General features: G+C 72.3%; 54 protein-coding genes. 39 read left to right on the plus strand and 15 right to left on the minus strand.

Going from position 1 to position 56955, the window contains the following annotated elements; genetic code table 11:
• Window positions 1-249 precede the first annotated feature (249 nt).
• Both E4P40_RS00005 and E4P40_RS00010 read left to right on the plus strand, forming a co-directional pair.
• Window positions 250-1869 (plus strand): SIR2 family protein, encoded by a 1620-nt coding sequence (locus tag E4P40_RS00005; protein WP_135156491.1) that lies wholly within the window; start codon window positions 250-252, stop codon window positions 1867-1869.
• A gap of 41 nt (window positions 1870-1910) precedes the next feature.
• The gene (locus E4P40_RS00010) at window positions 1911-3143 is read left to right on the plus strand and encodes a cytochrome P450 (protein ID WP_135156493.1); all 1233 of its coding nucleotides are present in this window, start codon (window positions 1911-1913) and stop codon (window positions 3141-3143) included.
• Between the two features lie 58 nt (window positions 3144-3201).
• Here the strand turns inward: E4P40_RS00010 and E4P40_RS00015 are convergent, their stop codons facing one another.
• Together E4P40_RS00015 and E4P40_RS00020 are read right to left on the minus strand one after the other, a co-directional pair.
• A complete protein-coding gene (locus E4P40_RS00015) occupies window positions 3202-3864 on the minus strand; it encodes a response regulator transcription factor (RefSeq protein ID WP_245160068.1) in 663 nt (220 codons plus the stop codon).
• On the minus strand, window positions 3861-5894 hold the full coding sequence (locus E4P40_RS00020; protein ID WP_135156494.1) for a sensor histidine kinase: 2034 nt from the start codon (window positions 5892-5894) through the stop codon (window positions 3861-3863). Before E4P40_RS00020 ends, E4P40_RS00015 begins: the two co-directional genes overlap by 4 nt.
• Window positions 5895-6084: 190 nt before the next feature.
• Here E4P40_RS00020 and E4P40_RS00025 point away from each other — a divergent pair, with 190 nt between their 5' ends.
• Window positions 6085-6774 (plus strand): hypothetical protein, encoded by a 690-nt coding sequence (locus E4P40_RS00025; protein WP_135156496.1) that lies wholly within the window; start codon window positions 6085-6087, stop codon window positions 6772-6774.
• A 54-nt stretch (window positions 6775-6828) separates the two neighbouring features.
• Here the strand turns inward: E4P40_RS00025 and E4P40_RS00030 are convergent, their stop codons facing one another.
• Window positions 6829-9138, minus strand: coding sequence for a helicase (locus tag E4P40_RS00030; RefSeq protein WP_245160069.1), 2310 nt, complete (start codon window positions 9136-9138; stop codon window positions 6829-6831).
• Window positions 9139-9180: 42 nt separating this feature from the next.
• Here E4P40_RS00030 and E4P40_RS00035 point away from each other — a divergent pair, with 42 nt between their 5' ends.
• Window positions 9181-9483: a DUF6191 domain-containing protein gene (locus E4P40_RS00035; RefSeq protein ID WP_135156498.1), complete on the plus strand. Its 303-nt coding sequence runs from the start codon at window positions 9181-9183 to the stop codon at window positions 9481-9483.
• Here E4P40_RS00035 and E4P40_RS00040 read toward each other — a convergent pair.
• Window positions 9465-10136: an alpha/beta hydrolase gene (locus E4P40_RS00040; protein WP_135156500.1), complete on the minus strand. Its 672-nt coding sequence runs from the start codon at window positions 10134-10136 to the stop codon at window positions 9465-9467. The genes E4P40_RS00035 and E4P40_RS00040 overlap by 19 nt on opposite strands.
• 247 nt (window positions 10137-10383) lie before the next feature.
• Window positions 10384-11157, minus strand: a complete 774-nt coding sequence (locus E4P40_RS00045) for a hemerythrin domain-containing protein (protein WP_135156502.1) — start codon at window positions 11155-11157, stop codon at window positions 10384-10386.
• Window positions 11158-11405: 248 nt separating this feature from the next.
• Between E4P40_RS00045 and E4P40_RS00050 the strand changes: the two genes are divergently transcribed.
• Genes E4P40_RS00050 through E4P40_RS00060 form a run of 4 tightly spaced genes read left to right on the plus strand, consistent with a single transcriptional unit; the run spans window position 11406 to window position 14977 of the window.
• On the plus strand, window positions 11406-12206 hold the full coding sequence (locus tag E4P40_RS00050; RefSeq protein WP_245160070.1) for an alpha/beta hydrolase: 801 nt from the start codon (window positions 11406-11408) through the stop codon (window positions 12204-12206).
• Window positions 12203-14479, plus strand: a complete 2277-nt coding sequence (locus tag E4P40_RS29270) for a SpoIIE family protein phosphatase (protein ID WP_280790564.1) — start codon at window positions 12203-12205, stop codon at window positions 14477-14479. The genes E4P40_RS00050 and E4P40_RS29270 overlap by 4 nt, the downstream gene beginning before the upstream one ends.
• 22 nt (window positions 14480-14501) lie before the next feature.
• Window positions 14502-14666 carry a hypothetical protein gene (locus E4P40_RS27850; RefSeq protein ID WP_167762055.1) on the plus strand — a complete coding sequence of 55 codons (165 nt, stop codon included), beginning with the start codon at window positions 14502-14504 and terminating at the stop codon, window positions 14664-14666.
• Complete coding sequence (locus tag E4P40_RS00060; RefSeq protein WP_135156504.1) at window positions 14666-14977, plus strand: hypothetical protein; 312 nt, start codon at window positions 14666-14668, stop codon at window positions 14975-14977. The genes E4P40_RS27850 and E4P40_RS00060 overlap by 1 nt, the downstream gene beginning before the upstream one ends.
• Here the strand turns inward: E4P40_RS00060 and E4P40_RS00065 are convergent.
• Window positions 14959-15879, minus strand: a complete 921-nt coding sequence (locus tag E4P40_RS00065; RefSeq protein WP_135156506.1) for an SMP-30/gluconolactonase/LRE family protein — start codon at window positions 15877-15879, stop codon at window positions 14959-14961. The two genes, E4P40_RS00060 and E4P40_RS00065, sit on opposite strands and share 19 nt — an antisense overlap.
• A 118-nt stretch (window positions 15880-15997) precedes the next feature.
• Between E4P40_RS00065 and E4P40_RS00070 the strand changes: the two genes are divergently transcribed.
• Genes E4P40_RS00070 through E4P40_RS00085 form a run of 4 tightly spaced genes read left to right on the plus strand, consistent with a single transcriptional unit; the run spans window position 15998 to window position 20604 of the window.
• The gene (locus E4P40_RS00070; protein ID WP_135156508.1) at window positions 15998-17044 is read left to right on the plus strand and encodes an extracellular solute-binding protein; all 1047 of its coding nucleotides are present in this window, start codon (window positions 15998-16000) and stop codon (window positions 17042-17044) included.
• Between the two features lie 32 nt (window positions 17045-17076).
• Complete coding sequence (locus tag E4P40_RS00075) at window positions 17077-18243, plus strand: ABC transporter ATP-binding protein (RefSeq protein ID WP_209305138.1); 1167 nt, start codon at window positions 17077-17079, stop codon at window positions 18241-18243.
• The gene (locus tag E4P40_RS00080) at window positions 18236-19996 is read left to right on the plus strand and encodes an iron ABC transporter permease (RefSeq protein ID WP_135156513.1); all 1761 of its coding nucleotides are present in this window, start codon (window positions 18236-18238) and stop codon (window positions 19994-19996) included. Before E4P40_RS00075 ends, E4P40_RS00080 begins: the two co-directional genes overlap by 8 nt.
• A gap of 47 nt (window positions 19997-20043) precedes the next feature.
• Window positions 20044-20604 carry a nuclear transport factor 2 family protein gene (locus E4P40_RS00085; RefSeq protein ID WP_135156515.1) on the plus strand — a complete coding sequence of 187 codons (561 nt, stop codon included), beginning with the start codon at window positions 20044-20046 and terminating at the stop codon, window positions 20602-20604.
• Between the two features lie 18 nt (window positions 20605-20622).
• Here E4P40_RS00085 and E4P40_RS00090 read toward each other — a convergent pair whose 3' ends face one another.
• Window positions 20623-21651, minus strand: coding sequence for an LLM class flavin-dependent oxidoreductase (locus E4P40_RS00090; protein ID WP_135156517.1), 1029 nt, complete (start codon window positions 21649-21651; stop codon window positions 20623-20625).
• Between the two features lie 94 nt (window positions 21652-21745).
• On the opposite strand from E4P40_RS00090, the gene E4P40_RS00095 reads away from it, so the two are divergent.
• Both E4P40_RS00095 and E4P40_RS00100 read left to right on the plus strand, forming a co-directional pair.
• Entirely contained in the window at window positions 21746-23203 is a 1458-nt protein-coding gene (locus E4P40_RS00095; protein WP_135156519.1) for an aldehyde dehydrogenase family protein, read from the plus strand.
• 31 nt (window positions 23204-23234) lie between these two features.
• Entirely contained in the window at window positions 23235-24026 is a 792-nt protein-coding gene (locus E4P40_RS00100) for an SDR family NAD(P)-dependent oxidoreductase (protein ID WP_135156521.1), read from the plus strand.
• Between the two features lie 62 nt (window positions 24027-24088).
• Here E4P40_RS00100 and E4P40_RS00105 read toward each other — a convergent pair whose 3' ends face one another.
• Window positions 24089-24670 carry a TetR/AcrR family transcriptional regulator gene (locus tag E4P40_RS00105; RefSeq protein WP_167762056.1) on the minus strand — a complete coding sequence of 194 codons (582 nt, stop codon included), beginning with the start codon at window positions 24668-24670 and terminating at the stop codon, window positions 24089-24091.
• A gap of 157 nt (window positions 24671-24827) precedes the next feature.
• Here E4P40_RS00105 and E4P40_RS00110 point away from each other — a divergent pair, with 157 nt between their 5' ends.
• On the plus strand, window positions 24828-25940 hold the full coding sequence (locus E4P40_RS00110; protein WP_135156525.1) for a hypothetical protein: 1113 nt from the start codon (window positions 24828-24830) through the stop codon (window positions 25938-25940).
• Between the two features lie 26 nt (window positions 25941-25966).
• Window positions 25967-26533, plus strand: a complete 567-nt coding sequence (locus E4P40_RS00115; RefSeq protein ID WP_135156527.1) for a hypothetical protein — start codon at window positions 25967-25969, stop codon at window positions 26531-26533.
• Window positions 26534-26577: 44 nt separating this feature from the next.
• Here E4P40_RS00115 and E4P40_RS00120 read toward each other — a convergent pair whose 3' ends face one another.
• Both E4P40_RS00120 and E4P40_RS00125 read right to left on the minus strand, forming a co-directional pair.
• Window positions 26578-27855, minus strand: coding sequence for an MFS transporter (locus E4P40_RS00120; RefSeq protein ID WP_135156529.1), 1278 nt, complete (start codon window positions 27853-27855; stop codon window positions 26578-26580).
• A gap of 16 nt (window positions 27856-27871) precedes the next feature.
• On the minus strand, window positions 27872-29104 hold the full coding sequence (locus tag E4P40_RS00125; RefSeq protein WP_135156531.1) for an FAD-dependent oxidoreductase: 1233 nt from the start codon (window positions 29102-29104) through the stop codon (window positions 27872-27874).
• Window positions 29105-29178: 74 nt separating this feature from the next.
• On the opposite strand from E4P40_RS00125, the gene npdG reads away from it, so the two are divergent.
• Window positions 29179-29856 (plus strand): NADPH-dependent F420 reductase, encoded by a 678-nt coding sequence (gene npdG, locus E4P40_RS00130; protein ID WP_135156533.1) that lies wholly within the window; start codon window positions 29179-29181, stop codon window positions 29854-29856.
• A 67-nt stretch (window positions 29857-29923) separates the two neighbouring features.
• Here npdG and E4P40_RS00135 read toward each other — a convergent pair whose 3' ends face one another.
• Together E4P40_RS00135 and E4P40_RS00140 are read right to left on the minus strand one after the other, a co-directional pair.
• Window positions 29924-31537, minus strand: coding sequence for an FAD-dependent oxidoreductase (locus tag E4P40_RS00135; RefSeq protein WP_135156535.1), 1614 nt, complete (start codon window positions 31535-31537; stop codon window positions 29924-29926).
• 2 nt (window positions 31538-31539) lie between these two features.
• Window positions 31540-32805, minus strand: a complete 1266-nt coding sequence (locus tag E4P40_RS00140) for a cytochrome P450 (RefSeq protein WP_135156537.1) — start codon at window positions 32803-32805, stop codon at window positions 31540-31542.
• A gap of 127 nt (window positions 32806-32932) precedes the next feature.
• Here E4P40_RS00140 and E4P40_RS00145 point away from each other — a divergent pair, with 127 nt between their 5' ends.
• Genes E4P40_RS00145 through E4P40_RS00170 form a run of 6 tightly spaced genes read left to right on the plus strand, consistent with a single transcriptional unit; the run spans window position 32933 to window position 38930 of the window.
• Window positions 32933-33124 carry a ferredoxin gene (locus E4P40_RS00145; RefSeq protein ID WP_135156539.1) on the plus strand — a complete coding sequence of 64 codons (192 nt, stop codon included), beginning with the start codon at window positions 32933-32935 and terminating at the stop codon, window positions 33122-33124.
• A gap of 2 nt (window positions 33125-33126) precedes the next feature.
• On the plus strand, window positions 33127-34461 hold the full coding sequence (locus tag E4P40_RS00150) for an acyclic terpene utilization AtuA family protein (RefSeq protein ID WP_135156541.1): 1335 nt from the start codon (window positions 33127-33129) through the stop codon (window positions 34459-34461).
• Entirely contained in the window at window positions 34458-34757 is a 300-nt protein-coding gene (locus E4P40_RS00155; RefSeq protein WP_135156543.1) for a hypothetical protein, read from the plus strand. The genes E4P40_RS00150 and E4P40_RS00155 overlap by 4 nt, the downstream gene beginning before the upstream one ends.
• A 15-nt stretch (window positions 34758-34772) precedes the next feature.
• Window positions 34773-36236, plus strand: a complete 1464-nt coding sequence (locus E4P40_RS00160; RefSeq protein WP_135156545.1) for an aldehyde dehydrogenase family protein — start codon at window positions 34773-34775, stop codon at window positions 36234-36236.
• On the plus strand, window positions 36233-37777 hold the full coding sequence (locus E4P40_RS00165; RefSeq protein WP_167762057.1) for an AMP-binding protein: 1545 nt from the start codon (window positions 36233-36235) through the stop codon (window positions 37775-37777). Before E4P40_RS00160 ends, E4P40_RS00165 begins: the two co-directional genes overlap by 4 nt.
• The gene (locus E4P40_RS00170) at window positions 37770-38930 is read left to right on the plus strand and encodes a CaiB/BaiF CoA-transferase family protein (protein ID WP_135156549.1); all 1161 of its coding nucleotides are present in this window, start codon (window positions 37770-37772) and stop codon (window positions 38928-38930) included. The genes E4P40_RS00165 and E4P40_RS00170 overlap by 8 nt, the downstream gene beginning before the upstream one ends.
• Before the next feature lie 58 nt (window positions 38931-38988).
• On the opposite strand, the gene E4P40_RS00175 is transcribed toward E4P40_RS00170, so the two are convergent.
• A complete protein-coding gene (locus E4P40_RS00175) occupies window positions 38989-40032 on the minus strand; it encodes an LLM class flavin-dependent oxidoreductase (protein WP_135156551.1) in 1044 nt (347 codons plus the stop codon).
• Between the two features lie 68 nt (window positions 40033-40100).
• On the opposite strand from E4P40_RS00175, the gene E4P40_RS00180 reads away from it, so the two are divergent.
• From E4P40_RS00180 to E4P40_RS00210, 7 genes are all read left to right on the plus strand, one after another.
• A complete protein-coding gene (locus tag E4P40_RS00180) occupies window positions 40101-41336 on the plus strand; it encodes a cytochrome P450 (protein ID WP_135156553.1) in 1236 nt (411 codons plus the stop codon).
• Window positions 41337-41371: 35 nt separating this feature from the next.
• Window positions 41372-42280, plus strand: a complete 909-nt coding sequence (locus E4P40_RS00185) for an alpha/beta hydrolase (RefSeq protein WP_209305140.1) — start codon at window positions 41372-41374, stop codon at window positions 42278-42280.
• Between the two features lie 141 nt (window positions 42281-42421).
• Entirely contained in the window at window positions 42422-43579 is a 1158-nt protein-coding gene (locus E4P40_RS00190; RefSeq protein ID WP_167762058.1) for an ABC transporter substrate-binding protein, read from the plus strand.
• Window positions 43580-43691: 112 nt separating this feature from the next.
• Window positions 43692-44579 carry a branched-chain amino acid ABC transporter permease gene (locus E4P40_RS00195; RefSeq protein ID WP_209305141.1) on the plus strand — a complete coding sequence of 296 codons (888 nt, stop codon included), beginning with the start codon at window positions 43692-43694 and terminating at the stop codon, window positions 44577-44579.
• Entirely contained in the window at window positions 44576-45571 is a 996-nt protein-coding gene (locus E4P40_RS00200) for a branched-chain amino acid ABC transporter permease (RefSeq protein WP_135156557.1), read from the plus strand. The genes E4P40_RS00195 and E4P40_RS00200 overlap by 4 nt, the downstream gene beginning before the upstream one ends.
• Window positions 45568-46416: an ABC transporter ATP-binding protein gene (locus tag E4P40_RS00205; protein ID WP_135156558.1), complete on the plus strand. Its 849-nt coding sequence runs from the start codon at window positions 45568-45570 to the stop codon at window positions 46414-46416. The genes E4P40_RS00200 and E4P40_RS00205 overlap by 4 nt, the downstream gene beginning before the upstream one ends.
• Window positions 46409-47125: an ABC transporter ATP-binding protein gene (locus E4P40_RS00210; RefSeq protein ID WP_135156559.1), complete on the plus strand. Its 717-nt coding sequence runs from the start codon at window positions 46409-46411 to the stop codon at window positions 47123-47125. The genes E4P40_RS00205 and E4P40_RS00210 overlap by 8 nt, the downstream gene beginning before the upstream one ends.
• A gap of 153 nt (window positions 47126-47278) precedes the next feature.
• Here the strand turns inward: E4P40_RS00210 and E4P40_RS00215 are convergent, their stop codons facing one another.
• Window positions 47279-48010 carry a FadR/GntR family transcriptional regulator gene (locus E4P40_RS00215; protein ID WP_135156561.1) on the minus strand — a complete coding sequence of 244 codons (732 nt, stop codon included), beginning with the start codon at window positions 48008-48010 and terminating at the stop codon, window positions 47279-47281.
• 206 nt (window positions 48011-48216) lie between these two features.
• On the opposite strand from E4P40_RS00215, the gene E4P40_RS00220 reads away from it, so the two are divergent.
• From E4P40_RS00220 to E4P40_RS00245, 6 genes are all read left to right on the plus strand, one after another.
• Window positions 48217-49083 (plus strand): enoyl-CoA hydratase-related protein, encoded by an 867-nt coding sequence (locus E4P40_RS00220; protein WP_135156563.1) that lies wholly within the window; start codon window positions 48217-48219, stop codon window positions 49081-49083.
• Between the two features lie 143 nt (window positions 49084-49226).
• On the plus strand, window positions 49227-49679 hold the full coding sequence (locus tag E4P40_RS00225; RefSeq protein ID WP_135156565.1) for a nuclear transport factor 2 family protein: 453 nt from the start codon (window positions 49227-49229) through the stop codon (window positions 49677-49679).
• Window positions 49680-49713: 34 nt separating this feature from the next.
• A complete protein-coding gene (locus E4P40_RS00230) occupies window positions 49714-50973 on the plus strand; it encodes a cytochrome P450 (RefSeq protein WP_135156567.1) in 1260 nt (419 codons plus the stop codon).
• Window positions 50970-51731, plus strand: coding sequence for an SDR family oxidoreductase (locus E4P40_RS00235; protein WP_135156569.1), 762 nt, complete (start codon window positions 50970-50972; stop codon window positions 51729-51731). Before E4P40_RS00230 ends, E4P40_RS00235 begins: the two co-directional genes overlap by 4 nt.
• Before the next feature lie 123 nt (window positions 51732-51854).
• Window positions 51855-53036, plus strand: a complete 1182-nt coding sequence (locus tag E4P40_RS00240; protein ID WP_209305142.1) for an acyl-CoA dehydrogenase family protein — start codon at window positions 51855-51857, stop codon at window positions 53034-53036.
• Window positions 53037-53162: 126 nt separating this feature from the next.
• The gene (locus tag E4P40_RS00245; protein ID WP_135156571.1) at window positions 53163-53885 is read left to right on the plus strand and encodes a FadR/GntR family transcriptional regulator; all 723 of its coding nucleotides are present in this window, start codon (window positions 53163-53165) and stop codon (window positions 53883-53885) included.
• On the opposite strand, the gene E4P40_RS00250 is transcribed toward E4P40_RS00245, so the two are convergent.
• The gene (locus E4P40_RS00250) at window positions 53846-54709 is read right to left on the minus strand and encodes an amidohydrolase family protein (protein WP_135156573.1); all 864 of its coding nucleotides are present in this window, start codon (window positions 54707-54709) and stop codon (window positions 53846-53848) included. The two genes, E4P40_RS00245 and E4P40_RS00250, sit on opposite strands and share 40 nt — an antisense overlap.
• Before the next feature lie 53 nt (window positions 54710-54762).
• Here E4P40_RS00250 and E4P40_RS00255 point away from each other — a divergent pair, with 53 nt between their 5' ends.
• From E4P40_RS00255 to E4P40_RS00265, 3 genes are read left to right on the plus strand one after another with little or no spacing between them, the layout of a single operon-like run.
• Window positions 54763-55545, plus strand: a complete 783-nt coding sequence (locus E4P40_RS00255; RefSeq protein ID WP_209305143.1) for an enoyl-CoA hydratase-related protein — start codon at window positions 54763-54765, stop codon at window positions 55543-55545.
• A gap of 4 nt (window positions 55546-55549) precedes the next feature.
• Window positions 55550-56443 carry a CoA ester lyase gene (locus E4P40_RS00260; protein ID WP_135156575.1) on the plus strand — a complete coding sequence of 298 codons (894 nt, stop codon included), beginning with the start codon at window positions 55550-55552 and terminating at the stop codon, window positions 56441-56443.
• A gap of 31 nt (window positions 56444-56474) precedes the next feature.
• Window positions 56475-56945 (plus strand): MaoC family dehydratase, encoded by a 471-nt coding sequence (locus E4P40_RS00265; RefSeq protein ID WP_135156577.1) that lies wholly within the window; start codon window positions 56475-56477, stop codon window positions 56943-56945.
• The last annotated feature ends 10 nt before the right edge of the window (window positions 56946-56955 follow it).

Here is a 56955-nt window from a genome sequence, read left to right on the forward strand (position 1 = left end):
TGTGCCGCTCCTGGTCGCCGCCGCCGGGCTCCGGTCCGTCGCGACCCAGCCGACCCCGGCTCCCGCGCCGGCCCGTCCGGCGGCCTGTGCCGGGTGCGCCTGCGGGGCCGGCGGCTGCGGAGCCTGATCCCGGATCGGTTCCGGCCCGCTCCTGGGTACGGGGCGGGATGTGAGCGGACAGGGGCGTGAGCATCGCAGCGAGCGCCAGCGAGCGAGGAGCGGAGCCCCCGCGGTAGCGAAGGGGACAGTGTGAGCGGACACGTCTTCGTGGTCGGCGGGGACCTCACCCGGCTCGCGTGCGACGACGTCCTGGTGCCGACCGACCGCACGCTGCGCGTCGCCCCGGGCTGGTGCCCCCTGCTGCCGGCGGACCTCGTGCGCGAGCAGCACGAGGACGGCGCCTGCGTGGAGCTGGAGTGGTCGGGGACGGGTCGCGTCCTGGCGGTGCCCGGGGACGGCGACCGGCGGATCTGGCTGGTCGACACCGTGGACGACGCGGACCGCCAGGGCGAGGACGGCCTCGGCTGGCTGCTGGACGGCGCCCGGCAGGCGCTGGCGGCGGTCGCGGAGCGGGAGGTCAGCACGCCCGCGCACGGGCGGGCCCGGCGGCTGGTCGGCCTGCCGGCGCTGGGCACCGGGTGGGGTGGTGCGGCCGGCGAGCGGGGAGCCCTGCTGCAGCGGCTGCTGCCGGTCCTGCGGGAGGCGGCCGGTGAGCACGGGTTCGACGTGGCGCTGGTGCTGCGCGGGCCCAGCGACCTGGCTGCCGCACAGCGGGTGCGGCGCGGTGAGGACGGCGGGTGGGACCTGCCCCCGCACCTGTTCGAGGTCGCCGAGGAGCTGGGGGAGAAGGCGCGGCGCGGGCAGCTCGCGGTGTTCATCGGCGCCGGGGTGAGCGCGGCCGCCGGCCTGCCCACCTGGGAGCAGCTGCTCGGGGAGCTGGCGGAGCGGTCAGGGCTGGACGACGAGCTGCGCGAGGGGCTGTCGCGGCTGCCCCCGCAGGACTCCGCCGCGCTGCTGGCCCGGGAGCTCGGACGCGAGCGGCTCGAGGCGTTCGTCAAGGAGCGGTTCGGCCCTGGTTCCTACGCGCTGGCGCATGCGCTGATCGCCGACCTGCCCGTGCAGGAGTTCGTGACCACCAACTACGACCCCCTCGTCGAGCTGGCGGCCACCGACATCGGACGCGAGGTCCGCGTGCTGCCGTTCGAGGATGCGGCGCCCGGAGCTCCGTGGCTTTTGAAGCTGCACGGCGACGCCGCCCATCCGGACAGCGTCGTGCTCACGCGCGAGGAGTACCTGCAGTTCGGCGACACCCGTGCGGCACTGGCCGGCGTGCTGCACTCGCTGCTGCTCACCCGGCACGTCCTGTTCGTCGGCACGTCGATGCTCGACGACGACCTGATCCGGATCGCGCACCAGGTGCGCAGCGCACTGCGGATGCAGGGCTCGGCGTCCGGACGTCGCAACGGCACGGTGCTGTCCCTCCGCGAGGACGCCGCGCGCGCCCGGCTCTGGGAGCGGGACGTCGAGACCGTGGCGATGGGCTCGTCCGACACGTCCCCGGCCGAGGCGGCGCGCCGGCTGGAGGTGCTGCTCGACCTGATCGGCTGCCTGTCGACACCACCGACCGGCTACCTGCTCGACCCGGCGTACCGGGGGCTGCTGAGCGAGGAGGAGCGGGCGCTGTCGGCGGCGCTGGCCCGGGTGGCGGGATCGCTGCCGGAGGACGCCGGCTCGTGGGCCGCCGCGGAGGTCGCCGCCCTGCTCCGGCGGCTGGGGCACGGCGGCTCGACGGCACCGGGGGAGGGACCGCCCGCCGACGGCGGCACGCGGGGCCGGGACGACCGCGTGCAGGAGCAGCGGCCCGGCTGAGCCGGAGGTTGCCCGGTGGTCGTCCGGGGCACGCAGCGGGCATGGCGCGACCGGAGAACGGCCTGCAGCTGCTCGCCAAGGGCTACGGCTGGCTGCCCGACAGGCGGCGGGCGCTGGGCCGGCGCACCGTGACCGCCCGCCTCGGCGGACTGCCGGTGACCGCGATCGAGGGGCCCGACGCCGCCCGGTTCCTCTACGACGAGGACCACGTGCAGCGGGCGCACGCCATCCCCGAGCCCGTGCAGGGCACGCTCTTCGGCAAGGGTGCGGTGCACACGCTCGACGGCGACGCGCACCGGGTGCGCAAGGCCATGTTCGTCGCGCTGCTGATGCGCGAGGACGGGATCGCGTCCCTGGTGCAGCGCGCGACGACGGCGTGGGACGACGCCGTCGTGGAGTGGGCCCGACGGCCGGAGATCGTCCTGCTCGAGGAGTCCGCCCAGGTTCTCGCCGGCGCGGTGACCCGCTGGGCGGGCGTGCCCGTGAGCGACGACGAGGTGCCCGCTCTCGCGCGCGACCTGCAGGCGATGGTCGACGGGTTCGCCACCGGCGGGCCCCGTCACTTCCGCGCCCGGCGGGCGCGCGGCCGCCGCGAGAAGTGGCTGGCCCGATCGGTCGAGGAGGTGCGCGCCGGCACGGCGACGGTCGAGGAAGGGTCGGCGGTCGACGTCGTCGCGCGGCACCGCGACGCCGGGGGCGAGCTGCTGGAGCCGCGGGTGGCCGCGGTCGAGCTGCTCAACGTCGTCCGGCCGACCACGGCCGTCAGCTGGTTCGTGGCCTTCACGGGGCACGCGCTGATCCGCTGGCCGGAGAACCGGAAGCGGCTGGCCGACGGCGATCTGGCGTACGCCGAGGCGTTCGCCCACGAGGTGCGCCGCTTCTACCCGTTCGCGCCGTTCATCGGCGGCCGCGCCCCACGGGAGGTCGAGTGGGACGGCGAGCGGATCCCGGAGAACTCGATGGTGCTGCTCGACCTCTACGGCCAGAACCACGACCCCGAACTCTGGGGTGACCCGTACGCCTTCCGCCCGGATCGCTTCCTCGGCCGGGAGATCGGGGCATTCGACCTGGTGCCGCAGGGCGGGGGAGACCCGCGGACCGGGCACCGCTGCCCGGGCGAGCAGATCACGGTCTCGCTGCTGTCCGCGCTCGCCGTCCGGCTGTCCCGCCTGGAGTACGACGTCCCGGAGCAGGACCTCACGATCGCGCTGCACCGGATCCCTGCCAGGCCGGCCGGCGGCGTCCGCCTGAAGGTGTGGGGCACCTCCTCCTGACAGTTGTGCTCTGCTCCGCCGGTGCGGGCAGAGCACGAGCGTCCGGAGGGCGAGGTGGTCAGGCGCCGGGTGACGGGCCGAGGCCCGCGTCCCGGGCCAGTGCCACCGCTTCCGCGCGGCTGGCCGCGTGCAGCTTGGTGAGGACGTCGGACACCCGGTTGCGCACCGTCTTCTCCGAGAGGAACAGGCGGGTGGCGATCGCGGCGTTCGGCAGCCCGTGCGCGACCAGGTCCAGCACCTCGCGCTCGCGGTCGGTCAACTCGGGGAACGGCACGGCGCTCGACCGGCCACGGGAGGACGCGAAGAAGGCGAGCACCCGGTCGGCGATCCGCGGGCCGAACACCGCCTCGGAGCGCGCGGCGGCGCGCACCGCCCGGGCGATGTCGGCGCCCTCGCTCTCCTTGAGCAGGTAGCCGCGGGCGCCGGCGCGCAGCGCGGCGAACACCGAGTCGTCGTCGTCGCTCATGGTCAGGACGACGACCGCGGTCTCCGGCTGGGTGGCGGCGATCGTGGCGGTCGCGGGGACTCCGCCGCCGCCCGGCATCCGCAGGTCCATGAGGACGACGTCGGGCCGCAGGTCAGCGACGACCGCGACCCCCGTCTCGCCGTCCGCGGCCGTGCCCACCACGTCGATGTCGTCGGCGTCCCCGAGGGCGTCGGCGACACCGTCGCGGTAGACCGGGTGGTCGTCGACGACGACCACCCGGATCGGCGCGGTCACCGGGCCGCCAGGGGCAGCCGGGCGCGGACCGTCGTGCCGGCGCCGGACGCCGTCGTCACGTCGAGGCTGCCGCCGAGCTCGGCCGCCCGCTCCCGCATGCTCGTCGACCCCACCCCGGGGACGGCGTCGGCCGGCACGCCGCGGCCGTCGTCGGAGATCTCCACGAGCAGATCGTCGCCGGAGAGCCCGAGGGCGACCGTGCAGGTCGCCGCCCCGGCGTGGCGGACGGCGTTGGCGACCGCCTCGGTGGCGATCCGGTAGGCCGCGACCTCGACCGCGGCCCGCAGCGTCGGGAGCGCCTCGGCCGACACGCTGACGCGGGCGGGGTCCGCCGTCCCGCCGGGACCGCCCGTCGTCACCGGCAGCCGGTAGGCGGCGACGTGCTCGCGCAGCGCGTCGACCAGCCCGAGCTCGTCGAGGGCCGGCGGCCGCAGGTCGTCCACGGCCCGGCGGACGGCGGCGACGGTCCGGCGCATCTGGTCGCGCAGCCGGCCGGCGAAGGCCGCCATCTCCGGCTCGCCGGACAGCCGGCCGGTGAGGCGTTCCAGCTGCAGCGCCATGCCCGCGAGCTCCGGGCCGACGCCGTCGTGCAGGTCGTGCCGCAGCCGGCGGCGCTCCTCCTCCCGCCCGGCGACGATCCGCTCCCGGCTGGCCTGCAGGTCGGCGACCAGCCCGGCCGCCCAGGCCAGCGCGGCGGCGCGGCGGGCGGCGTCGTCCAGGGCGTCCCGCTCGGACCGTCGCCAGCGCTCGCCGGGATGGCGGTGAGTGACGGCGAACCGCCCGACGTCCTGGCCCAGGGAGGTCAGCGGCCAGGTGTCGACGTCGCCGGTGAGCCGGGCGTCGGTGGCGCAGGCGACCGAGGGCAGCCGCGGGTCGGCCGGCTCGATCGCCACCGCGGGCAGCCGGAGCACCCGGGCGACCTCGTCGGCCAGGGCCTGGAGCGCCTCGCTGGGAGCCGCGGCCGAGTCCAGGGTCGAGCCGAGCCGGGTGGCGACCGCGAACGGGTCGCGCCGCTCGCCGTAGAGCAGCCGGTCGACCGCCCGCTGCGCCCGTTCCCAGCCCGCCGCGGCGCCGATCGCGGCCAGCGCCGTCAGCGCGACGGCGATGCGGCGCTGCCCGGCGGTCAGTTCGCCGAGCAGGCCCACGACGACGGCGTAGGCGATCAGCAGGATGCCGGACAGGACGCTGAACACCACCGCCCGGCTGATGACCTGGCCGACGTCGAACAGGCCGTGCCGCAGGACCGCGACGGCGACCGCCAGGGGAAGCGCGGCGAACCCGACGGCGAACAGCGTGCTGGAGATCACCGGCAGGTCGAGCACGACGGAGGCGATCGCGCAGACGAAGAGGACGGACTCGCCGAGCAGGAGCCACTGCAGGCGGGCCCGTTCGGTGCCCTCGGCCCGCCGCATCCGCACCAGCTGGGCGGCGACCCCGACCCCGCCGCCGACCAGGAAGGCGGTGAAGGAGCACAGGAGCAGCACGAGGTTGATCCACAGCCCGACGGCCAGGGGGTTCTCGAACGCGGGCGCGTAGTCCAGCGGGCCGCTCCGGAACATCGCGGCGAGGGTGCCGACGACGACCACGGTGCCGAGCACCCGGGCGATCCGGCGCCACCGCGGCGAGGGCAGCGTGCCGTCGGGGAAGTACAGCGGGACGAGCGCGACGATCACGTAGTACGGGACGAAGCCCCACGCGGCCAGCCACGCGGCGAACGAGGCGCCTGGGCCGGCGGTGGTGCCGGCGAGCGCCACGTACTCGCTCGCCAGCAGGTAGGGCCCCGTGACGACGCTGACCATGAGCAGCCAGCCGACGCGATTGCCGGGCTGCCGGCCGAGCACGAGGGCGGCCACCAGCGGATAAAGCAGGCCGAGGGTGGCGTCACCGGCGTCGACCGGTCGCCCACGTTCGGCCAGGGCGCCCACGGCGATCGCGACCAGCGTGCAGCCGACGCCGAGCGCGGCGAGGATCCCCGGCACCCAGCGAGGCACGCCGGGCGCGGGGGAGCGGCGGTCGGTCGCACCCGGCACGGCCGACATCCTGCCTGCCTCTGCCCGGATCCGGGAGAGCCCTGCAGCGAAAGAGCGCCGCCCCGGACGGGGCGCCCGGGAGATCGGGACGGCCGTCCCTGGGATCGGGGACGCGGGGCGGGCGAATCTCTTCCCCGGAGCCAGACCCCCTGGGAATCCCGGACGACAGACACCCTGGAAGGACCGAACGATGACCACCTCGACCGAGCTGCCGGCCGCCGCACCGGAGACCGAGCTCACGCCCGACACCCGCTTCCGCCGGGTCGGCGGCGCCCTCTCCCTGATGGCCTCGGGGACGCTCGTCTTCGCGAGCCTGCTGATGATCCCCTACGAGAACCAGACGGTCGCCCAGTACCTGCAGACCGGCGTGGACCACCGGACGAACATCCTGTGGGCCGCCGTCGTCCTGCACTTCGGCTACCTGCTCCTGGTGCCGGCGGCGTTCACGCTGATCCGCCTGGCGCGCCGGCGGAACCCGAGGACGTCGATCGTCGCAACGGTGCTCAGCGGCCTCGGCATGGGCCTGTCCGGCATCGTCGTCGTCGACTTCTACGACGTGGCCCTGGCCAACGCGCTGCCCGCCGACGAGGCGCTGCGCATCTTCGACCTGGCCGGCAGCTACGGCCAGGGCGGCCTCGTCGCGGCCCCGTCGGTGATCGGCATGGCCCTGGGCATCAACCTCGCGATGTACGTCGCCTGGAGGGCCCGGGCCATCCCGGTGTTCCCGCTGGTGCTCAGCGTCGTCGGCTGGCTGGTGTTCACCTTCTTCTCCGGTGACGCGTGGCTGCCCTCGCTCGGCAGCGGCCTGGTCGCGATCGGCATGGCGTGGGCCGGCGTCATCGTCTACAAGATGCGCGACGAGATCTGGGCGCGCCTGTGATCCCTACGCAGCACCGGGAGGGTCCGGCAGCGAACTCGCTGCCGGGCCCTCCTGTCATGCGCGGGCCTCGAGCCCGGTGAGCTCCGGCAGGAGTTCGCCCGGATGGACCACGCCGAGCCGCTGGGTCGCCCGGGTGAGGGCGACGTAGAGGTCGTTGTGGCCGCGGACGCCGCCGGCCACGATCCCGGCCGGGTCGACCACCAGCACCGAGTCGAACTCCAGGCCCTTGGCGCCCTCCGGCGGCAGGACGACCGGTCCGGAGGTCAGGTCCTCCGACGTGGCGGGGATCCGTGCCCGGACGGCGGCGGCCACCGCGTCGAGCCGCGACCGGGGGACCAGCACGGCGAGCGTGCCGTCCTCGGCGTCGAGGGCGGCGGCAGCGTCGGCGACGGCGTCGGCCAGCGTCTCGTCGGTCACCCCCAGCGCCCAGGGCCGGATGCCGGTCGTGCGCACCGAGCGGCCGGCGGACGCCGACGAGCCGCCCGCGGCCAGGACCGCGGCGGCGACGTCCATGATCTCGGCCGGCGTGCGGTAGTTGACGGTGAGCTCCTCCAGCCGCCAACTCGGGCCGAGGTGCGGATCGAGCATCGCCGACCAGCTGGTGGCACCGGCCGGTGAACCGGTCTGGGCGACGTCGCCCACCACCGTCATCGACCGGGTCGGGCAGCGGCGCACCAGCAGCCGCCAGGCCATGGCGGACAGCTCCTGCGCCTCGTCGACGATCACGTGCCCGTAGGTCCACGTGCGATCGCCGGCCGCGCGCTCGGCCGTCGTCCGGAAGTCGCTGACCTCCTGCCGCTCGGCGAGACCCTCGGCGTCGAGCAGGTCGCCGACGCTCAGCTCCTCGGCCTCCTCCTCGGTCTCGCTGTCGGTGGACCGGGAGCCGTGCAGCAGGTCGAGGGTCTCCTGCGCGTGCCGGCGGCGCTGCTGCTGCTCCCGCCGGGCCGCCGACCGCTGCGCGGAGTCGTCCTCCCCGAGCAGCTCGTCGGCCTCCTCGAGCAGCGGAACGTCGGCCGGCGTCCACGGTGCCGATGGCGCCCGCAGGAGCAGGTCGCGGTCGGCGTCGCTCCAGCCCGGGGTGACCGCAGCCAGTTCCTCGGCCGAGGCGAAGAGGTCGCGGACCAGCCGCTCGGCGGTCAGCCGCGGCCACAACCGGTCGACGAGGCGGTGCACCACGGTCTCGGCGGCCACCTCCCGGCGCAGGGCCGCGACGTCGGACCGCTCGAGCAGGTTCGCGCCGCCGAGCACGTTCTCGCCCAGCTTGTCGGCGTACTTGCGGGCGACGAGTTCGATCACCGCGCGGGCTGCCGCGGGGCGGGCCTCGTTGTGCACCCGCGAGGCCGAGCGGGCGCGGGAGCGGATCCGGGCGGCGTCGGCCTTCGTGAACCGCAGCACGGTGCCGTCGAGCTCCAGCTCCACCGGTGCGTCGAGGACGGCCTGGCGGCGGCGGACGGCGGCGGCGATCACGTCGGCCATCGCGATCCGCCCCTTGACCTCGACCACCTCCGGGCGCTCGACGCCGGCGGCCTGCAGCCCCGGCCGCAGTCCGCCCACGTCCGAGAGCACCACGCCGGTCTCGCCGAGCGAGGGCAGCACGTCGGCGATGTAGCGCAGGAAGGCCGGCGACGGGCCGACGATGAGCAGGCCGCTGCGGGCCAGCCGTTCCCGGTGCGTGTAGAGCAGGTACGCCGCCCGGTGCAGCGCCACGGCGGTCTTGCCGGTGCCCGGCCCGCCCTGCACGACGAGGGCACCCCGGGCGTCGGCGCGGATGATGCGGTCCTGCTCGGCCTGGATGGTGCGGACGATGTCGGTCATCCGCCCGGTGCGGTTCGCGTTCAGGGCGGCGAGCAGGACGGACTCGCCGGCCAGCCCCGACCGGTCGGTGACGTCCGGGTCGTCGAGGTCGAGGGTCTCGTCGGTGATCGAGACGACGGTCCGGCCGCGGGTGCGGATGTGCCGGCGGCGGCGGACGCCGAGGTCGTGCAGCGGGGTGGCGGTGTAGAACGGCTGCGCCGCCGGTGCCCGCCAGTCGATCAGCAGCGGTTCCTCGACGCCGTCGTCGGCGGGCAGCCCGATCCGGCCCACGTACCGCGGCACGTCGGCGTCCCGGCGGTCCAGCCGGCCGAAGCACAGGCCGCTCTCCGCGGCGTCGAGAGCGACCAGCCGCTCGCTGTAGAGCTGGACCGCGGCCTCCCGCTCGCCGACCGACTGCGGGTTGTGCGCCCTGGTCCCGAGCGCCTCGGCGAGCCGGGCGGCGGCCCGCGCGCGGACGTCGTCCAGGCGGCGGTGCAGTCCCGTCACGTACCCCTGCTCCGCCGCCAGCTCGTCGTCGTCGTCGCGCGGAGCGGGTCGTGCTGAAGACAAACTGATCTCTCTCCGTTGCTCGGTGCACCGCTACCGTGGGGCATGGCCGCAGGCGTCCTGTTCGCGATGGTCCTGCCGGGTCTGGCCATTCTCCTCGTCGTCCTGGCCGTCGCCGAGCATGCCTGGTCGCGACACGGTCGCCGGAGTCCCCTGCACCGGCGGGAGCGGCACGCGCTGTCGGCCGGGGGGATGGACGTCTTCTCCGCCGCGCTGTTCCCCGGCAAGGCGGTCGACCTGGAGCAGCGGCGGGTGCGGGAGATGACCCGCGACGACGTCGACGACGGTGCCCCGCCGTACGGCCGGATCGACCTCGACGGCGGTGTGGCCTACCTCGACGTCAGGTAGTCGGCCAGCTCGACGGGTCGGCTCAGGGCCACGAGGTGCCCGCCCGGGATCTCGTCGACGGTGCGGCCCAGGCGCTCGGCGGCCAGCCGCCGCACGAAGCCGGCCGGGAAGAACCGGTCGTCGCGGCCGCTGACCACGGAGGTCGGGACGTCGGGCCAGCGCTCCAGCGGCCACGGGTCCTCGAAGGGGCGCCCCGACTGCGCGAACGGCTGCTCGAACGCGGCGGCCACCACCTCGGCGGGGACGTCGTGGAAGAAGTACGTCTCCTGGTCCCCGGGGTCCCCGCTCAGGCCGTCGCGCTCGGCGTGTTCGGCGATCGCGCGGGCGTGTCCGGTGACCGTCCACCACTCGCCGCCGGTCTCACCTGCCCGCGGGATCATCGGGTTGACCAGCACCAGGCGCTCGACGGGGACGCGGGCGCAGAGCAGCGGCGCGATGAGGCCGCCCATCGACTGCGCCACCACGACCACCGGCGCCCGGCCGTCGACCGCCGCCACCACGGTGTCGGTGTAGGCGGCCAGGCCGGCGGACTCGTCGTGCGAGGGGAGGTCGACCGCCACCGCCGTGTGGCCGCGGCGCTCCAGCTCCGCCACCAGGCGGTGCCAGTACCAGGCCTGCCCGCCGGCGCCGGGGATGAGCACGAATGTCGTCACAGGGGATGGAACCACCCGGACGCCGGGAAGTCATCGCTCATTCGTCGACGGGCAAGCGCAACTCCGGGGACACCTCGCGGATACATGCGGCTCCTACCGTTCTCGGTGAGCCCGGGACGAGGGGAGAGCGACATGAGCACGAGCACCAAGGAGCGGACCACATGGGTCTGCGACAACTGCCAGGGCGAGACCGCCGCCGTCCGCAAGCGGTGCAAGGACTGCGGGACGTCCCGCTACTGAGGCCGGCTCAGGCGGCCGGCGGCGCGCCGCGCAGCCTCACGACTGCCGAGCGGTAGTACCGGCCGCCGTTCACCCGCCAGGCCATCCGGGCCGAGCGGGGCAGCCCCTCGAGCAGCCGGGCACGGTCCCCGGCGGAGGAGTCCTCCAGCGCCAACCCCAGCACCAGCAGCTGCTCGCGCGCGGTGAGCCGGCAGTGCGACGAGTGCGCGATGGCCGTCCAGTCCTCCGCGCGGAAGTGCTCCGCGAGCATCGGCAGGAGCGTGCGCTCCTCCTCGGCGGTCTGCTCGTCGACCGCGTCGGCCACCGCACGGCAGGCCATCGCGAAGGCGTCGCGGGCGTGGCACGAGCCGACGACCTGCCACTGGCGGGCGGCGGTCGCGACGTCCCGCAGCATGTGGTCGATCCGCGCGCAGCTCGCCGTCCACGCGTCGAGCAGCTGCCGGGCCCCGGCGGCCTCGTCGGCCGGGACTGCGCGCAGCAGCGCCGGCCAGACGGCCTCCCGCTCGACGGAGTGGTGGTGCAGCAGGACCCGGCTGATCAGCTCGGAGTGCCGGGTCAGCGTGACGGTCCGCTCGGCCTCGTCCGCCGGCGCCCAGGTCGCGAGGTCGGCGAGCAGCCGCAGTTCGCGGCGCACCAGCTGGTGCAGCACGCGCTGGTAGGCCACGGCGCGGCAGGCGGCGGGATCCCGGCGGCGGTGGCCAGCGCTCGGCGGCACGGAGTCGTCCCCGGCGGTGCGGGGAGCGGGGATCGACGTGGTCGGTCGGACCGCGGCAGCGGTCATGCGGACACCTCGTTCGACGGTCAGCACTTCAACGACGGAGCGCAGCGCCGGCGGTCCTGCCGGAGCGGATGCGGGGGAGGGTAGGGCCAGGGGGCCCCGTGCGACAGGGGATTCCGGCCGCGGCCCCGAGGGTCGGGGAGGGGTCCACGGCACGCTCGCGGCGCGTCCTTCCGGCCTGTCACGGAACCCTCTCGCTGTGACCCGGAGGTGCGGCACCGCGCTGCACGTCCGTCCCATAGGGTCGTCGGGTGGGAAACGTCGTCGCGCGGAACGCCGTCCGCGTCAGCGGGGTCGCCGAAGGCCGGCCGATGCTCTTCGTGCACGGCTTCGGCTGCGACCAGGCGATGTGGCGGTTCGTCGCGCCCGATTTCGAGGTCGACCACCGCGTCGTCCTCCTCGACCTGGTGGGGTCCGGCAGGTCCGACCTCAGCGCCTACGACCCCGAGAAGTACAACTCCCTGCGCGGCTACGCCGAGGACATCGTCGAGGTCTGCCGGGAGCTCGAGCTCACCGACGTCGTCCTGGTCGGGCACTCGGTCAGCGCCATGATCGGCGTGCTGGCCTGCCAGCGGGCACCGGAGCTGTTCGGGGCGCTGGTCATGGTCGGCCCCAATCCGCGTTACGTCGACGACGGCGACTACGTCGGGGGCTTCAGCCGCACCGACATCGCCGGGCTGCTCGACGCCCTCGACGCCAACCACCTCGGCTGGTCCGCCCAGATGGCACCGGTGATCATGGGCAATCCCGAGCACCCCGAGCTGGCCGACGAGCTGACCAACAGCTTCTGCCGCACCGACCCAGGGATCGCCGCGCAGTTCGCCCGTGTGACGTTCCTGTCGGACAACCGCGTCGACCTGCCCACGGTCTCCGTCCCCACCCTCGTCCTGCAGTGCAGCGAGGACGCGATCGCCCCGGAAGTCGTGGGCCGGTTCGTGGCCGAGCACGTGCCGGACAGCGTGTTCACCCAGCTGGAGGCGACGGGCCACGTCCCCCACCTGAGCGCTCCGGAGGAGACCACGGCAGCGATCCGCGCCTTCCTGACGGGATGAGCACAGGGGACGGCGGTATGGACCCAGTCGGCAACCCCGGGAGCGACCCCCGCGCGCAGCTCGGCCGGCTGCTCGAGGAGGACCCGGCCGACCTCTACGAGAACGCACCGATGGGCTACCTGTCGACGCTGCCCGACGGCCGGATCGTCAAGGTCAACCGGACGTTCTGCGCCTGGACCGGCCGGGCGGCCGACGACCTGATCGGATCGCGGTTCCAGGACCTGCTCAGCATCGGCGGCCAGGTCTTCCACGAGACGCACCTGTCGCCGCTGCTGCGCATGCAGGGAGCGGTCCGGGAGATCGCCCTCGACGTCGTCCGCGTGGACGGGTCCCTGCTGCCGTGCCTGCTCAACGCCGTCGAGCTGCGCGACGAGTCCGGCGCCCCGCTCCTCGTGCGGGCGACGCTCTTCGAGGCGACGGCGCGGCGCCGGTACGAGCGCGAGCTGCTCGCGGCGCAGCGGGCGGCGGAGGAGTCCGAGGCCCGGTCCAGCATCGTGCAGAGGGTCGTGTCCGACCTCGCTGCGGCGACCTCGGTGCGCGGCGTCGCGGCGGTGATCGTGCAGCACGGACGCGAAGCGATCCGCGCCCGGGGCGCGGCGCTGGTGCTCGTGGAGGACCCGCATGACGGTCCGGACGCCATGCCGACCCTCCGCGTCGCGGACGCCGACGGGCTGGCTCCGGACCTGCTGGCGGAACTCCAGCTCGCCGCCGCGAGCCAGCTGACGCTGGAACTGGAGCAGGGGGTGCGCTCCGTGCCGCTCGATGACCGGCTCAGGGCGAGGCAGCCGGGGGTGGCCGCCGCGATGGAGGCCGACGGGCTGGCGGGCCTGGTCACGGTGCCGGTGACGGCCGACAGCCGGCGGCTCGGCGTGCTGCTCCTGGGACTCGGCGTCCCCGGCGACCTGATCAGCCTCGAGGAGCCCGACGACGCCGGCTCGCCCACGCCGGCCGACGTCGACCTGCTCTGGACACTGGGCCGGCAGGCCGGGCAGGCGCTGGAGCGCGCGCGGCTGCACGAGGAGACGGCGCGGCAGGCGGAGCGGGCGGCCTTCCTGCTGGAGGCGGCCCGACTGCTGGCGGGTGCGGCGGACGTCCCCGAGACGGTGGAGCGGCTGGGCGACCTCGCCGTCCGGAAGCTGGCCGACCTCTGCGTCATCGACCTGGCCACGGAGCAGGGGCTCACCCGTGCCACGGTCCGGCACCGGGATCCCGCGATGCAGCCGATGGCCGACGAGCTGCGGGAGCGGCACCTGGGCGGCGGCGGGCGGGAGCAGCACCCGAGCATCCAGGCGGTGCGGGAGGGCGGCACCCGGTGGATGCGCTCCGTGCCGGAGGACTTCATCCGGGAGACCGCTCTCGACGAACGGCAGGCCGAGGTGGTCCTGGCGCTGGACCTGGTGAGCATCGTCGCGGTGCCGCTGGTCGCCGACGGACGGCGGCTCGGGGTGCTGACCCTGTGCGCGGACCGGCAGCGAGGCGGCTTCACCGCGGCGGACGTGGAGGTGGCCGAGCAGCTGGGTCTGCAGGTGTCGCTGGTGGTGGCGAAGGCGCAGCGCTACGAGACCGACGTCCGCACCTCGCACACGCTCCAGGCCAACCTGCTCCCGCCGGCGCCCCCGGCGCTCACCGGGATCGCGACCGCGGTCCGGTACCTGGCGGCGAGCTACGGCGTCGAGGTGGGCGGCGACTTCTACGACGTGGTGGAGTTGCCGAACGCCCACGTCGCCCTGGCGGTCGGCGACGTCGTCGGCCACGACATCACCGCGGCGGCCACGATGGGACAGCTGAACAGCGTCTACCGGGCGCTGCTGGCCGACCGCCCGTCGCCCAGCTCGATGATCGACCGCCTGCAGGCCTCGTGGTCGCTGCTCGGGCTGCAACGCATGGCCACCGCTCTGTTCGCCACGCTCGATCCGGCGACCGGGCAGCTGCGGGTGGCGTCGGCCGGGCACCTGCCGCCGCTGCTGCTCACCGATGGCCACGCCGAGTTCCTGCCGGTGACACCGAGCCGGATGCTCGGCGCCCCCCCGGCCCCGGCGCCAGCACTGGAATGGGCGGGTGTGGTGCCGGTCGGCGCGACGCTGGTGCTCTACACCGACGGGCTGGTCGAGAGCCGGTCGGCCGACATCGACGAGGGCCTGGCCCACCTCCTGGCCGCGGCGGCCGGAGCGGGCACGTCGGACCCGGACGAGCTGTGCGACCGCCTGCTCGCCGACATGACCGGGACCCACCGCGCCGACGACATCGCGCTCCTGGCACTGACCCGCCTCTAGCCCCTTGACCGGCGGGGGTGCCGTGGCGACCCTGAACACGTTGATGGGGGCCGGCATGGGCGAGATCGACACCCGCGCGAGCGAGGGGCAGACGGCCGTCCCGGTGCACTCGCCGGACCCCGACGTCCGACCGTGGGACCCCGACCGCAGCCGACCCCGATTTCCGCCACCTCCGGAGGAGGCGTGATGGCAGACCCCGTGAACCCCGTCGCGGAGGCGATCGACGGTGCGACCGGCGACTGGTCGATGTCCGGGGACGCGATGCGCTGGTCTCCGGACCTCGCGGAGCGCCAGCCGTCCCTGGGCGAGTTGCGGGGCATGGACGTCGCGGCCGGCATCGGCGCGGGGCTCGGACTGGACATGACGGGTGTGCGCCGGCTGGTCTCCGGCGCGCTGAACTCCCTCGGCGCCGTCGCCAGTGACGTCGTCACCGAGATCCGTCAGCTCACCCGGGGCCCGCAGGGCGAGGAGGAGCCGCCTCAGGCCGCTCCGCGGTAGACCTGGACCGGCACACCGGGCGCCTCGGCCGGGAAGGCGAGCACGCTGCCGGCCAGGGGCTGCGAGGCCGGCCCGCCGGGTCCGAGGTGCGCGCTCGAGGTGGTCACGTAGAGCGTGGTGAGGTGCGCCCCCCCGAACGCGAGGCTGGTGGGGTGGGTGACCGGCATCGGGACCACGTCGGTCAGCGCCCCGCCGGCGTCGTAGCGGTGCACCGCCCCGCCGGCGAAGAGGGCCACCCAGACCCCGCCTGCCTGATCGGTGGCCAGCCCGTCCGGCAGGCCGGCCCCGTCGTCGATCCGGACGAACACCTCGCGGTCGCCCAGCCGGCCACCCTCGAGGTCGTAGTCGTACCGCCAGATCACCCGGCGGGGCGTGTCGACCAGGTAGAAGGTCGTGTTGTCGGCGTCCCACGCCAGCCCGTTGGACGAGGACAGGCCTGATTCGGCGAGGCGCACGGAGCCGTCGAGGTCCACGACGTGCAACGTGGCCCGGGCACCGCCCTCGCGGTCCCAGGTCCCGATCCACAGCCGGCCGCGGGCGTCGCACTTCCCGTCGTTCAGGGTCGTGGCGGGCGTCCCGGCGTCCACCTGGCAGATCTCCACCCGGGTGCCGTCGGGGCGCCAGCGCCACACCGTGCTGCCACCGGCCACGACGAGTCCGCCGGAGCCGTCGGGGACGGCGATGCTGACCGGACCCTCTGCGTCGAGGGCCGTCTCGGCGTCCTGCTCGGCGGACCAGCGGACCACCCGTTCGGCCCGGATGTCGACACGCAGCAGCTCCCGCCGTGCGGCGTCCCAGAACGGGCCCTCGCCCACCAGGTCCTGTGCCCGCAGCGCCACGCGGACGTGCTCGTCGCCCGTCGGATCGGACCTGCGGGCCGCATCCCCACGACGTGCCGTCATGTCCAAACTCTATACATGATTAGAAGAGTTTGTTAGCTTCGCCGTGAGGCCGGTCACGTCGGCCCAGGACAGGTGACCCTGCCGTGCTCCGCGCGGCGCCCGAGCTGAGAGAAGGACCATGTCTGGCAAGTCGTCCCGCCGGGGCCTGAAGTACGGGGCCTCGATGACCGCCCTCGCGCTCGTCCTCACCGGTTGCCTCAGCGAGTCGCCGGAGGAGAGCTCGGAGTCCGTCGCGGCGGACCCCGAGGCCATCGCCGACGCCGCAGAGTCGGAGGGATCGCTCACCTGGTACACGTCCATCCCCGAGGCCATCTCGACCTCCGCGGTGGAGGGCTTCGAGGCGAAGTACGACATCACGGTGGAGATGATCGTGCTCACGTCCGGACTCATGACGACCCGGTACGCCAGCGAGATGGATGCGGGGAACTCGCCCGCGGACGTGGTAACCGTCGCCGATCCCGTCTTCTTCGGCGACGCGGTGTCGAAGGAGTGGATGGAGACCCTCGACGAGGAAGACGTCCCGGCGCTCGCCGACTGGCCGGAGGACGCCCTGCGCGAGGACGCCTACGCGCTGGTGAACATCCAGCCGATCGGCGTCACGATCGACACGAACAAGGCCGACCCCGAGGACTTCGAGACGTGGGAGCAGCTGCTCGACCCCTCGGTGAAGGGCCAGCTCTACCTCGTGAACCCGGCCAACGTGCCGAACTGGCTGGCGCACATGCAGATGATGAGCGACACCTACGGCGAGGACTTCCTCCCCTCGCTGGCCGCGCAGGACCCGACGCTGGTCGACAGCGCCGTCCCGGGTGCCCAGCAGCTGGCGGCCGGCGCCGGGACGGTCGTCTACCCGAGCCTGCTGTCGGTCAGCAACCCCCTGAAGGCGCAGGGTGCCAGTGTGGAGACGGTGTTCCCGACGCCGACCACGGGTGTGGAGCAGTACGCCGGCATCTCGACCAGCGCACCGCACCCCAACGCCGCCCGCCTGTTCATGGACTACCTCCTCACCGAGGAGGCCCAGCAGATCATCAACGAGAACATCGGGTCCTCGGTGCTCGGTGACCTCGAGGGCACCGTGCCCCTGCCCGAGGGCTACGAGTCGCCGGACGTCCCCGGGGCCGTCGCCAAGAAGGCCGAGATCCTCTCCGCGCTGGGCCTGGGATGACGGCGCGGTCGGGGACGAAGGAGGCCGGTGCGGTGACCGGTGCGGCAGCGGACCAGCGGCGCGGGTCCCGCCCCGCGGACGCGCTGGGCATCGAGGTCGACAGCCTGCGCAAGGAGTTCGTGGACGACCACGGCAACCGCGTCGCCGCCGTCGACAACGTGAGCCTGGCCGTCCCCGCCGGGGAGTTCCTCGTCCTGCTCGGCCCGAGCGGGTGCGGCAAGACGACGCTCCTGCGGTGCCTGGCCGGCCTCGAGGTGCCCGACTCCGGCGAGATCCGGCTCTCCGGCCGCACCGTCTTCGGTGCCGGGTCACGGGCGGAGATGACGGCCGACCGCCGCGTCGGCATGGTGTTCCAGAGCTACGCGCTCTGGCCGCACATGACGGTGGAGGAGAACGTCGGCTACCCGCTCTCGACCGGCCCGCGCAGCGCGCGGATGTCGAAGGCGGAGGCCCGCGAGCGGGTGACGGAACTGCTGCAGCTCATGCGTCTGGACGCGATGGCCGAGCGCAAGCCGAACCAGCTCAGCGGCGGCCAGCAGCAGCGGGTCGCCCTCGCCCGCGCCATCGCGGCCGGCAACGACGTCGTGCTGTTCGACGAGCCCCTGTCGAACATCGACGCCAAGGTCCGCGAGGCGCTCCGGCTCGAGCTTCGCAGCATGCAGCGGCGGCTCGGCTTCACCGCCGTCTACGTCACCCACGACCAGACGGAGGCCCTGGAACTGGCCGACCGGATCGCGGTCATGCGCGACGGCCGCGTCGTGCAGCTGGGCACCCCCGAGGAGATCTACCGGGCTCCGCTTACCCGGTACGTCGCCAACTTCGTGGGCATCTCGAATGTCCTCCCCGCCACGCGGACCGCCGAGCGGCCCGACCGGCTGAGCGCGTTCGACACGGCGCTCGGAACGATCACCGTGACCGCCGCCGGGGCCGAGGAGGCCGAGCGGGTCGCGGTCACCAGCCGCGCCCACTCGTGGTGGATCCGGGCCGACGGGCCGACGTCGGGGCACAACGCCTGGCAGGGGCGCGTGGTCAGCGCGGCCTACCTCGGCATGTACACCGAGTTCATCGTCGACGTCGGCGGGACCCTCGTGCGCGTGTGGCACGACCACGGCAACGGCGCCCGCAACCTCGAAGAGGGTGACCTCGTGTGGGTCGGGGTCTCGCCCGAGGACTGCGTGGTCGTGGTCGACGATGAGTGAGGCGCTGCTCGAGCGCCCCCAGGCGCCGCTGCCGTCCCCGCCGCCGGTACGCCGCGGCCTGCGGCGGCTGTCCCCGCTCACCGTCGTCACCTGGTTGCTGGCGGCCCTGTTGGCGTTCTTCATCGCCTATCCGCTGGTGCAGGCCCTGCTCGGCCTCATCGGGCTCGACGCCGTCCCCGGCCAGACCGCCGACTCGCCGTGGGGCGTCATCACCCACCCGGAGACGCTGCGGGCGCTGCTCAACACCGCGATCCTGGTGCTCAGCGGCGGTGCGATCGCGGTCCTCATCGGCGCGGCCTTCGCCTGGCTCAACGAACGCACGAATGCGCGGATCGGCTGGCTCGCCGAGGTGCTGCCGCTGATCTCGATGTTCGTGCCGTCCCTGGCCGCCGCGATCGGCTGGGTCTTCCTGCTCGACCCCGACGTCGGCCTGCTGAACATGGCGCTGCGCGGGCTCCTGTCGCCGCTCGGGATCTCGCTGGACGAGGGACCGCTGAACATCTACTCCTGGTACGGCCTCATCTGGACCTATGCCGTCTTCCTGGTGCCCTTCGCCTACCTCGCCATCGCCAACGGGCTGCAGTCGCTCGACCCGTCGCTGGAGGAGGCGTCCCGGACCGCCGGCGCCGGTCCGGCCCGGACGTTCTTCCGGATCACCCTCCCCAGCCTGAAGCCGGCGCTGGGCAGTTCGATCATGCTGGTCGTCGTCATGGGCATGGCGCTCTTCTCGATCCCGGTGATCATCGGGACGCGCGCCGGCATCGAGGTGCTGCCGGTCCTGATCGTCCAGGACGTGACCCAGAGCTACCCCGTCGACGAGCTGTCGGCACTGTCGCGCAGTGCGATCCTTCTGGCGATCGTGCTGCTGGCCGGATTCCTGCAGCGCCGCTTCGTCGGAGCGCACCGGGCGCAGGCGTTCGCGACCATCGGGGGCAAGGGCAGCCGCGCGAGCACCACCGAGCTCGGGAAGGCCAAGTGGCCGGCCCGCGTCCTCATGGTGGGGTACCTGGCCGCCGCCGCCGTGCTGCCGTTCCTCGGCCTGGTCCTCGTGAGCCTGCAGAACTTCTGGAGCGCCACGATCGACTGGGCCTCGCTGGACTTCTCCGCCTACGCGGAGATGTTCAGCCGCCCGGTGCTCCGCGAGGGCATGCGCAACAGCTTCCTGCTCGCCACCGGGTGCGCCACCGTGGTGATCCTCTTCGCCGTCCTCATCACCCGGCTGACCGAGTACTCCCGCGGCGGTGCGCCGCGGATCGTCGACGGCATCGTGAAGGCGCCGGCGGCCATCCCGCACATCGTCTTTGCGCTCGCGCTGATCGCCGCCTTCGGCGGGCCGCCGTTCGGCTGGACGGGCACGGCCCTGATCCTGATCGCGGCCTACATCGTCATGTACCTGCCGCAGGCGACGTTCTACTCGGCGGCGGCGCTGCAGCAGATCGGCCGGCCGCTGGTCGAGGCGTCGTCGGTGTCCGGGGCATCGGACACCCGGACGCTCCGGCGCGTCCTGCTGCCGCTGATGGTGCCCGGCCTGGTGTCGGGGTGGGCGCTGATCTTCGTGCTCATGGCCGGCGACATCACGGCGTCGGCGATGCTGGCGAGCACGCGGACGCCGGTCGTCGGCTTCGTCATGCTCGACCAGTGGAGCCACGGGAGCTACCCGACGATCGCCGCCCTCGGCGTCACGCTGACCGTGGTGAGCACGCTGGTCGTCATGACCGCGCTGCGCGTCCGGAACCGCTACCGCCTCCGATGAGGACCGCACGCACTCCGCAGAGATCCAGGACGAGGAAGGGGACGTAGATGTCGGCATCGCTGGAGGACCGGATCGGCCGGCTCGAGGACAGGGCGGCGATCCAGGAGCTCGGCGTCCTCTACGGGTTCATCATGGACGAGCGCGACGAGAAGGGGATCCGCGAGATCTTCTGCGAGGACGCGACGCTCCGCTCCGAGGACGGCGTCTTCGCCGCCAACGGCCTGGAGGAGATCGTGTCGACCTACCTGGGCCGGTTCGCCGCCCTGGGGCCGACGAACCACTTCTCCCACGGGCACGTCGTCCGCCTCGACGACGCCGATCGCAACCGCGCCACCGGGTTGCTGGCGTCGCACGCCGAGGTGTCGCGCAACGGCGTCGCGATGCAGGTCGCGCTGCGCTACAAGGACACCTACCGCAAGGAGGACGGCCGGTGGAAGTTCGCCGACCGGCTGATGGGCTACATGTACTACCTGCCGTTCAGCGAGCTGCCCGAGGGACTCGGCGACCGCAACAGCGTCCGGGCCTACGGCGACCACCGGCCCAGCGACTGGCCCGAGGTCCTCTACTCCGACAGCGGGAACGCGTTCCTGGAGCAGTACTACCGCTGACGCGGTCCGGAACGCCGGTCAGTCGACCAGTGGAAGCACCTCGGCGCCGAAGAGCTCCATCTGCCGGATGCTCTCCTCGACCGGCATGCCGGGCCACTGCACGCGGAGCACGAAGTCGGTCATGCCGACGTCGCGGCGCAGCGCGTTGAGTCCGGCCGCGATCTCCTCGGGGGAGCCGAGAAGGAGGCGCCTACTCAGGGTCTCCTCGTTCTCCGCCGCCATCCCGGCCACGGAGGCGCCTTCTTTCCCCATGCCCCACGTGAGGTACGTGCGACTGCGGCCGCTCACGAACGGTTCGATGCGGGCGGCGGCGGCCGACGGCGTTTCTGCGATGTACATGTCCCGTCTGATCGGGACACTGCTCGGTGCGCCGCGGCCGAGCTGGTCACGCTTCCTCCGGTACTCGGTCTGCAGCACCCGCAGCTGGGCGTGGTCGACGAAAGGTGGCGGGTAGAAGGCGTCACCGATCCGGGCCGCGCGGTCGGCGGACGGCGAGGTGCCGCCGGCGATCCAGATGGGCGGCCCGGGCCGCTGGACGGGGGAGACGATCGACTGCGATGCCGGGACGTCGAAGAACCGGCCGTGGTGTTCCACCTCACCGCCCGCCCACAGAGCGCGGAGGATCGCCACCGACTCCTCGAACCGTGCGGTTCTCTCCCGGCGATCGATCCCGAAGATCTCGAACTCGCGGTCGGTGTATCCGAGACCCAGACCGCAGACGACTCTGCCGCCGGATATCGCATCCAGCGTCGCCACCTGTTCGGCCACCTCCACGGGATGCAGCAGCGGCAGGAGGAGGATCGCGGTGCCGAGCCGCATGTCGGGGAAGGCGGACGCGAGGCTCGCCAGGTAGGGAATCGGCTGGTAGAAGCGCAGGCCGTCGGGCAGGAAGTGCTGCCCGGACGTCATCAGGTCGAGGCCGAAGGCGCGGCCGGTCTCCAGCAGTGCGACGTGTTCGTCGAACTGCTGCCGCGGGTCGACATCTGGCCCGTGCACCCAGTCCAGCACCAGACCCACGCGGAGCTCGGGCAGCCCTGTGCGGCTCATCGGTACTCCTGGACGAGAACTATGTGCATAGTTATCATGGGTCTCGTCACCCTAGGGGCGACTGCTCTGCCGCGCAACGGAACCGAGGAGCTCGATGACGTCCCCCACCGGCCCGCTGTGCCTGGAGCACACCATCGATGGGCAGGCCGTGGGCGGCCGAGGCCTCCCCCTGTCCGTCGAGTGCCCCAGCACCGGTGAAGAGCTTGCGACCGTCGTCCAGGTGAACACGGCGCAGGTCGCTGAGGCCGTCGAGGCCGCGGAGCGCGCCTTCGGCTCCTGGTCGCAGCTGTCACCGCAGGCGCGTTGCTCGGCGATGGAACGATTTGTCGATGCGCTGACCGCCCGGCGCGACCGCTTCGTCGCGCTGATCGTCGCCGAAGCGGGCACGCCGGTCTCCCTCACCCGGTCCCTGCAGGTGGACACCCCGCTCGAGCACATGCGGTGGTACGCGGAGCAGGCTGGCCGTGACTGGACCGAGAGCATCGGCGTCAGCGTGGCGACGCCGCGCAGCGAGAGCATCATCGCGCATCGCCCGACGGGCGTGGTGGCGGCGCTGACGGCCTACAACTACCCACTCCTGCTGGCGGTGTCGAAGATGGGGGCGGCGTTGGCGGCGGGGTGCACCGTCGTCCTCATGCCGTCGCCTCTCGCGCCCCTCTCCACCCTGCTCATCGGCGAGGCCGCGAGGGAGGCCGGGCTGCCCGACGGGGTGCTCAACGTGGTGGTCGGGGGAGCCGAGTGCGCCATTGCGCTGACGCGTGAACCCGCGGTCCGGAAGATCAGCTTCACTGGCTCCCTGCGGGTCGGCGCCGAGGTGATGAAGCAGGCCGCCGAGGGGATGAAGGGGATCACGCTCGAACTGGGCGGGAAGTCCCCGAACATCCTCCTGCCCGGAACCGATCTGGAGGCGGTCACCGCGGCGGTGCACCTGCGATACCTCCGGAACGCGGGGCAGGGATGCGCGTCTCCCACCCGACTGCTCGTCCACCGGAGCCAGTACGACGAGTTCATCGAACGCTCGCAGCAGGTGTTCGACGCGGTCCCGGTCGGGGATCCGTGGAAGCCCGAGACGGTCGTCGGCCCCGTCATCAGTGCGGCACATCGCGATCGGATCACAGAGATCATCGCCGCAGCTGAGGAGGAGGGTGCCGAGGTCGTCGCCCGAGGCCACCTCCCCTCCGGCGACGAGGGTGGGTACTGGGTGGCCCCGACACTCCTCGTGGGGGCCTCGCCGCAGTCGGCGGTGGTGCGAGAGGAGATCTTCGGCCCGGTCGCCGTGGTCATCGCCTACGACGACGTCGACGAGGCGGTCCGCATCGCCAACGACACCGACTACGGCCTCGCCGCCAACATCTACGCCGACGACGTCGAGCAGGCGGTGCGGCTGGCCGGCCGGATCCAGGCCGGCCTGGTCACGATCAACGGCGGAGGTGCCCTGCGTCCCGACGGCGTCTTCGGAGGATTCAAGGCCAGCGGCATGGGACGAGAGCACGGCGAGTGGGGGATCCGTGAGTTCCTCGAGCCCCAGCACGTGCAGTGGTCGCTGCCGTGAGGCGTCGCTCCGGCCCGGAGCGAGAAGCGCGTTGAACGAAGGGGGCGTCGACCAGATGCCGGACGGTCAGCGGGTAGTCGTCATCACGGCGGGCGGCGACGGCATGGGACGTGCCGCTGCCCTCCGCTTCGGCCGGTCCGGTTCGCACGTGGTCATCACCGACATCGACGGTGAGCGGGCGACTGCGGTGGAGAAGGAGATCAGGGACGCCGGAGGAACTGCCTCCGGCGCGGCGGTCGACGTCCGCGACACCGCTGCGCTCCGCGAGCTCTTCGATCGGATCGCGGAGCAGTTCGGCGTCATCAACGTCTTGTACAACAACGCCGGCGTCCCCGGTCCGAGCGGGACGAACATGAGCGAGGCCGAGTGGGCCGCCACCGTCGAGATCAACCTGCGAGGTGCCTTCTACGCGACGTCCTTCGCGGAGCCATTGCTGCGGCGCGGGGCCCCGGATGCCGCGGTCGTCTTCACCGCATCCGTGGCGGGGATCGTCGGGTCGCCCCTCAGCCCGCTGTACTCCGCGACGAAGGGCGGCATCGTCACGTTGATGAAGTCACTGGCACTGTCCCTCGCGCCCGCGGGCATCCGCGTCAATGCCGTCTGCCCGGGACCGACGGACACAGCGATGCTCCCGCAGTTCGTCTCCCGCGATGACGAGGCGACACCGGAGGAGAGGCGCGCGATGCTGGTGCGATCGGTACCGCTGGGACGTGCCGCGCAGCCGGAGGAGATTGCCGCAGCGGTTCACTTCCTGGCCTCCCCGGAGGCGTCCTTCATCACGGGGGTCGCTCTTCCGGTCGACGGCGGTTACCTCGCCCGGTGAGATGAACTGCGCGAGGGCATCGGAGCGCTCTGGCGGCGGGGTGCCGACGAACAGCGCTGGCGTCAGGGCAGATCCGACCTGCGGGCCGCGATGGCGGCCCAGACGAAGTCGGCGTGGCGACGCCATCGCGAGGGCTCGGCGTCCGCCATGTCCGACAGGCGACCGGCGGTCCCGAGGACGAGCACGGTGAAATCGGCGTACGTGACGTCGGCGGCCACGAGCCCGTCCCGGATCGCGCGGTGCAGCGCCTCGGTGAGCAGAGCCTCGACCGCTCGCCGGGACTCGTTCACGCGGTGGTCGAGGTTCTCGACCTGGAAGGGATCGAGCGGCGGACGGCTCTGGCGGAGCCGGTCGAACTCGTGCGCGCGGAACAGGTCGAGGGCAAGTCGGTTCTCGCGGAGTCGCTCGAAGAGTTCGGCGATGAGGTCGCGGAGCGCGGTGCCCGCAGCATCGGACGCCAGCCGCTGTTCCAGGTCGGCGCGCCAGTCCTCCAGCCAGCGCATCGCCACCTCGGACAGCAGGTCGGCCTTGGTCGGGAAGTGGCGGAAGACCGTGGCGTTGCCGACCCGCGCCCGCGCGGCGATGTCGCCCACCGTGGCGCCGAGGCCTTGCTCGGCCAGGACCTGGTCCGCGGCCGCGGACACACGGGCCCGGTTGCGCGCGGCATCGGAACGTGGACCTCGCGTCGGTCGAGCGGCTCCGGCATCGCTCATGGGAGGACCTTACCAAAGCGGATTGACCCAGTCCGCTTAGCGCGTTAGCGTGCTCCCTGTCACACCCGGGACAGCGCGGAGGACACCCATGACGGACATAGTCGAGTTCGACGCCGATCGGGTGGCCGAGGAGTTCTTCGAGCGGGGCTGGACCGATGGCCTGCCGGTCGTCCCGCCGACGCCCGAGGCCGTCGACGCGATGATCGCGACGGTCGACCTCGATCGGGACGACGTCATCGGCGGCATCCCACGCCGCAACCGATGGCTCACCGTCGAGCAGGGAGCGGTCAACGCGGTCATGGCCGGCTGCCGCCCCGAGTTCTTCCCGATCGTGGTGGCCGCCCTCGGCGCGGCGCTCGATCCCGCGTTCAACGCCCATGCCGCCTTCACCAGCACCGGTGGCGCGGCGACCTGTGTGGTCGTCAGCGGCCCACTTGCCGCTGCGGTGGGCATGAACGCATCGCACAACGCCCTGGGCTCCGGCAACCGGGCGAACGCGACGATCGGCCGCGCCGTGCGACTCGTCGCGCGCAACGTCTTCGGTGCCGCCACCGGCGACATGGACGCCAGTTCCATGGGCAACCCCGGCAAGTACACGCTGTGCTTCGCCGAGGAGGACCCGCCGAGCCCCTGGCTCCCGCTGCGCGTCCGGCTCGGCTTCGCGCCGGAGGACACCACGGTCACCGTCATGGCCACCGAGGGCCCTCGGCAGATCGCCAACATCCTGTCCGAGGACCCCGAGGACGTCCTGCGGACGTTCGTCTCGGCGATCAAGGTCCCGGCGACCTTCTCCGTCGGGAAGGGCGGTCAGGCCGTCGTCGTCATGGGTCCCGAGCACGCCCTGGCCGTGCGCCAGGCGGGCTGGACGCAGGACGAGGCGTGCGAGTTCCTCACCCGCGAGAGCCGGATCCGTCCCGAGGAGCTGGTGGAGAACGGGGTGCACCTGGAGGTCGCCAGCGCCCACGACATGACCCCCGGCAGCGACGGCCGTCTGCCGAGCCTGGCGTCCGCCGACGACGTCTTCCTGGTCACCGCCGGTGGACCCGGGGCCGGGTGGTCGGCCTATCTGCCCGCCTTCGCCCCCGTCAAGCACACGCGGGCCATCACCCGGCGGGTGCGCCTGGCCGGGGAGTCGATGCCCGACTGCGGCCCCGACTCCTGCGAGATCGATCTCGCTGCCCTCTCCGCTGCCCGCCGGTAGACCCACCGAGACCCCCGAGGAATGCCATGACGACGACCCTTTCCCGCACGATCCGGGTGCACCGGCCCGTGGTGCTCAGCGCGCCGGCGGCGCCGGTGGAGCTGGCGCCCCGCACCGGAGTGGTGGAGGGAGCCCGACTCCTCCTGGTCGACAACGGCAAGCCGAGGGCCGGCGACCTCCTCGGCATGCTCGCCGAGGAGCTGGGGCGCCTGCTGCCTCTCGGATCCGTCGAGATGGTCAGCAAGCCGTCGGCGGCCTCGCCGCTGGCCGACGAGGAGGCTTCGGAGATCGCGAAGCGGGTGGACCTCGTCGTCACCGGACTCGGCGACTGCGGTGCGTGCAGCGCCTGTTCGCTGCACGATGCGCTGCTGTTCGAGCGAGCCGGGGTGCCGGCCACCGTGCTCATCACCGACGTGTTCGTGTCCCACGTCGCCCGGTTCGCCGTCAATCTAGGTGCTCCGGGCTACCACAGCCTCGTCGTTCCGCACCCTGCTGCGACCAAGAGCGACGACCAGCTGGGACGCCTGGCTCTCTCGGTGGCCCCCGCCGCCCGCGACCAGCTGTCGTCGCGGGTGATGCAGTCCGTCCGATGACCGATCGAGACGTGCTCGAGGACGACGGCTGAGGACCGGGCGGATCAGCCGGCCGGCTCGACGGCCACCTGGCCGGCCGGCAGCCGTTCGTCGTCGATGGTCCGTCCCGGTCGCAGCACCGGGATGCTGACGAGCGTCAGCACCGTCAGAACCAGAACCGTGGCGTAGCCGGCCACGAAGTCGCCGGTGAGGTCGTGCAGCAGGCCGAGCAGGGCCGGGCCGGAGGCGCCGGCGAGGAACGCCACCAGCATCACCATCCCGCTCAGCCGTGCCGCGTCCGCCTGCGTGTCGGTCGTGTCGACGAGCAGCACCAGCGCGAGCGTGGAGGCGCCGCCGACGCCGAGGCCGAACAGGCACACGGCCGGGATCGCCAGCGTCAGCGGCGCCACCAGGAGGAAGACGATCCCCAGCCCGCTGGACGCCACGCACGCCGCGAGCATCAGCCGCCGGTCCCGCGTGAAGTCGGTGACCGCGGGCAGGGTGAGCATGGCGACGAGCTGCACCACCTGGAACACCACGAAGTACAGGGCGGCCCGCTGGTCGGGCACGCCGTGCTCGACGTAGAACGGCGTGATCCAGGCGAGTCCGCTGAAACCGATGATCATGTTCGCGGTCATGAACCAGGTGACCCACCAGGCCGTCGGCGAGCGCCAGGGCAGCCGGTTGTTCACGACCGCGGTGGTGGCACGCCGGGTGCCGGGCCGACCGCGCAGGCGGGGGAGCAGGACCAGCCACAGCGCGACCGTCAGTGCGGTGATCCCGCCCCACAGGCCCAGGGCCGGACGCCAGCCGGACAGCCACTGCTCCGACGGCAGCGCGACCCAGGCGGCGACGGCGACACCCAGCGCCAGCCCGGTCGAGTACAGCCCCATCGTGAAGCCGCGGATCCTCGGCACGTGCTGCCCGATCAGGCTCGGCACCAGCGCGGAGGACGCGCCCATCCCGATGCCCGTGATCGCCGACGACAGCAGGAAGACCGCCTCGCTGGTGGCGGCCAGCCGCAGGGTGCAGCCCGCGGCGAGCACCAGCAGGGTCGCGGCCGTCGCGCGTTCGGCCCCGAAGCGCACCCCGAGCTTCTGGCCGAACGGCGCCGAGAGGCCCATGAAGGCGATGACCACCGACGTCAGGAGCCCCTGCGAGGTCCCCGACAGGTGCAGGTCGTCGGTGATGTGCGGGAGCAGCGGTGGCACCGAGCCCAGCGCGGCCCGCAGGTTGAGACCGATCAGCGTCACCATCGCGACGAAGACCCACGCTGGCAGACGGGACGAACCCGCTTCCGGAGCATCCGGCTCCTGGGTGACCGGGATGGGGATCTCGGTCACCGGTCGCTGCGCCGCATCAGGGCGCGGCCTCCTCGAGGAGGTGCGCGACGGCGGCGCGGGTCTCCTCGACGAGCCGCTGGCGGTAGGGGACCATCTGCTTCCCCATCCCGAACAGCACCAGGCCGACCAGGACGCCGTCCCGGTGGTAGCCCACGACACCCTCCGACCGGAGGTCGCCCTCCATGACCCGGACGTCGTCCAGGCCGAGCGCCGGCAGCCCGAAGGACTGGATGCGTACGCCGTACTGCTCGCTCCAGAACGTCGGCACGGGGAAGAACGGCGGCCCCTCGAGGGTGGCCCCCTCCATGCCGGCGAGCAGGCTCCGGGCGGCGTGACCGGCCATGTCCGTGGGCATCGTCCAGTGCTCGATCCGGTGCAGGGCCCCCGACATGGGGACGGGGAAGCGCACGACGTCCCCGACCGCCACCAGGTCGGGCACCGGGACGCCGGACCGCAGGGGGTGCAGGTCCAGGTCGCACAGGACGCCGTTGCTCAGGTCCAGGCCCTGCCCCTCCAGCCAGCCCGTGTTGGCGACCGACCCGACGGCCTCGACGACGACATCCGCGGCGATGCGCGTGCCGTCGTCCAGGACCACCGCTGAGGGGCCGGCGTCCGAACCCTCGACCGCGACCACGACCCGCCCCAGGTGGAAGCGGACGCCGCGCTCCTCGTGCCGGCGGCGGATCTCCTCGCCGACGACCGGGCCGACCTGGCGCTCGAGCGGTACGGCGAAGGGCTCGACGACGGTGACCGAGCAGCCGATGCCGACCGCGGTCGCCGCCACCTCGCAGCCGATGAAGCCCGCGCCGATGATGACGACGCGGGCGTCCGGCCGGAGCTGCTGGTGCAGGGCGTGCGCGTCCTCGACGGTGCGGATCGCGTGCCGCCAGTGCAGGGGTGCGGCGAGGTCGAGCCGCCGGGACGAGACGCCGGAGGCGGCGACCAGGCCGTCGTAGGCCAGCGTGCTGCCGTCCTGGAGGGACACCGTGTGCCCGTCGAGGTCCACGCCCGCCACGGTGGTGCCGAGGCGCCACTCGACGTCCTCGGTCGTCGGCCGGCGCCGGAACGCGAGTGCCGTGGGATCGACGCCGCCCTGGAGTGCCGCCTTCGTCAGCGGCGGGCGGTTGTACGGCAGATGGTTCTCGGTCCCGAGGACCGTGACGGGGTCGGTCCACCCCGCCCCGCGCAACTGCTCGACGGCCCGCAGGCCGGCCAGTCCCGCTCCGACCACCACGATGCTGCGGCTCATCCTCTACCCCTCACGCTATTCATGAATATGATTAGTCTAGAGACGGACCACAAGCAAGTACCCGAGGGAGTTCCATGAGCGCGCAGAGCGAAGCCGTACCCGCCGGCCTGGACGGGTCGGTCATCGGGATCGTCGGCGGCACGGGGCCCCAGGGCCGCGGACTGGCCAAGCGGTTCGCCGAGAGCGGCCTGGAGGTCGTCATCGGCTCCCGGTCCGCCGATCGTGCGGTCGCGGTGGCGGCCGAGCTGGGTGCCGGCGTCCGCGGGGCCGACAACGCCGAGTGCGTCCGCACGTCGGACGTCGTGGTCGTCTCCGTGCCCTGGGAGGGTCACCGGGAGCTCGTGGAGTCCCTCGCCAAGGACCTGGCGGGCAAGGTGGTCGTGGACTGCGTCAACCCGCTGGGATTCGACGAGCGGGGGTCCCACGCCCTGCCGGTCGAGGAGGGCAGCGCCGCGCAGCAGGCGCAGAGCCTCCTGCCGGACGCGACCGTCGTCGCCGCGTTCCACCACCTCTCGGCGGTGACGCTGCTGGACGACGACGTCGCGTCGGTGGGCGCAGACGTGCTGGTCCTCGGCGACGACCGGACCGCCACCGACCTGGTCCAGGAGCTCGCGGCCCGCATCGCCGGCTGCCGCGGGATCTACGCCGGACGGCTGCGCAACGCCCACCAGGTCGAGGCATTCACCGCGAACCTCATCGCGATCAACCGCCGCTACAAGGCCCACGCGGCCGTCAAGATCACCGACGTCTAGCCCGCACCCAGCCGAAACCGCCATTCCGGCACCTGGATCCAGGTGCCGGAATGGCGGTTTCGGCACCTCAGGCGGATCGGCGGGCGGCCGCCGCCCGCCCGGCCCGGTAGCCGAAGACCAGTGCCGGGCCGAGCGTGCCGCCCGCGCCGCCGTAGACCATCCCGGTCGGCCCGGCCATGGCGTTGCCGGCGGCGAACAGGCCGGGGACGACCGCCCCGTCGACGTGCAGGACGGCGCCGTCCACGTCGGTGCGCGGGCCGCCCTTCGTGCCCAGCGTCGAGGAGATCAGCTCGACGGCGTAGAAGGGTGCGGTGTCCACCGGTCCCAGCGTGGCCGCGGTGCCCGGGTAGGCCGAGCGGTCGCCGCACCATCCGTCGTAGGCGCTGTCGCCACGGCCGAAGTCGTCGTCGTGGCCCTTCTCGGCGAAGCCGTTGAACCGGGTGACCGTGTCCTCGAGCGCGTCGGCGGGGACGCCGATGCGCTCGGCCAGCGACGGCAGGTCGTCGGCGCGCAGCACCCAGTCCGGCAGGGGCCCGCCCGCGGCCGTACCGAAGCCGCCGTACCGGTCGACGAAGCCCTGGTCCATGATCAGCCAGCAGGGCTGGTTGAGGTAGCTGAACGAGGCCGCGTCGAACTGGTGGAAGGCGCCGCCCAGGGCGTTGTAGTTGGCCGCCTCGTTGGTGAAGCGGGCGCCGAAGCGGTTCACCATGAGCGAGCGCGGCAGGGTCCGCTCGCGCAGGACGAGCAGGACCGGCTGGTGGTCGTCGGCATCGGTCCGGGGCAGCGCGGCGACGGGGACCCACCAGGCCTCGCGCATGTTGCCGAGGCGGGCGCCGATGCGCATGGCCATCAGCAGACCGTCGCCGGTGTTGGTCGGGACCCCGGCCGGGTGGCGGATGGGTCCCCGGAGGAAGTCGCGGACCAGGTCCTGGTCGAACTCGAAGCCCCCGGTGGCCAGGACGACGGAACGGGTGGCGACCTCCAGCGGACCGTCGGGGGTCTCGAACCGGACGCCGGCCACCCCGTCGCCGTCCATCACGAGGTCGACCGCGCGGTGCTCGGTGCGGGGGACGACGCCGTGGTCGAGGCATCCCCGCAGCAGTGCGCCCACCATCGCGCGGCCCAGGCCCTCCAGGCCCTCGCGCTCGCGCTGCTCGGCCGTCTCGGCGTCCAGGACGCCGGTGCCACCGCCGATCGGTGTCTCGGTCACCCGCATGCGCCGCGGCGTGCCGATCATCCGGTCGCCCCACCCCTCGAGCCGCGAGAAGGCGAAGAGCTCCGGCTCGAGCGACCGCCCACCGCGTGGTTTCCCGCCCGGGTGCTCGGGGTGGTAGTCGGGGAAGCCCGGCACCAGCCGCAGCTGCAGCGGCGTGGAGGTCTCCAGCCAGTCGCACAGCTCGGGGCCGGTGTCGACGAGCGCCTCGGCGAGCTCGGTCAGGATCATCCCGTGCGAGAGCGAGGCCAGGTAGGCCAGCGCCTCCTCGCGTGAGTCCTGCACGCCGACCGCCGCGGCGTACTTGTTGTCCGGGATCCAGGCGACGGCGCTGGCCAGGGCCGTCGTGCCACCGACCCGCTCGCCCTTCTCGAACAGGCCGACCGTCGCACCGGCATCGGCCGCCGCCAGCGCGGCGCACAGCCCCGCCGCCCCGGTCCCCAGGACGACGACGTCGAAGCGCTCCATCGTCAGTACGACGGGATGGCTTCGGGGTCCGCCGAACCTTGCAGCACCCGCGGACCGGGGGTGAACGTGGCGGGGATGCTCATCCAGCCGTTGTTCGTGCCCTGCTGCGGGTATGGCTTCAGGGCCGACTCGTCGACGACGTAGTCGCCCATCCGCGTCAGGATCTGGGTGAGCATCTCCTTGGCCATCGCCCGCCCCAGGTGCGAGCCGGCGCAGCGGTGCACGCCCAGGCCGAAGGCGACGTGCCGGTTCGGCCACCGCTCGATGTCGACCTCGTCGGGGTTCTCGAACTGCTCGGGGTCGCGGTTGGCCGACGACCAGGCCAGCAGCACGCGGTCGCCCCTCTTCATCGGGCAGCCCTGCAGCTCGGTGTCCTGGGCGACCGTCCGGGCCAGCGCCTGCGTGGGGGAGAAGAACCGCAGGAACTCCTCGATGGCCTTGTCCAGCAGCGAGAGGTCGTCCCGGAGACGCTGGCGCACCTCGGGGTTCTGGTAGAGCCAGACCACGGTGTTGCTGGTCAGGGACGCCGTCGTGCCGACCCCGCCGGAGAGCAGCAGGTCGACCATGCTGAACACCTCGTCGTCGGTCACGGGCCGGCCGTCGACCTCCGACTGGACGAGGTAGCTGATGATGTCGCCCGTCGGGTGCTCCCGGCGCGCGGCGATGACCTCGCGGGTCCGCTCCTCCAGGTAGGGGAAGTCCACCTCGACGGCCTGCTTGTACTCCGGGCTGCCGCGCTTCGCGACGAGCGTCGCGTGGAACGCCGACGCGTAGCGCTTCCACTCGGCCACGTCCAGGCCCAGCCAGTCGACGGTCACGATCGCCGGCACGCCGATGACGTCGGCCATGTCGGCCTGACCGTCCTCGATGATCTGGTCGATGAACCACGTCACGTAGTGCTTGACGATCGGCTCCATGCGCTCGACGGCCGCCGGCGCGGTGATCAGATTGATGATCTTGCGCCACTTGCGGAACTCGGGCGGGTCGATCTCGATCGGGATATGGAACGGGTGCTTGGTCTTCGGGATGACCACCGACAGGCCCTCACCGCCGTACTGGTCCAGGCGCGCCGACGAGAACCGGTCGTCGTCGCGCGCGGCCTCGAAGAGGGGCTTGTAGCCGGCGAGGACGTAGTAGCCGCCCCACGCCTCGGTGTAGGCGATGGGGCTCTGCTCGCGCAGCGCCCGGTACGAGGCGACCGGGTCGGCGGAGTGCTCCTGGGAGTTGTGGTCGAAGTGCACGACCGGGCAGCGTCCGTTCTCGGGCATTGCTCCACCTTCCAAGGGTTCCGCGGGACTGTGATGATGGTTATATTTGATTCCTCGGGTGTCAATGCCAGACGCCCTTCGAGTCGACGCCGCGAGCAGCACGCCGGGGTGTGGAACAGGAGACGTCGTGCAGGTCAGGGTGATCGACCAGGCGTGCCAGGGGCACGGGCTGTGCCGGCTGAGTGCGCCGGACCTCTTCTTCGCCCGCGAGGAGGACGGCAACGCATACGTCAAGGACGAGAACGTCCCCCCGGGCCGTGAGGAGGACGCGCAGCTGGCCGCCGACAGCTGCCCGGAACTGGCGATCGAGGTCTCCTGACGATGGCCTCCGGCCGCGTGCTCACCCTCGGGGCCGGCTCCGCCTACGCGAACGACCGGCTCGAGCCGGCGGCGGCGATGGCCGAGAGCGGCCGGGTCTCCTACCTCGGCTTCGACTGCCTGGCCGAGCGCACGATGGCACTGGCGCAGGTGCGCCGCCGTCGGGACCCCGCCGCCGGGCAGGACGAACGCATCGACGCGCTGGTGCCGCTGCTGGCCCGGTACCTCTCGTCCGGCCGGAAGGTGGTCGGCAACTTCGGGGCGGCCAACCCCGACGCCGCCTGCGCGGACTTCGCGCGCAACCTGCAGGCCGTCGGCCTGTCGGGCACGCGCATCGGCGTGATCCGTGGGGACGACGTCCGCGACCTCGTGCGCGACCTCGACCTGGAGCTGCCGGAATTCGGGACGACGGTGCGCGCCCTCGGCGGCGCACTGGTCTCGGCGAACGCCTACATCGGGGCCGAGCCGATCGTCGAGGCGCTCGAGGGCGGCGCGCAGATCGTGCTGGGCGGCCGGCTCGCCGACCCCTCGCTGTTCGTCGGCCCCATCTGCCACGAGCTCGGCTGGGCGCTCGACGACTGGGACCGTGTCGCCCACGCCACCCTGGTCGGGCACCTGCTCGAGTGCGGCGTGCACTCCACCGGCGGCAACTTCGAGGACCCGCCGTACCGGGTGGTCCCGGACCCGCACAACCTCGGGTTCCCGCTGGCCGAGGTCGAGGACGGGTCGGTCGTCGTCACCAAGCTCGACGGGACCGGCGGCGCCGTCGACGAGCGGACCATGAAGACGCAGGTCTACTACGAGATCCACGACCCCGCGGCCTACCTCACCCCCGACGTCACGGCCGACTTCTCCACCGTGTCGTTCGAGGACCTGGGCGGTGACCGGGTCCGCCTCGGCGGTGCGCGCGGGCGGCCCCGCCCCACGCACCTGAAGGTCCTCGTCGGCGTCGACCAGGGCTGGAAGGCCACCGGCGAGATGTCCTACGGCGGCCCCGGATGCGTCGAGCGGGCACGCCGGGCCGAGGAGATCGTGCGCCGGCGCCTCGAGCCCGCGGCCGACCGGATCGACGACCTGCGCTTCGACCTGCAGGGGTTCGACTCGCTGTTCGGGGACCGGCTCCGGGGCGGCTACCCGACGGAGGTGCGGCTGCGCATGGCGCTGCGCACCCGGGACGCCGATCTGGCCCGCGCGGCGGTGCACGAGATGGAGCTCCTCTACTTCGGCCCGGCCGGCGGCGGGGGAGCCGCCGGCAGCGTCGTCCCGGCGCTCGGCGTCACCCCGGCCTACGTCCCCCGGGAACTGGTCGAGCTCGACGTCGAGGTGGTCGCGGCATGAAGCTGCGCGAGCTCGCCTACAGCCGCTCGGGCGACAAGGGTGAGGTGAGCAACATCTGCGTCTTCGTCTACGACCCCGCCGACTACCCGAAGCTGGCGGAGCGGCTGACCGCCGAGGTCGTGCAGGAACACTTCGGCGACCTGGTCCGCGGTCCGGTGACGCGGTACGAGATCCCCGCGGCGCACGGGCTCAACTTCGTCCTCGAGCGGGCCCTGGACGGCGGCGTCTCCATGACCCTGCGCGTGGACCCGCACGGCAAGGCCTTCCAGTCCCTCGTCCTGGACATCGATCTGTAAGCACAGGGAGTTCCCGTGATCGACCCGACCCTCGCCGAGCGCACCTGCTACCTCGACGGGACGTGGACCACCGGCACCGGCGCCCCCTTCACCTCGGTGGAGCCGGGGACCGGCGCCGAGCTGGCCACCTGGCGGCTGGCCGGCGTGGACCAGGCCGACGCCGCAGTGGCTGCGGCCCGGCGCAGCTTCGACGCCGGCGACTGGCGCCGCCGGACGCCGGTGGAGCGAGCGGCCGTGCTGCGCCGCCTCGCGGACCTGCTCGAGCGGGACCACGAGCAGCTCGCCCGGCTGGTCGTCGCCGAGGTGGGCTCGCCGATCTCCCTCGCGCGGACCCTGCAGACCGCCACGCCGGCGGTCAACTTCCGGTGGGCCGCCGACATGGCCGAGCGCGGCCCGCGCGGCGGCTACGAGGAGGTGCTCCCGCCGCAGACGGGGGCACTGCAGTCGGAGAGCGTGCTGCTGCGGGAGCCGATCGGGGTGGTCACCGCGATCACGCCGTACAACTACCCGATCAACATGATCAGCTGGAAGGTGGCGCCGGCGCTGGCCGCCGGCTGTTCCGTCGTCCTGATGCCGTCGCCCCGCGGCGCCCTGTGCTCGGTGGCCTTCCTCCGGCTGGCCGAGGAGGCCGGGATCCCGCCGGGCGTGCTGAACCTGGTCCCGGGCGATCCCGCCGTGGGGGAGCGGCTCTGCTCCCACCCCGCCGTCGACATGGTGACGTTCACCGGGTCGAACGCGGTCGGTGCCGCCGTCATGACCGCCGCCGCGCCGACCGCCAAGAAGGTCGTGCTGGAGCTCGGCGGCAAGTCGCCGACGGTGATCCTCCCGGGCGCGGACCTGGACCGGGCCGTGACGCCGTCGATCCTGCGGTTCTGCCGCAACGCCGGGCAGGGGTGCGGCGCGACCACCCGCATCCTCGTCCACCGCGACGACGCCGACGCCTTCCTGGAGCGGGCCCGGACGGTGCTGGCCGCGCTCCCCGTCGGCGACCCGTACGCCGAGGCGACCGAGGTGGGCCCGCTGATCACCGCGGAGCACCGGGAGCGGGTCGAGGGCTACCTCGCCCGGGCCGTGGACAAGGGGGCGACGGTGCTCGCCGGAGGCGGGCGCCCCGACGGCCTCGACGGCTTCTTCCTCCAGCCCACGCTGCTCGGCGACGTGCACCCGGACGACGAGATCGCCCAGGACGAGCTGTTCGCGCCGGTGGCCACCGTCTTCGTGTACGACACCGTCGACGAGGCGGTGGCGGTCGCGAACAACAGCCGGTACGGGCTCAACGCGCTCGTGTGGGGCGACCCCGGGGAGGCGCGGGCGGTCGCCGCCCGTCTCGAGACCGGAACCGTCGCCATCAACGGGGGCGGCGGGTCGCGGCCCGATGTGCCCTGGGCTGGTGCGAAGCAGTCGGGCGTCGGCATGGACATGGGCGAGGACGGCTTCGGGGAGTTCTTCACCGTCAAGCACCTGCAATGGCCCGCGTGACGGATCCTGTGCCCCCGGGAGGGGGCCGCGACGTCGGTTGGCTGGTCCGACGCTGGGCCGACACGGCGCCGGACCGCCCCTTCCTCACCTGGGTGCCCTTCGAGGGCGGCCCGGCCGCCTGGACCCGCGGGGAGTTCGCCCGCGACGTGGCGTCCCTCGTCGCCGCCTTCCGTGCGCGGGGGCTGCGCCCCGGCGACTCCCTCGCCATCGTGCTGCCGAACCACCCGGACTTCCTGCTCGCGTGGACCGCCGCCACGACCGTGGGCGCCGTCGCCGTCTGCCTCAACCCCGCGGGCTCGGTCGACGAGCTCCGCTACGCCGGCGAGCACAGCGGCGCGGTCGCCGCCGTCGTGTCCGCCGACCGTGCCGACGACGTCGCGACGGCGCTCCCGGGGCTGCGGTTCCTCGCCGTCAGCGGCGCGGGAGGGGGCGGTGCCGACGCGGTGGCGACCCTGCTGGCGGTGGAGCCGGACGGCGTGACGGGGGTGCTGCCCGTGTCGACGCCGGCGTCGGTGCAGTACACCTCCGGCACCACGGCGCGGCCGAAGGGCGTCGTCTGGACCCAGGCCAACTGCCTGTGGGGCGGGCAGGTCGGCGCCGCGCACCAGGGGCTCGGCCCGTCCGACGTCAACCTCGTGCACCTGCCCCTGTTCCATACCAACGCGCTCTCGTACTCCTTCCTCTCCAGCCTGTGGTCCGGCGGCCAGGTCGTGCTGATGCCGAAGTTCTCGGCGTCCCGCTTCTGGGACGTCTCGGTGCGGTACGGAGCCACGTGGACGTCGGTGGTGTCCTTCTGCCTCCGCGCGCTCGCCGACCGGGAGGTGCCGTCCGGGCACCGCTACCGCGGCTGGGGCGGCAGCGCGTGCCTGGATCCGGCGCCGGTGACGGGCGGCGTCCCGGTGATCGGGTGGTTCGGCATGACCGAGACCGTCTCGCACCCCGTCGTGGGCGGGCTGCTGCACCCCGACCGTGCCGGGTCGATGGGCCGCCCGGCGCCCGAGTACGAGGTGGCGGTGCTGGACGACGACGGCCGCCCGGTCGAGCCGGGGGCCGACGGCACCCTGCGCGTGCGGGGCAGGCGGGGGGTCTCGCTGTTCCAGGAGTACCTGCACGACCCCGAGGCGACGGCGCGGTGCTTCACCTCGGACGGCTGGTTCGTCACCGGCGACCGGGTGCGGCTCGACGTCGAGGGCACGCTCACGTTCGCCGAGCGGGCCAAGGACGTGCTCAAGGTCGGCGGGGAGAACATCGGGGCGCCGGAGATCGAGCGGGTGCTCCTCGGGGTGGCCGGCGTCCGGGAGGCCGCCGTCGTCGGGCGGCCCGACCGCATGCTGGGCGAGGTCCCGGTGGCGTTCGTGACCGCCTGGCCGGATGCCGTCCTCTCCCCGGAGCAGCTGACCGAGCGCTGCGCGGCTCTGCTCGCCGCGTTCAAGCGCCCCCGGGAGGTGCGGGTGGTGGACGAGCTGCCGCGGTCGACCCTCGACAAGGTGGCCAAGGCGCGGCTGCGCGCGCTGCTCGCCGCCGAGTCCGCCGATGACTGACACCGGCCCGCTCGCGGGCATCACCGTCGTGGAGCTCGCCGGGATCGGTCCGGGCCCCTACTGCGCGATGCTGCTGGCCGACATGGGTGCGTCCGTCGTCCGCGTGGACCGCGCCGGGCCCGCGTCGGCCGACTACACCCCGAACCCGGTCCTGGAGCGGGGCCGGCGGTCGATCGCCGTCGACCTGAAGCAGCCGCGCGGCCGCGACGTCGTGCTCGACCTGGTGGCGACGGCCGACGTCCTCGTGGAGAGCTTCCGGCCGGGTGTGGCCGAACGGCTCGGCCTCGGCCCGGACGAATGCCTGGCCCGCAACCCGCGGCTGGTGTACGGCCGCATGACCGGCTGGGGCCAGGACGGCCCGCTCGCCGGGGCGGCCGGCCACGACGTCAACTACATCTCCCTGACCGGGGCCCTGCACGCCATCGGGCGCGCCGGCGAGCGGCCGGTGCCGCCGCTGAACCTGGTCGGCGACTTCGGCGGAGGAGCGTCGTCGCTGGCCTTCGGCATCGTCTGCGCGCTGCTGGAATCGGGTCGGTCGGGGCGCGGGCAGGTCGTGGACGCGAATGTCTTCGACAGCACCGGGACGCTGATGGCCCTGATCCACGGGCTGCGCGCGCGGGGGCGGTGGTCGGCCCGGCGCGGCGACAACCTGCTCGACACCGGCTGCCCGTACTACGACGTCTACACGTGCGCCGACGGCCGCTGGGTCGCCGTGGGCACGATCGAGGAGCGCTTCTTCCGGACGATGCTCGCCGTCCTCGGGCTGGACGAGGACCCCCGGCTCGCCGGCAGCCACAAGGACCGGAGCCGCTGGCCGGCGCTCCGCGAGGCGCTCACCGCGGCGTTCGCGACGCGTACCCGGGACGAGTGGGCGGAGGCCTTCGCCGGGGTGGACGCCTGCGTCACGCCGGTGCTCGACCTGGACGAGGCGGCGGCGCACCCGCACGCCGTCGCCCGGTCGGCCTACGAACCGCTCGACGGAAGCCCGCATCCGCAGCCCGCCGTGGCCCCGCGGTTCAGCCGCAGCACGACCCCGGTGCCCTCTCCGGCGGTGTCGCCGGGGCAGCAGACGCGCGAGATCCTCGCCCAGTGCGGCTACGACGGCGCTGCCGTGGACGAGCTGCTCGAGACGGGCGTCGTCGCCGAGCCCTAGTGCCGAAATGGCGATCTCGGCACCTGTGGCGAGGTGCCGAAACCGCCATTTCGGCACCTCAGGACGGGACGGCCGCCTCGCGCACGACGCGGTCGACCGACTCGATCTCCCGGACGGCGGGCACGATGTCCCGGCCGAGGTCGTCGAGGTAGGCCACCACCTGATCGCTGGTCATGCGCGGCCACTGGGCGCGCACGAGGATCGGGTCGATCGGGACGATCGCGGCCAGCTGGCGGATCTGCTCGATGCACTCGTCCGGCGTGCCGATGAAGGTCTCCTTCGCGGCGACCGCTCGGAACTGGCGGCTGAGCACCCCGGCGTCCCGGGTCTCGAGCGACCGGGCGGCGTACGCGAGCAGCCGCTCCTTGGCCATGCCCTCGAAGCGGTCGAAGGCGGCGTCGGTGGTCGGCGCGGGGACGATCTCGCGGCGCAGCGGGTGCCTCACCTGCGGCCGGCCCAGGCGCTCGCGCTCGTCCTCGTACAGAGCCATGAGACGGATCATCTCCGGCACCGTGGTCTCCGGCGTGACCGGCCAGCCGTCGCCCAGCCGTGCCGAGCGGCGGACGCCGGCGTCCTTCATGGCGCCGATCCACAGCGGCGGGTGCGGGTCCTGCCACGGACGGATGTGCGTGTGCCCGTCCCGGAAGGACCAGAACCGACCCTCGAAGCTGACGACGTCCTGCGTCCAGAGCTGCCGCATGATCTGGATGGCCTCGTCCATCATCGCGAAGCGCTTCGCAAAGTCGACGCCGAGCGCGGTGAACTCGTCCTCGCGGTACCCCGCGCCCATGCCGACGACGAGCCGGCCGCGGGTCATGATGTCGAGGGTGGCCAGCTCCTCGGCCAGGGCGATGGGGTGGAGCAGCGGCACCTGGATGACGGCGGTGCCCAGGGTGACGGAGTCGTCCAGCTCGGCGGCGATGCGGGCCAGCGTCGGGATCGGCTGGAGCCAGCGGTAGTCGCCGTAGAGGTAGTGGTGGCCGATCGTCACGTAGGTCAGCCCGTTGCGCTGGACGGCCTCCACCTGCCGGAGCAGCGCGTCCAGGTGCTGCCTGGGGGACACGCTGCCGTGGACGTCACCGAGGATCACGCCGATCTGCATGTCGACCTTCCTGGTCGAGGGCGGGTGTCCTTCCCTATCATATGCATTGATTCCTGGGAGGATGTCGGATGACCGAACCACGGAAATGCCCGGTCGTGCCCTTCGACCACAACTCGCCGGGGCACTCGGCCGACCCCGTGGCCTCCTACGCCCGGCTTCGGGCCGAGGCCCCGGTGGCCTGGACGGAGGCGCACGGGGGGTACTGGGTCCTGTCGGACTACGACGCCGTCTTCGCGGCCGCCCGGGACGACGCGGTGTTCAGCTCCGGCCGCAGCCCGTACGGCGGTGAGGGGCTCGCGAACACCATCCCGAAGGCGCCCGTGCGGCTGCACATCCCGGTCGAGCTGGACCTGCCCGAGCACCGCAGCTACCGGAAGATCCTCAACCCGGTGACGTCGCCCGCCGCGGTCGCCGAGCTGCAGCCGATGATCGAGCGCTGGACGACCTGGTTCGTCGACCAGGTCATCGAGACGGGGGAGTGCGACTTCGCCGGGGTCATCGGGGTGCCCGCCGTGGTGACCCTGGACTGGCTCGGGCTCGACGTCGGCGACTGGCGCCGCTATTCGCGGGCGCTGCACTCGGTCCTCGCGGACTCCCCGGGCAGCCCGGCGCACACGCACGCCGTCGAGGTGGACATCCCGTGGATGGAAGGGCAGATCACGGTGGCCATCGCAGCCCGCCGGGCGCAGCCGCGCGACGACCTGATCAGCTACCTCCTCGCCCAGGACGTCGACGGGACGCCGATCAGCGACGACGCCGCCTACTCGATGGTGGAGCTGCTGATCTCCGGCGGCGTTGGGACCACTGCGTCCCTCGTCAGCCAGACCCTGGTCCACCTGAGCCGGCATCCCGACCAGCGCCGGCAGCTGCTGGAGGACCCCGACCTCCTGGCGCGGGCGGTGGAGGAGTTCCTCCGCGCGTTCTCCCCGACCCAGGCCCTCGCGCGCACCGTCACGCAGGACACCGAGTTCCGCGGCTGCCCGATGAAGCGGGGCGACCGGGTGCTGCTGGCCTGGAGCTCGGCCAACCGCGACCCGGGGCAGTTCGAGGACGCGGAGGACGTCGTCCTGACCCGGTGGCCGAACCGGCACACCGCTTTCGGCATGGGTATCCACCGCTGCGCCGGCGCCCATGTCGGGCGGGCGATCGCCAAGGAGCTGATCGGGCAGGTGATCCGCCGGATGCCCGACTACGTCGTGGACGAGGCGGGCCTGCAGACCTATCCGCACCAGGGCGTCAACGCCGGCTTCCAACGCATCCCGGCGACCTTCACCCCCGGGCCGCGTCTCGGCGCGGACCGGTGACCCTCCCGGGCCGGTGCGATCCCGAGGTCGAGGCCGTGCTCGACACGATCCCCTCGCTCGACCTCACGGACATCCCGCGGGCCCGGGAGGAGCGTGACCGGCTGGCCGCGGCCGGGCGTGCCCGGTGGACCCCCAGCGGGCGCGTGCTCGTCGACGACCGATGGGTCCCCGGAGCGGCGGGCGACCCCGACGTGCGCGTCCGGGTGCACCGGCCGGTGGGGGAGGCGACCGGCGCCGTCCTGCTCTGGGTGCACGGCGGCGGTCACGTGCTCGGGGCGCCGGAGCAGGACGACCCGCTGCTCGACACGGTCGTCGCCCGCACCGGCTGCGTGGCGCTGGCCGTCGACTGGCGCCGCGCGCCCGAGCACCCGTACCCGGCCGCCCTGCACGACTGCTACGCCGTCCTGGCGGCGGTGACCGCCGGCCTGAAGGGGATCGCCGCCGACCCCGGCCGCGTGGTGGTGGGTGGGGCCAGCTCGGGAGGCGGGGTGGCGGCCGGGCTGACGCTCCTCGCGCGGGACCGTGGCGAGTCCGCCGTGGCGGGCCAGCTGCTGGTCTACCCGATGCTGGACGACCGGGAGCGCACCGTCTCCAGCCGCGCGGTCACCGATCCCCGGGTGTGGAACCACGAGAGCAACCGCATCGGCTGGGCGGCCTACCTCGGGGGCTTGGCCGGGGACGACGTGCCGGCCTACGCAGCCCCGGCGCGAGCGGACCGGCTGGTGGGTCTGCCGCCCACCTGGATCGCGACGACCGAGCTGGACCTCTTCCGCGACGAGGACGTCGACTACGCCCGGCGGCTGCTCGAGGCCCAGGTCCCGACCGAGCTGCACGTCTACCCCGGCGGCGTCCACGGCTTCGACCTGTTCGCCCCGGACGCGGCACTCACCCGCAGATTCTGTCGTGAACGGGACGAGGCGCTGGACCGTTTCCTGGTCGCCTGAGCCCGCCTGTCACAGGTCGGGAACGGGCTATGGACATCCCTCCGGACTCGCCCTATGGTGACCGTCACACATGCCGATGATGCGCATGATTGTCATATGTCTGGAGAGGCTGGAATGAGGATTCTGCGTTCACGCCGGGCCGTGGTCGCTCTGTCGACCGCCGGCCTGCTGTTTGTGGCGGCATGCGGTGGTGGTGACGACGGAGGCGGCACCGGTGGTGGTGGCGGGGGTGGCTCCGAGGGCGCCAACCTTCCGGAGGTCATCAACTTCGTCAGCATCAACCCCGAGACCGGCCCCGCTGCGTTCGCCGGCCTCTCGGCCGAGGACGGCTTCAAGCTCGCGGTCAAGGAGATCAACGAGCAGGGCTTCCTCGGCGAGAACACGACCATCGAGGTGGAGTACAAGGACACCAAGGGTCAGATCCCCACTGCCGCGAGCGAGCTCAGCACGGCGATCGCGAACCCGAGCGTTGCGGCCGTGTACGGCTCGGTGTCCAGCCAGGAGGCTGTCGCCCAGTCGCCGCTGGCGCAGCAGGCGGGTCTGCCGATCATCTACACGCAGGCCGGCAGTGAGGGCGTCGTGATCGGTGACGCCACGTACCGCGCCACGCCGCTGATGAGCTCCTACTACCCGGCCCTCCAGGAGTACGTGGACGAGAACGGCTGGGAGACCGTGGGCGTCATCTACGCGCCCACCCCGACCCTCGAGGAGGTCGCCAAGGAGTCGATCCCGGGCCTCGGCCTCGAGGTGGTCGCCGAGGTGGGCACCACGCCCACGACGCAGGACTTCAGCGCGGCGATCAGTCAGGTCCTGGACGCCGACCCGGACGTGGTGTCGCTCCTGCTGGTCGGTGCCGCCAACCCGACGGCCATGACACAGCTGCGGCAGGCGGGCTACGACGGGCCGGTCCTGGGCAACGCCGGCGCCAGCGCCGGCAACCTGTCGCCGGCCGGTGAGGACGGCGCAGGCATGGTGTGGGCGACCGACTTCCACCCGGCACAGGAGGTCGAGTCCAGCCAGGCGTTCGTCGAGGCCTACAACGAGGAGTACGGCGAGGACCCGCTGAACTACGCGGCCGAGGGCTACGACGCCGCCTGGTTCCTTGCGCGTGCCATCAAGGAGGCCGGCTCGGCCGAGCGGGCGGACATCATCGAGGGAATGGCCGCCGTCGCGGCGGAGCCGTGGACCGGTGCGCTCGGTGAGGACCTCACGTGGGAGGACGGCACCATCCAGGTGGCCGGCGCCGCCGTCGAGTGGACCGGCACCGAGAGCCAACTGCTCTACGCCGCCGAGGGCTGACCTTCCCGTCGGAAGTCTCCACCTGTCACGCTGACGCGAGGCGGTGGGCCGCACATCAGATCGCGGCCCGCCGCCTCGCCACTCCCGATCCCATCCAGAGCGGAGCGGACTGTTGCAGGAACTACTGAGCGTTATCAGCCTCGGCTCGATCTACCTGCTCTTCGCCCTGGGGCTGAGCCTCACGTGGGGCACCATCGACATCCTGAACTTCGCCCACGGGGCGATCTTCATGTTCGCCACGTTCACGGCGTACCTCGTGCTCGGCTCCGTGCAGCTGCCGATCCTCGGCGTGGTGCTCGTCGGCGTCCTGGTCGGCGCGCTGCTGTCACTGCTGATCCAGGTGCTCGCATTCGAGCAGATCCTCAAGCGCGCGCGGACCAAGCGCTCCGCGGAGATGCAGATCCTGATCGGCGGCATCGGCATCGCCACCATCCCCCTGGCGATCGCGCAGCGCCAGACCAAGAGCAACCCGTTCGGGCTCTCCGAGTCCAGCTTCGACGTGAACGTCTGGCAGTTCGGGGACGTCCGCATCACCAACGTCGCGGTGCTCACGATCGTCATCGGGATCGCCCTGTGGGCCGTCACGGCACTGTGGTTCCGCCGGTCCAAGCACGGCCTCGCGCTCCGCTCGATCGGCGTGGACTCCGAGGTCGCCAGCCTGATGGGCATCAACCGCCGGCAGCTCGCCCTGGTGACCATGGCGGTCTCCGGCGGCATGGCCGGCCTCGCCGGGGTGCTGTTCACCTACACGCTCGGGGCGATCACGCCCGAGAGCGGCGACATCCTGCTGATCAAGGCGTTCGCCATCGTCATCCTCGGCGGTGTCGGCTCGATGCTCGGGGTCGCCTTCGGCGCCTTCGCCCTCGCGGCCGTCGAGACCTGGGTCCTGCTGAACACCAGCGGCTCGTGGACCGATGCGGTCGCGTTCGGACTCATCTTCCTGGTTCTGCTGGTCCGGCCGTCCGGCGTGTTCGGCCGCAAGGAGGTTCGACGGGCATGAGCACCTGGTACTACGCCAACCTGGTCCTCGTTCAGGCGACGCTCACCGGCCTGCTCATGGCGCTCTCGGTGCAGGTGCCCCTGCGCATGGGGGTGTTCTCCTTCGCCGGGGTCGGCTCCTACGGCATCGGCGCCTACGCCGCGGCCCTCATGGCCATCCACTGGCAACTGGGCTCCCTGGCCGCCATCGGCCTGGCCGTGGTCCTGACGGCGGTCATCGGCCTGCTGCTGGGCCTCGTGATCGCCCGGCTCGCCGGCCTCTACCTCGCCATGGCGACCGTCGCGTTCGACCTCATCATCGGTGTCATCGCGATCAACGGCGGGACGTTCACCGGGTCGTCGACGGGCCTCTACGGGGTCCTCACCGACTTCACGATGCCGACGATGTGGGTCCTGACGCTGATCGTCCTCGGCCTGGTGGTGCTCAGCGAGCACGGCAAGGTCGGCCGTCGGGTGCACGCCGTCCGGGACGACCAGCAGCTGGCCGCGTCCGCGGGGATCAACGTCCGCCGGTACCGGCTCGCCGCGTTCGTGGTGAGCGGTGCGCTGGGCGGGCTCGCCGGCGCCCTGAACGTCATGGTCCGCACCACGATCGGCCCGCTCGACATCGGTTTCCACCTGATCGTCCTGGCACTCACGATGATCATCGTCGGGGGCGCCATGTCGTGGAAGGGCGCCGTGATCGGCGCGATCGTCTTCACCTGGCTGCCGACCTTCCTCGAGTTCGTGGGCGAGTGGGAGACCCTGCTCTACGGCGTCATCGTCGCCGTCGCCGCGGTCCTGCTGCCGCGCGGGATCCACGGCGTCTTCGTCGACATCACCCGTGCGATCCAGCGCCGCAGACGCAAGCCGGCCGCCCCACCACCGGCAGAGCTGGAGCCCGAGCCCGACCTCGAACCGCTCATGACCGGTCCGACGGCCGGTGGGGCGCAGAACACCTCGCCCGCCACGGGCGCGTCCTCGTCCACGTCGCTGCTGGGGGGCAAGGCATGAGCGTCGACCAGTCACAGGAGGGACGCCGGGAGGAGAGCGCAGGTGCACCGGTGCTGGAGCTGCGCGACGTCGCCGTCCACTTCGGTGGGGTCAAGGCCGTCGACGGCGTCACGCTGAAGCTCGAGCCCGGCCTGATCTACGGCATCATCGGACCCAACGGTTCGGGCAAGACGACGTTGATCGGTGCCATCACCCGGCTGACCCAGCTGACGCGCGGCGACCTCCTGTTCGACGGGCAGGACTACACCGGGGTGCGGCCCGACAAGCTGGTGCACCTGGGCGTCGCGCGCACCTTCCAGACGGTCCGGCTGCTGCCCGACCTCGACGTCCAGGCCAACATCCAGGTCGGTGCGGACGCGCGGACCGGCCGCGGCGGGTCAGGCTCCGCGGCTCCGCGCGGGGACCTCCTCTCGCGGGTCAAGGGCATGGCCGGGATCGGGACGACCCCGCCGTCACCTCCCGTCGCCGCCGCGATTGCGCGGACCGGCCTGAACGGCTTCGAGTCCTACTACCCGACCGAGCTCTCCTACGGCACTCAGCGTCGGGTCGAGATCGCTCGGGCGATGGCCATGGAACCGAGGCTGCTCCTGCTCGACGAGCCGACGGCAGGGATGAACCAGGCGGAGCGCGCGGAGATCTCGGGGCTGCTGAGGGACATGCGCTCGGAGGGCGAGCTCTGCCAGCTGCTCGTGGAGCACGACGTGCAGATGATGATCGACACGTGCGACTACGTGTTCGCCATGAACACGGGCAAGCTCATCGCCGAGGGCGAGCCGCGCGAGGTCGTGCAGAACCCCCTGGTGCAGGAGGCCTACCTCGGAAGGAAGTTCCGCGAGCATGCTTGAGATCAGCGACCTGCACGTCAACTACGCCCACGTCGAGGCGGTCCGAGGGGTGTCCCTCTCGGTGCACCCCGGGAAGATCACCCTCGTACTCGGACCGAACGGTGCGGGCAAGAGCACGACGCTCAAGGCCGTCGCCGGCCTCGAGCCGCCGGCCAGCGGCACCGTGACGCTGGACGGCACCGACCTCACCGGCCTGGCCCCGCACGCCATCGTGCGCCGGGGTGTCGCGCTCGTGCCGGAGGGCCGTCGGGTGTTCGGTCCCCTGACCGTCGCCGAGAACCTGCGGCTGGGTGGCTACACCGCGTCGAGAACGGAATTCGACGAGACGCTGGCCCGGGTCTACGAGATGTTCCCGATCCTCCGGGAGCGCAGCGAGGGCGCCGCCGCGCTGCTCAGCGGCGGCGAGCAGCAGATGCTGGCCTTCGGCCGCGCCCTGATGTCGCAGCCCAAGATCATGCTGATGGACGAGCCGTCGATGGGCTTGGCTCCCGTCGTCGTCGACACCGTGCTGGAGCGGGTCCGGACGATGGCCGACGCCGGCATCGGGATCCTCATGGTCGAGCAGAACGCCGAAGCGGGACTGGACGTCGCCGACGCGGTCGTGGCCGTGACCCGAGGCGAGGTCGTCTACACCGGTGAGGCCAAGGAGGCGCGCAGTCACGCCTCCGTGCTGCGGGCGTTCCTCGGCGAGGCCGCGCTGGCGGAGTAAGCAGGTCGGTGAGCGGACGACGCAGCAACCTCGTCACGGGGGACCGTCTACGGCGCGACCACGTGGGCGGCCACCGGCCTGACCGAGAACCTCCGGATGCTGTGGGCAACATCGTCCGGGCTCGATGTCAGCTGCTCTGAGGCGGGGCCTCGCTCACCAGCGGATGGGCTTGTCCAGCGCGTCGGGGTACTTGCGGGAGGCGTACACCAGGTACTCGTCGATGTGCGTTCGCATGCTCTTCTCGGCCTGCTCCGGCTCGGAGTTCCGGATCGCCTCGAAGATCTCCTGGTGCGCCTTGAGCACGGCCTGGCGCCGCTTCAGCGGGTACTGGATGCCCTGCGCGGCCCCGCTGATGTCCATGGCGCCGCCCATGACGTCGACCAGGTGACCGAACAGCGCGTTGCCCGACGCCCATGCGATGACGTTGTGGAACCGGCGGTTGGCGTCGAGGTAGACCTCGACGTCCTCGAGGTTGTCGGCCATGTCCGTGACCGTCTGCTCGAGCTGGACGAGGTGCTCGGGGGTGATCCGGCTGGCCGCCAGCTGTGCCATCACGGGCTCGAAGGCCTCGCGCGCCTCGGCGATCACCTGGTAACGCGCGCCGTCGAACTGGAGCAGCAGGGTGAGCGTCGTCGCGAGGTTGTCGGCGGTCGGCTTCTCGATGACCGGACCCCCACCGGGCCCCGGCTTGAACGAGAGGACGCCCTGCAGTTCGAGGAATCGGAGCGACTCGCGCAGCGTGCCGCGGCCCGCCTCGTACGTCTCCATCATGACCCGCTCGGGCGGCAGCTTGTCGCCGGGCCCCAGACCCTCGCGCTCGATGTCGCGCACGATGCGCTGGGCGACGATGAGCGCCATCTTCTGGGGTCGGATCGAGTGGGTCATGTTCGGCTCACCTTCGGCCATGGGTCGGTGGACGTCGACGGGATGGTTTCGGCCACCGGCTCAGCCGTTCAGCAGATTGATGGATATGATTATACGCCAAACTATCTGCGGAAAGGCTAGTCCATGACGCGGCGCCCACCGAGCCCCCCGTACTGCCGATCCGGGCGCCCCGAGGGCTGCGCGACGACGGTCCGGCCCGGTCGGTAGTGGCCGGCACGATCGCGGTCGAGAAGGCCGACGGGATCGCCGTCGTCACGCTCGACCGCCCGGACCAGCTCAACGCCTACACCGTCGCCATGAAGGACGACCTCGTCGCGGTGGTCGGCGACCTCGACCGGGACGACGACGTTCGCGCCGTCGTGGTGACCGGGGCCGGCCGGGCCTTCTGCGCGGGGATGGACCTGTCCGATCCCGACGCCTTCGCCCGTGCCGGGGACGACGAGAGCGCCCGGCAGCGCGACAGCGGTGGCGAGCTGGCCCTGCGGTTCTTCGCCTCGACGAAGCCGCTGATCGCGGCGGTCAACGGGGCCGCGGTCGGTGTCGGGGTGACGATGACCCTACCCATGGACATCCGACTGGCCAGCGAGCGGGCGAAGTTCGGCTTCGTGTTCGCCCAGCGCGGCATCGTCATGGAGAGCGCGTCGAGCTGGTTCCTGCCGCGGCTCGTCGGCATCCAGCGTGCGGCGGAGTGGACCCTCACCGGCCGGGTGTTCGGCGCCGAGGAGGCGCTCGCCGCGGGCCTGGTCCACGCCGTCCACGCCCCGGACGATCTGCTGCCGGCGGCGATGGAGCTGGCGCGGCAGATCGCCGACGCCGCCGCCCCGGTCTCGGTGTCGCTCAACCGTCAGCTGTTGTGGCAGGGCCTGGCCTTCCCGCATCCCATGTACTCCCACATCGCCGAGTCGCGCGCGATGGTCGAGCGGGGCGCGAGCCCGGACGTGGCCGAGGGGGTCGCGTCGTTCCTGGAGCGGCGGCCGGCGCGCTTCACCCGGACCGTCCCGGCGGACCTGCCCGACGTCTTCGGGGGGCTTCCGGGGGCGCCGGCACCGCCCCCGGAGTGGACCGGCGCCTGAGCCGGGCGCTTGCGCAGCGTCGAGCGCTCTGACAGCATGCCGCTACATCCAAGCGAACCATTATCACGGTTCTGACGACGCCCGTCGAGCGGACGAACGTCTCGACGCAGCGTTCCCGTCAGAGCCGAGACGTGAGGACCCACATGCTTGTCACTGACGACCGGGCGGGTCTGACGACGCGCAGTGCGCTGCTCTACCACCTCTACGCGGATGCGGTCGATCGCGAGGACCTGGACACCTTGCGCGAGCTCGCCACGGACGACATCCGCATCACCCGAGGCGGAAAGGCGGAGCGAGGCGGGACCGAGGCGTTCCTCGACATCTACCGGGCGCACATCCTCCGGGGTTTCCAGGTGTGCCAGCACGCGGTGACGAATGTGATCGCGTCGCGGGACGGGCACCTGATCCGGACCAGCGCCTACTTCCAGGCGCGGCTCTTCCACGATCGAGGCACTCAGATCCTGATCGGCCGCTACGCCGACGACCACGTCGAGGTCGACGGGGACCTCAAGATCGCCCACAAGAACATCCAGGTCCACAGGGTCATGGACGCTCAGCCCGGCCACGACGCCTTCGCCTACGCCGGCACCGACTGACCTGCTCGACAGCCCGATCCCGAGGAGTCATCGGATGACCGTTCCGTCCGGCAGCGCCTTCCCGTCGCTCCTCGATCCGGAGGTCGGGCAGGATCCGCACGCCCACTACGCACGTCTCCGCGAGCATGCGCCCGTGTACCGGGACCCCCGGATGGGTGCCTACCTGGTGACGACGTACGACGCCGTCTGGGAGGCGTACCGGGACACCCGGTTCTCCACGCGCGGGTACCAGGCCACGCTCGAGACCATCCACGGGCGAACCGTGCTGTCGCTGGAGGGAAGCCTGCACGCCAAGAACCGGGCGCTCCTCACGCCGCACTTCCGGGGCAAGGCGCTCGACGCGCTCGACGACAGGATCCACCAGGCAGCTGCGCAGCTGGTGTCCGAGATCGCGCCCCGCAGCGCAGCGACACTGACCGGCGAGCTGATCGAACAGGGGTCGGCCGGGGGCGCGGTCGACATCGCCGCACAGTTCTCCCAGAGGTTCCCGATATCCGTCATCGCCGAGATGCTCGGCCTGCCTCAGGCCGACCGGCCGCAGTTCATCGACTGGTACACGCGGCTGATGGCGTTCGTGACGAACTACGCCGCCGATCCCGATGTGAACGCCCGGGGGGTCCGGGCGAAGCAGGAGTTGACCGACTACCTCCTGCCGCTCATCGCCGAACGGCGCAAGAAGCCCGGCAGCGACCTCGTCTCGGCGATCGTCGAGTCGGAGGTGGACGGTTACCGGATGACCGACGACGAGGTCCGGGCATACGCGAGCCTGCTCCTCACCGCCGGCGGCGACACGACGGACAAGGCGTTCTCCAGCCTGATCCGCAATCTGCTGCTCTACGGCGAGTGGGAACGCGTCCGGGACGACCGTTCCCTGGTCACGCCCGCGATCGCGGAGACGCTCCGGTTCTCGCCCCCCAGCCAGATGACGACCCGGCTCACCGAGGAGGACGTCGAGCTGGCGGGAGCGGTCATCCCGGCCGAGAGCATCGTGTACCTCGTGGGTGCCTCCGCCAACAGGGACCCAGCCAAGTACGAGCGACCCGACGAGTTCCGCGTCGGGCGGGAGGACCTGCTGCACACCCGTGCCTTCAGCGGCGCCGCCGACCACGTCGGCTTCGGCGCGGGTCGTCACTTCTGCATCGGCGCGATGCTGGCCCGGACGGAGATGGACGTCGCGCTCAATCAGTTCCTCGACGCCTTCCCGAGCCTGCGACTGGCGGACGGCGAGACGGGGGCCGACGTCGGTCTCCGCACCCGGGGTCCGGCCACGGTGCTGGTCGAGACCGGGACATGACGGGTACCGAGCGCCGCGGCAGGGTGCAGGGGAAGGTCGTCGTCGTCTCCGGGGCGGGCGGCGGACTCGGGGCAGCGTTCGTCCATGCGCTCGCCGCCGAAGGGGCGCATGTCGTCGCCGCGGACATCGATCCGGCGGCGGCTGCCACGACGGCCGAGAGTGCCGGGTCGGACTGTGCGGCGTTGCAGCTCGATGTGCGCGAGGAGATCTCGTGGCGGACGCTCGTGGCCGAGGTGCGCAGACGCCATGGTCGGCTCGACGGCCTCGTCAACAACGCAGGCATCGTCATCCGTGGCGGCATCACCGACATGCCGCTGGCGGATTTCGAGGGGGTGCTGAAGGTCAACCTCACCGGCACCTTCCTCGGACTGCAGCACTGTGCGCCCCTCATGCGCGAGTCCGGAGGGGGCTCGATCGTGAACGTCGCCAGTACCGCCGGGCTCACGGGAGTTCCGTCGATCTCGGGCTACACCGCCAGCAAATGGGGGGTCCGGGGGCTCACCCGCTCCGCCGCTGTGGAGCTCGCACCGTGGGGCATCAGGGTGAACTCGTTGGCGCCCGGTGTCGTGACCACAGCGATGGCAGCGCGCTCCGCCACAGCCGTCAGGAACCTGACCGGTCGACCCGGATCGGTGGGCGAGGTCGCGCCCCTCGTCGTCCATCTGATCTCGGACGACTCCACCTACAGCACGGGCGCCGACTTCGTCGTCGACGGCGGCGAGACGGCGACGTCGCGGCTGCCCACCCCCGTCGACTGACCGCAGGGCCGGCCGGCCGGTTCGGCCGGGTCGACCTCCGCGAGGCACGTTCGAGGAGCCGACGCGGCCCCTTGCAATCTCACGCCGGGCGCTTACCCTAATCACCATTAGCAGAAATCGGTGATGGGAGCTGCTGTGGTCGACATGATGAGTGCCGAGGACGAGCGGGAGATCCGCACGTCCCTCCGCAAGACCATGTCCGGGTTCACGGACGAGTACTGGATGCGGCACGACATGGACCACGAGTTCCCGTGGGAGTTCCACGACACGATGGCCGAGGCCGGCTGGATCGGGATCTGCATCCCCGAGGAGTACGGCGGCGGCGGCGCCGGCGTCCAGGAAGCGGCCCTCCTGCTGGAGGAGGTCACCGGCAGCGGAGGTGCGCTCAACGCCGGGACCACCGTGCAGGTGGGGCTGTTCGGGCTCGAGCCGATCGTCAAGCACGGGAGCGAGGAGCAGAAGCGGCGCTTCCTGCCGAAGGCCGCCGAGGGCAAGCTGCAGGTGTCGTTCGGCGTGACCGAGCCCGACGCCGGCACCGAGACCACGAACATCACGACGTTCGCCGAGAAGGTCCCCGGTGGCTACAAGGTCAACGGGCGCAAGGTGTTCATCTCCCGGGCCGAGCAGGCCGAGCGGCTGCTGCTGATCACCCGGACGGCGCCGCGCGACGCCGGCGTGAAGCCGACCGACGGCATGACCCTGTTCTTCACCGAGATGGACCGCGAGCACATCAAGGTGCAGCCGATCCCCAAGGTCGGCCGCAACGCCGTCTCGACGAACATGCTCTTCATCGACGATCTCTTCATCCCCGAGGAGGACCGGATCGGTGAGGAGGGCAAGGGCTTCAAGTACCTGCTCGCCGGCCTCAACGCCGAGCGGATCATCGTCGCGGGCGGCTGCCTCGGCATGGGCCGGGTCGCCCTGCGCCGCGCCACCGAGTACGTCAAGCAGCGCGAGGTGTTCGGCCGGCCGATCGGCATGAACCAGGGCATCCAGTTCCCGCTGGCCGACTCCCTGGCCAAGCTCGATGCCGTCGAGCTGCTCATCCGCAAGGCCGCGTGGATGTACGACAACGGCATGCCCTGCGGCAAGGAGGCGAACGAGGCGAAGTACCTGGCCTCGACCTGGGCCTTCGAGGCGTGCGACCGGGCCATGCAGGTGCACGGCGGCTACGGCTACACGAGCGAGTACCACGTCGAGCGGTACTGGCGGGAGTCGCGCGTCCAGCGGATCGCGCCGATCTCCAACGAGCTCGTGCTCGCCTACCTGGCCGAGAAGGTGATGGGCCTCCCACGGTCCTACTGACCCCAACGGGTCACCACGTGATAGCCCGACGTGATCTCGAGGCGGCTCGGTGCCTATGATCGGCACCGTCCAGGCTCGTCTGCGGCGAGGCACCGCAGCCGCCCGCACGGATCATGAGGTCGCAGGGTGGCGCAGCGCACCGAGAAGGTAGCCGAGTCCGTCGCACGGGAGATCGTGCAGGACATCCGGCGCAACAACCTTGCCCCGGGCTCGACGCTGCCCCCCGAGAGCGCGATGCTGGAGCGCTTCGGCGTGGGCCGCGGGTCGCTCCGCGAGGCGCTGCGCATCCTGGAGGTCAACGGGCTCGTCGTCCTCAAGCCCGGCCCCCGGGGCGGGCCGGTCGTCGCTCCGTTCGAGCCGGCCCACTTCGGCCAGATGATGACGCTGCACCTGCAGGCCCTCGGCACGACCTACCGCCAGCTCCTGGACGCGCGCGTGGAGTACGAGGCGGTGCTGGCCCGCAAGGCGGCCGAGCGCGAGGGGGACGACGCGGCCGCGATCATGCGGGCCGCCATGACCGGCGACGCCGGGGTGGCGAACGACGACACGCTGTACTCCGCGGCGACCGGTGGCTTCCACAGTGCCGTCGGGCTCGCCTCCGGCAACCCGGTGCTCGCGCTGGCCGCGGACGCGATCTACGCGATCTGGTCGGTCCGCGTGACGCGGGTGCTCTACCCGCCGGACCAGCGCGACGACGTCCTGCGCGACCACGCGGCGATCGCCAAGGCGATCGAGAAGCGCGACCCCAAGCGGGCGGAGCGGCTCATGCGCGAGCACATGATGCGCTACAAGGAGTACTGCGAGGAGCGCTACCCGGCCCGCATGGACGACCTCGTCGACTGGAGCTGATCCAGCCCGTACACCTCCCGCGCGTTCCCGCGCAGGACGGCCGACCGCTCGGCGGGGGCGAGGGCCGCGCACGCTCGGGCGGCCGTCTGCACGACGTCGGCGTACGAGGCGCGCTGCAGCGAGACCGGCCAGTCGGACCCGAACACCACGCGGGCCGGCGTGAAGGCCTCCATCGCCACGTCGGCGAAAGGCGCCAGGTCGGCGTAGGTGGCGCCCGGTGCGGCGATCGTGTGGATGCCGGAGAGCTTGCACCAGACGTTCGGCTCCGCGGCCAGGGCCCTCAGGCCGGTCGCCCACGGCTCCACCTGTCCGGACGCGATCGGCGCCTTGCCCAGGTGGTCCAGGACGAACCGCAGCGACGGGTGGGCGCGGGCCGACTCGACCGCCGCGGGGAAGTGCTCCGGCCGGATCATCAGGTCGAAGGGCAGCCCCAGCGCGTCCAGCGCCTCCAGCCCCCGCTGGACGGCATCCGACCGCAACCAGCCGGCCGGGTCGGTCTCCGCCAGGGCCTGGTGCCGGATGCCGACCAGCGCCGGATCGCCCGCCAGCGCGCCGAGCGCCTCGTCGACGTCGGGCCGGGCCAGGTCGATCCAGCCGATGACGCCGGCGACCAGTTCCTCGCTCCGTGCGTGCTCGAGGAAGACCCGGGTCTCGTCCGCGTCGTTGATCACCTGGACGAGGACGACGCTCGAGACCTCCGTCCCGGCGACCGCGGACCGCAGGTCGTCGAGGCCGAAGTCACGGCGGATCGGGGCGTCCGGCGGCATCCAGCCGTGGTCGTGCGCCTGCAGGTCCCAGACGTGCACGTGGGCGTCGACGACCATTCCGGGCTCCCCTCTGCTTGACGGCAATCCCTGCGCACCATCATTATGAATCTGTGAGTGACGCCGACGACACCGTGCAGGTCGAGGACCGTGGCGAGACCCGGTGGATCCGGCTCAACGCTCCCCAGCGACGCAATGCCTACGACGAGGCGATGGCCGGGATCATCTCCGACGCGCTGGAGTCCGCGAGCGGCATGCGCACCGTCGTCATCACCGGTGTCGACCGCAGCTTCTGCGCCGGCGGCTCCCTGGCGACGCTCAGCACACCGACGACGGCCCAGATGCGGAAGCTCTACCGCGCCTCGCTGCGCATGTTCGACGCCGTCCGGGCCTGCCCCCGCCCCGTGATCGCCGCGGTCAACGGTGCCGCCGCGGGCGGCGGCAACGAGCTCGTGGTCGCCTGCGACCTCGCGATCGCCGGCCGCTCGGCGACGTTCGGGCAGACCGGCCCCCGGGTCGGCAGCGCACCGGTCACCGGGGCCACGAACGTCATGTCGGTGCAGATCGGCGAGAAGCGCGCCAAGGAGCTCAGCTTCCTGTGCCGGCGCTACACCGCCGAGCAGGCGCTGGAGTACGGCCTCGTCAACGCCGTCGTCGAGGACGACGAACTCGAGGCCGAGGTCCAGCGCTGGTGCGACGAACTGCACGAGAAGAGCCCGCGCTACCTCGAGATCGCGAAGGTGAGTTCCAACATCTGGTGGAACCAGTCCCGGGACTCCTTCAGCACCGGGCTCGGGATGCTCGTCCAGGCGATCGGCAGCGAGGACATGGTCGAAGGCGCCACCGCATTCCTCGAGAAGCGCAAGCCCCAGTTCAAGCTCGCCGAGGACGGATGAACCGATGAAGCCCTACCGCACCGTCATCTCCGTACCCGGGAACAAGCCCTCCTGGTTCGACAAGGCCGTCGTCGCCGGCGCCGACTGCCTCTGCCTCGACCTCGAGGACTCGGTCCCGCCGGCGGAGAAGGAGTCCGCGCGGGAGGCCATCCGCGACGCCATCGGGCGGATCTCCGACGAGCACCCGCGGGTCGGCCTGTTCGTGCGCCCCAACGCCCTGGACACGGGGGAGACGGGCGCCGACCTCGAGGCCGTCGTCGTCCCCGGGCTGACCGGTGTCTTCGCACCCAAGGTCGGTTCGGCCGTCGACGTCGCCAAGTACGACGCCCTCGTCGAGCACTTCGAGCGCCGCAACGGCGCCTCCGGCATCGAGTACATCCTGCCGATCGAGACCATCGAGGGCATCCAGCACTGCGAGGAGATCGCGTTCGCCTCCCCGCGGGTGGGCGCGCTGATCGGGCCGACGGCCGAGCACGCCGACATCGCCATCGCGGTCGGCTACGAGTGGTCGCCGGAGGGAACGGAGTCCCGGTACCACCGCTCCCGGATCCTGCTCGCCGCGCGCGCCGCGGGGGTGCACCCGCTGACCGCGCTGTGGGAGCGCATCCGCGACCTCGAGGGTCTGGAGGCGTTCACCGTGGACAGCCGCAAGATGGGCTTCCGGGGTCAGGTCGTCCTGCATCCGACCCACGTGCCGGTGGTCAACCGCGTCTACACGCCCGACCCCGCGGACGTGGACTTCTACCGCGGCCTGCTCAAGGCGTACGAGGACGCCGAGGCCGCCGGTCTCGGTGCCGTCATGTACGGCGACATCCACATCGACAAGGCGCACGCCGACAAGGCGACCGGGTGGCTCGCCCGGGTGGACGCGCTGGCCGGCCTGCACGGCGGCATCTGAGCCCCGTTCGACCCCAGGGAGAGGACCCCTCATGCGCGGCCTGTACTTCGAGGAATTCGACGATGGCATGGAGATCAAGCACGCGTTCACCCGCACGGTGACCGAGATGGACAACGTGCTGTTCACCTCGCTCACCATGAACGTGGCGCCGATCCACCTCGACGAGGAGTACTCGCGGAAGAACCTGCCCCAGGGGCAGCGGCTGTTCAACAGCCTGTACATCGCGGCGCTGGTCGGCGGCATGATCGTGCCGGAGCTGACCTTCCAGACGACGATCGGCAACCTGGGCTACGAGAAGATGACCTTCCCGGCGCCGGTCTTCCACGGCGACACGATCCGTGCCGAGTCGACCATCCTCAAGAAGCGCGAGTCGAAGAGCCGCACGGACGCGGGCATCGTGTGGTTCGAGCACCGCGGCTACAACCAGCGCGACGAGCTGATCCACCTGTGCCACCGCACCGGCATGATGATGAAGAAGCCGGCCGAGGACGCGGCCGGCTGAGCGCCATCAC

The organism is Blastococcus sp. CT_GayMR20, assembly GCF_004570345.1.

Coding starts and splice junctions, on each gene's coding strand:
- E4P40_RS00010 (WP_135156493.1), top strand. CDS start 1,911: ATGGCGCGACCGGAGAACGGCCTGCAGCTGCTCGCCAAGGGCTACGGC.
- E4P40_RS00025 (WP_135156496.1), top strand. CDS start 6,085: ATGACCACCTCGACCGAGCTGCCGGCCGCCGCACCGGAGACCGAGCTC.
- E4P40_RS00035 (WP_135156498.1), top strand. CDS start 9,181: ATGGCCGCAGGCGTCCTGTTCGCGATGGTCCTGCCGGGTCTGGCCATT.
- E4P40_RS00045 (WP_135156502.1), bottom strand. CDS start 11,157: ATGACCGCTGCCGCGGTCCGACCGACCACGTCGATCCCCGCTCCCCGC.
- E4P40_RS29270 (WP_280790564.1), top strand. CDS start 12,203: ATGAGCACAGGGGACGGCGGTATGGACCCAGTCGGCAACCCCGGGAGC.
- E4P40_RS00060 (WP_135156504.1), top strand. CDS start 14,666: ATGGCAGACCCCGTGAACCCCGTCGCGGAGGCGATCGACGGTGCGACC.
- E4P40_RS00065 (WP_135156506.1), bottom strand. CDS start 15,879: ATGACGGCACGTCGTGGGGATGCGGCCCGCAGGTCCGATCCGACGGGC.
- E4P40_RS00070 (WP_135156508.1), top strand. CDS start 15,998: ATGTCTGGCAAGTCGTCCCGCCGGGGCCTGAAGTACGGGGCCTCGATG.
- E4P40_RS00080 (WP_135156513.1), top strand. CDS start 18,236: ATGAGTGAGGCGCTGCTCGAGCGCCCCCAGGCGCCGCTGCCGTCCCCG.
- E4P40_RS00085 (WP_135156515.1), top strand. CDS start 20,044: ATGTCGGCATCGCTGGAGGACCGGATCGGCCGGCTCGAGGACAGGGCG.
- E4P40_RS00090 (WP_135156517.1), bottom strand. CDS start 21,651: ATGAGCCGCACAGGGCTGCCCGAGCTCCGCGTGGGTCTGGTGCTGGAC.
- E4P40_RS00095 (WP_135156519.1), top strand. CDS start 21,746: ATGACGTCCCCCACCGGCCCGCTGTGCCTGGAGCACACCATCGATGGG.
- E4P40_RS00110 (WP_135156525.1), top strand. CDS start 24,828: ATGACGGACATAGTCGAGTTCGACGCCGATCGGGTGGCCGAGGAGTTC.
- E4P40_RS00115 (WP_135156527.1), top strand. CDS start 25,967: ATGACGACGACCCTTTCCCGCACGATCCGGGTGCACCGGCCCGTGGTG.
- E4P40_RS00125 (WP_135156531.1), bottom strand. CDS start 29,104: ATGAGCCGCAGCATCGTGGTGGTCGGAGCGGGACTGGCCGGCCTGCGG.
- npdG (WP_135156533.1), top strand. CDS start 29,179: ATGAGCGCGCAGAGCGAAGCCGTACCCGCCGGCCTGGACGGGTCGGTC.
- E4P40_RS00135 (WP_135156535.1), bottom strand. CDS start 31,537: ATGGAGCGCTTCGACGTCGTCGTCCTGGGGACCGGGGCGGCGGGGCTG.
- E4P40_RS00140 (WP_135156537.1), bottom strand. CDS start 32,805: ATGCCCGAGAACGGACGCTGCCCGGTCGTGCACTTCGACCACAACTCC.
- E4P40_RS00150 (WP_135156541.1), top strand. CDS start 33,127: ATGGCCTCCGGCCGCGTGCTCACCCTCGGGGCCGGCTCCGCCTACGCG.
- E4P40_RS00155 (WP_135156543.1), top strand. CDS start 34,458: ATGAAGCTGCGCGAGCTCGCCTACAGCCGCTCGGGCGACAAGGGTGAG.
- E4P40_RS00170 (WP_135156549.1), top strand. CDS start 37,770: ATGACTGACACCGGCCCGCTCGCGGGCATCACCGTCGTGGAGCTCGCC.
- E4P40_RS00175 (WP_135156551.1), bottom strand. CDS start 40,032: ATGCAGATCGGCGTGATCCTCGGTGACGTCCACGGCAGCGTGTCCCCC.
- E4P40_RS00180 (WP_135156553.1), top strand. CDS start 40,101: ATGACCGAACCACGGAAATGCCCGGTCGTGCCCTTCGACCACAACTCG.
- E4P40_RS00200 (WP_135156557.1), top strand. CDS start 44,576: ATGAGCACCTGGTACTACGCCAACCTGGTCCTCGTTCAGGCGACGCTC.
- E4P40_RS00205 (WP_135156558.1), top strand. CDS start 45,568: ATGAGCGTCGACCAGTCACAGGAGGGACGCCGGGAGGAGAGCGCAGGT.
- E4P40_RS00210 (WP_135156559.1), top strand. CDS start 46,409: ATGCTTGAGATCAGCGACCTGCACGTCAACTACGCCCACGTCGAGGCG.
- E4P40_RS00215 (WP_135156561.1), bottom strand. CDS start 48,010: ATGACCCACTCGATCCGACCCCAGAAGATGGCGCTCATCGTCGCCCAG.
- E4P40_RS00225 (WP_135156565.1), top strand. CDS start 49,227: ATGCTTGTCACTGACGACCGGGCGGGTCTGACGACGCGCAGTGCGCTG.
- E4P40_RS00230 (WP_135156567.1), top strand. CDS start 49,714: ATGACCGTTCCGTCCGGCAGCGCCTTCCCGTCGCTCCTCGATCCGGAG.
- E4P40_RS00235 (WP_135156569.1), top strand. CDS start 50,970: ATGACGGGTACCGAGCGCCGCGGCAGGGTGCAGGGGAAGGTCGTCGTC.
- E4P40_RS00240 (WP_209305142.1), top strand. CDS start 51,855: ATGGGAGCTGCTGTGGTCGACATGATGAGTGCCGAGGACGAGCGGGAG.
- E4P40_RS00250 (WP_135156573.1), bottom strand. CDS start 54,709: ATGGTCGTCGACGCCCACGTGCACGTCTGGGACCTGCAGGCGCACGAC.
- E4P40_RS00260 (WP_135156575.1), top strand. CDS start 55,550: ATGAAGCCCTACCGCACCGTCATCTCCGTACCCGGGAACAAGCCCTCC.
- E4P40_RS00265 (WP_135156577.1), top strand. CDS start 56,475: ATGCGCGGCCTGTACTTCGAGGAATTCGACGATGGCATGGAGATCAAG.